We start from the raw sequence: 57671 nt of genomic DNA, 5'->3' as shown, positions 1-57671 counted from the left end.
GTTACCAGAATTACGGTTGTACCGTGGCTGTTGAGTTCGGTCAGCAATTCTAAGATCTCTTCTCCGGCCTGTGAATCTAAATTTCCCGTAGGCTCATCGGCCAACAAGATATTCGGTTGGTTAACCATCGCGCGGGCCATAGCAACACGTTGCTTTTGCCCGCCCGATAGTTGATACGGAAAGTGATGCTTTCTGTGTAGTAGCCGCATCGTTTCCAGAAGCTCTTCAACCAGTTCTTGTTTCTCCTGGCTGCTTCGCTTCGTATAGATCAAAGGAAGTTCGATGTTCTCATAGACATTGAGTTCATCGATCAAATTGAAGCTTTGGAAAACAAAGCCAATACGGTGTTTCCGCCAATTGGCCGCCGTCTTGTCGTCCAAAGCTGAGACGTCTTGCCCGTCGATGTACAGTTTACCTGCACTCGGACGGTCAATAAGTCCCAACATATTGAGTAGAGAAGATTTTCCACAACCTGAGGGACCCATGATGGCGAGAAAGTCACCAGATTCAATTTCCAAATCCAGATGATCGACAGCTGTAGTCTCCACATCGAACATGCGGAATACTTTTGACAGGCCTTTCATCTCAATGATCGGATGCTTCATGGGCTCAAGTTAGGACAATGCATAAAAAGGCTCTTCCCGCTATGCAGGAAGAACCTCGTGTTAAGCGTGTTTCTGTAACAAGCGCTTTGGAGTATGTCATGTTTCGACACTTCAAGTGTTAAGTAAAGTGTCAAGTGTTTCTGCATCGTTTCGCTTTTACTTAGGCAATCAACGTGCCATAAATGATAAACCCCACTAAATCAGTGGTTAATCAATTTCAAGTGCCTACGGCACGATGTATCCCTGTTTCGTTCTGAAACAAAAATTTGTTCCACAGTGAAACACTTTCTACCTTCCGACACAGAACGATTGACCAAATGGCCCAAGAACAAAGTAAACTCCTCATCATAGATGATGATCAAGATGTCTTGCTCTCAGCAAAGATGGTCTTGAAGCGGAATGTCGACATCCTGAGAACCAGTAACGACCCATCCAATATTGAAGATTACCTCTCCCACGAAAAGTATGATGCGATACTGCTCGACATGAATTTCACGGTCGGTGCAATAGGGGGTAAAGAGGGCTTTCATTGGCTCTCTAGAATCAAAGAACTATCTCCGGAAACCCAGGTGATTTTAATGACGGCCTACGGGGATATCGATCTGGCCGTCAGGGCCATGAAGGAAGGAGCCTCAGACTTTGTCGTGAAGCCTTGGGACAATGAACGCCTTCGCGCAACAGTGGCTTCAGCCATTAAATTAGGGAAGAGTGAAAAAGAGATCAAGACCCTAAAAAGAAAGACGAAAGAGCTCACCAAGGATCTCGATCAACCCTTTAGTGATATGATTGGTGAGTCGGAGGCCATGAAGGACGTTTTTTCGACCATTCGAAAGGTGGCGAAGACGGACGTGAATGTTCTGATTCTCGGCGAAAATGGAACAGGTAAGGAAGTCGTGGCACGCGCCTTGCACCGTAGTTCGCTGAGAACTGACCAGATTTTTGTGAACGTGGATCTAGGAGCCATAACGGAATCGCTTTTTGAGTCTGAATTGTTTGGACACGCCAAAGGGGCCTTTACCGACGCCAAAGAAGCTCGCGCTGGACGTTTCGAATTGGCCAATCAAGGAACCCTCTTTTTGGACGAGATTGGAAACCTGAGCATGCCCATGCAAGCTAAACTTCTGACCGCCTTGCAGAGCAGGACCATTAATCGGGTGGGAGAGAGCAAACCTCGCAAAGTGGACATCCGCTTAATTGCGGCCACCAATATGCCCTTGTACGATATGGTGGAAACCTCAGAGTTCCGTCAAGACTTGCTCTATCGGATCAACACGGTGGAGATTACGCTGCCGCCGTTAAGGGATCGCCAAGACGATATTCCCGTCCTCTGTGACCACTTCCTAAAGATGTATGCTAAGAAGTATCAGAAGGACAAAATTGAATTGAGCAAAGACGGCCTTCGAAAGCTGACCCGCTATTCGTGGCCTGGGAACATCAGAGAACTTCAGCATGTACTGGAGCGGGCTGTAATTATGAGTGATGGAAACGAACTCACGGCCGATGATTTCGCTCTTCAAGGGCGTGAAGTCAAGGTCGTAGAGAATGAGTCACTCAATCTAGAAGATGTGGAGAAAAAGGCCATCATCAGTGCCATAAAGAAACACGATTCCAATATGAGTGCTGTGGCCAAAGAGCTCGGCCTAGGTCGAACAACACTGTACCGCAAAATGGCCAAATATGGTATTTAAGCGCACTAGAGTTCAGCTTTTCCTTCGGGTATCGGCCATCTTCATGTTGTGCTGGCTCATCAACTATGCGCTGACGAGAACAGATTGGGTGGTCATAACCGTAGTGGCCATACTCACCTTGCTCTACACTACCTACAACCTCTACCAATACATCAACAGAAGTCGCAAAGAGCTAGCAAGCTTCTTACTCAGCATCCGCTACAATGATTTTTCTGCCACGTTTTCAACGGAAGTTGCGGGTCGTTCAGACGGTGAATTAAAACGGGCATATAATTCTATTATCAAGGAATTTCAAAAGGTAAAGGCCGAACGGGAACAGAAAGACCAGTTCCTTCAGACCTTGTTGGAACACGTGGACTTGGCTGTTGTGGCAAGCGATGAACACGGACACCTGCGCTGGTACAATTCGGCTGCCAAGAATCTACTTAAGAAACCCTACATGCGGAGCTTGGTTGGTATAAAGGATATAGACGAATCTCTATACTCGACCATTCTAGATCTCAAAAACGGTGAGCGACGATTGATACGACCGGTGATCGACGGACGTATGGTACACATTGCCGTCAGTGCAACGGAGTTTGTGACCATGGGGGACAACTACAAGCTCATCACCCTAAGCGATATTCAGAACGAGCTGGATCAAAAGGAAATTGAGAGCTGGCAAAAGCTAATCCGCATCTTGACGCATGAAATCATGAATTCGGTGACTCCCATTGTGTCCCTCTCTGGTGTAGTCGAACAAATATTAGAGGACCATCGCAACGAAGAAAGCGAAGGGCTTCACCTGCCCGCAGATGACGCGGATGATGTGAATCAGAGTATTCGCACCATTGAGAGCCGGGGAAAAGGATTGCTGAAATTTGTCAACACCTATAGGAGCCTATCGAAAGTGCCGGATCCAGTTCTCGAGTCTACAGACCTGTTTGCGCTTGTTCAACGCGTTTTGAACCTTCTTCGCGGTGATTTGGATGCACAACAGATTCGCGTTCAAGTTGATTCCAATACCGATGATCTTCGAGAAAATTTGGATCCGAACCTTATGGATCAGGTATTGATCAACCTGCTTAAGAACGCGAAAGAAGCACTTAAGGACACAGAAGAACCGGCCATAAGCATCTTGTTTCAGCGCGAATTTGGACGCTTGTGCTTATATATTGGGGACAACGGTCCAGGAATGGATGCCGAAACCTTAGAGCGCGTGTTCATTCCATTTTATACCACGAAGGAACAGGGAAGTGGAATTGGCTTGAGTCTAAGCCGACAAATCATGCGCCAGCACAACGGGAGTATCCAAGTAAAAAGTGCTCCTGGGGAAGGAACTACTTTCCGTTTGGAGTTTTAAAGCGACATTCGCGCTTGCGAGCGCTCGTTCAGGGAACCAAAAGCCCCCTTTTCAAAGGCGTAATGTCCAACAATGGCAATCATGCCCGCATTGTCAGTGCAGTATTGAAATGAGGGAATGAATACCTTCCAGTTTTCTTCTTCTGCAGCACGGTTTAAGGCCTTGCGGAGCCCCGAATTAGCTGAAACTCCTCCAGCAATAGCGACTTGATTTATTCCCGTTTGCGCAACCGCCTTTCGAACCTTTTCCATTAGAATGTCCACGATGCTCTTCTGAATGCTCGCACAGATATCCTTCATGTGCTTTTGACGAAATCCTGGCTCTTTTTTCTCTGCATCTCGAAGGGTGTATAGAATACTGGTCTTAAGTCCACTGAAACTGAAGTTGAGGGCCTCAATCTTGGGCTCGGCAAAAGTCAGGAAGTCGGCATTTCCTTCTGCAGCATAACGATCTATGAGGGGGCCGCCTGGGTAGGGAAGCTCTAAGATTTTAGCTGCTTTGTCAAAGGCTTCACCAGCCGCATCGTCAATGGTCTCGCCGAGAAGTTCAAACTCTAGCGGCCCATTGACGCGGACAATTTGTGTGTGCCCACCGGAAACGGTCAAGCATAAAAAGGGATCCTCCGGCGTTGTCATTTCAGGATCATCGATGAAGTGCGCCATAATGTGCGCCTGCATGTGGTGGACGGGAATCAGGGGGCATCGGCCCGCGAGGGCCAAGCTCTTAGCAAAAGAGCTACCGACCAATAAAGAACCCATTAAACCAGGGCCTTGGGTATAGGCAATGGCATCCACGTCGTTAATTCCGATATTTGCTTTGCGTAAGGCAGCGTCCACGACCGGAACAATGTTGGCTTGGTGTGCTCTGGAAGCTAATTCCGGGACCACTCCACCGTATTTCTCGTGAATGCTCTGGTCGGCCACCACGTTGGAATGGACTTTGCGATTGATCATAACGGCGGCGGAAGTATCGTCGCAACTCGATTCAATAGCTAACAGCGTGATGGGCTTTTCTGACATAGCGCAAAAGTACAACAAGCACTGAAACCTAGGTGGCGTAAAATATTGATCGGACTGCTCACGGCACTGGCCGTGCTCTTCTTGCTGGGCGGAATTTTAGCCTATACGCCATGGGTGCAAACTCGGCTGGCCCATGTGTTTACTGGAATGGTCGAAAAGCGGCTTGGACTAGTCGTTGAGATTGATCGCATCCACATGCGTTTTTTGAACAGTGCGGACATCAAAGGCATTTACATTGAGGATTTTCACGGGGATACCTTGTTGTACGCGAGCAGAATTCAAGCCCAAATACGACATCTTTGGTTTGGGAGCGCAGACTTTTCGCTAAAGCGCTTGACCATTGAAGATCCTGTCATCAAGCTTCACCGATATACGGACGATGAGCGTTTTGACTACGAGATCTTCATTGATAGGTTGGACTCAGATACGGTCACAGGCGCATCGAACCCTTTTCGATTAGAGTTGGACAACTTCTTTTTGACCAACGCATCTATTCGATTCAAAGATTTACAGAGCGAGCAGTATGCCGATGGCTTTCATCTGCGTGATTTGAACTTGGATTTCGGAGCTCTTATGTGGGACGGAGTGCGGATGAATGCTGAGTTTAGAAGTGGGTCGGGGATAGAAGATAAGGGCTTTGTTTTAAAGAAACTCGAAGGAAACCTTCAACATGCTCCAGGAGCGTGGTCATTCGATGGGTTTAAAATCCACACAGCGAAGAACATCGCTGAATTGAGCGGTAGATTGGAATACGATTCATTAGAAGTCTATGGTTGGCAAGAGCGGCTGAATTGGGAGGTGGACGTTCAAGATATTCAGTTCGACCCGTCGGAGTATCGCGTTTATTTCCCAGACGCCTTCCCACCTTCATTGGCTAAAGCCGTTCTTCGAGGAAGCACACAAGGCCGCTTAGGAGATTTTGAGACGGAAAACTTCTATTTCTCCTACGGCGGCAGCACCGTGATTGACGGCGATGCGGAGATTGTTGGATTACCGGAAACGGATGAATTGTATATCTCTTCTCGAGAGCTGTATGCTAAGACCTCTTGGAACGACCTCAAGCGAATACAGCGGCTCGTGCCGGAATTGGTCTTACCGGAAGAATTGGAACCATTGGAGTTTATCACCTTAAGTGGATCGATTGAAGGGTATCTCAACGACTTTACCACGAACATGACCATTCGGACCGCACACGGAGCAGTGAGGGCCAACTTAGACGCCAACTTCCCAAAGGGGCAGCCGCTAGAAATGAACTACAAAGGTCAATTGAGGGCCATTGATTGGAACCTAGGCAAGGTTTTGAACACGCCCGAGCTTGGAGTAGTCGATTTCAATTTAAATGTCGATGGAAGCGGCTTGACCGCTAATCTTCTCAATACCGATGCTTCTGGAACCATCAATACGTTTGAGTACCGTGGATATACATATAAAGATGCCCAGCTCGTAGGACACTTAACTCAAGGCCTCTTTGAAGGTGAGTTTGTAATTCGCGATCCGAAGCTTACGGCCGATTTTGATGGATCTGTAGACATCCGAAAGGAGCGTCCGGATTTATATTTTGATTTGGACGTGCAAACAGCCGATCTCTTTGCGCTGGGCGTTGTGTCGGACAGTGTGGCCTACTTGAGCACTAAGATTGAGGCTGCGTTTACGGGTGTCGGCTTGGACGATGCCGACGGTACGCTCAACATTGCCCAAACCTTGTATGAAACGGAACAAAGCGTCTATTATGTAGGGTACATGGACGTGTCCTCCCAATTCGAAGATGGAGCCCGGTCCTTATCCATAGACAGTGATCTAATGAAGGGAAATGCGGAAGGCGACTTTACCGTAAGCTCTTTAATTGGAAGTCTTCAAAACCACTTCCGACAGTACATAGAAGGTGTTGATGCCGTTCCTGCGACAGATCACCAACGGCTGACCTACGAGTTCACTCTATACAATACACTCCCCATAACTGAGCTCTTTATTCCTGAACTGAGCATTGAAACCGGAACCAAGATTTTCGGAAGCTATGACGATCAGAAAAACAGTATCGCCTTAAACTTGGATGCCCCAGGTTTGGACTATGAAGACTATCGAATTCAAAAGCCTCTTTTGACCATTGAAGGAAATGGCGTGAAGTTCAACAGTCAGCTTCAAGCGGATTATTTGGAGCTAGCGGATGGCTCGCAAATAGACACCTTGCTCGTCACCAATGACACGCGAAGGGATTCTAGCTTCTTTGATATTTACTGGGTATACAAGGACAGTAGTACTTTTGCCGGTTCCCTACATCCTTATTTCACCTATATCGACTCTACTGCTTGGGCTGCTGGATTTGACACCTCAGAACTGCTTTATTTAGGAGATACCATTGTCATCCCCAAGGGAAATCGAATTGTGGCTAGAGGGAAAGAGGTTGAATTCCGAGACCTTCGTTTCGAACACTTGGATCAGTCTTTGGGCATCGAGGGATTCCTGTCCGAGGATTCTCGGAAATCATTAGACTTGACCTTTGACGGACTCCGCATTGAGTATCTATACCCAGTCATTGACGACGAAAATACCCAGCTTCACGGTGGTATTGACGGTTCCGTTCGTTTGCTTGACGTCTACGATGAATTCAACGTAGTCGGGGATATCTCGATTGACAGCCTGGCCTTGAACGACAATTTTGTAGGTCGCTTTAGTGCGGGTATGAATTGGGATGATGAAATGAATGCTTTTGCCCTCAAGGCGGATATCTACCGAGGTGAGCTCCATGCGCTCGATGTGAGCGGAGCATATTTTCCAGGGAATGAGCATGATCGTGTTCAACTCCGAATGAATCTGGACAAGATGCGGGTCGATGCTGCAAGTCAATACACGGAGGCCTATTTGACAAACCTTCGTGGTGCCTTGGATGCCGAATTGGAACTGATCATAGAAGGACGCGAAATGTCCCTTATGGGCTGGGCGGATTTGCGCAAGGTAGGATTCACTGTGCCTCAAACTCAGGTAGACTATAGCGTTGATGGCGTACCGCGCGTCGAATTCAATGAACGCAGTATAGATTTCAAAGACTTCAAGTTCAGGGATAATAAATACCAAACACCGGGAGAGGTCAGTGGAGCCATCCTACATCGCGGATTGCGCAATTGGTCCTTTGACTTGCACGTCAATGTAGATTCAACACTCGTCCTAGACACAGAGGTTGGAGACTATTACTACGGAACGGCCTTCGGCACTGGAGAGCTGGCCGTTTTGGGCCCTCTGAATCGCATGAAAATCAACATTGATGCTGCGGCTGAAGACGGAACAGAGTTCGCCCTACCTCTGGGAGGAGCCAGCAGTGTGAGCGAGCACAGCTTCATCAGTTTTGTGGATAAGTCCGTGACTTCGTACAAGGCTGAGGCGACTGGAGTACGAAAAAGTCGAGAGGCAGGTTATGAAATGAACTTTGATGTCGAGATCAAAGAAGGTGTTGAAGTGGAGTTGATCTTCGACGAAACGGTGGGGGATATCCTGAAGGGAAGCGGTGTAGGGGCTTTTAGTATTCGACTGGCTGAAGATGGCAGCATGACGATGACCGGAGACTATACCATCTACAGCGGTACTTACCTCTTCACCCTGCAAAACCTATTTAGTAAGCGATTCAACATCCAAAGAGGCGGCACTCTGAAATGGACCGGCGATCCCTATGACGCAGAAATCAACTTGACCGCGAGCTACCCAACTCGGGCCAGTTTGAAACCACTGGAAGTAAGCGATTCATCGCGCCGTAGGCGCCCTGTAGAGGTCGATATGGAATTGACCAACCGATTGATGAAGCCCAACATTGACTTTGGTATTCGCTTGCCCAACGCCAATTCTGCCCTTCAAGAGGAAGTGCAATTGGTGGTGACCCGGGACGACAACGAGCTCAACCGGCAGGTGATCTCACTTTTGGTCATGGGATCCTTTATAACCCCGGAAACGTCAACCACGGCCAACAATGGCAATCTTCTGAACCAAGGACTGACGGCCAATACCACAGAAATGCTCTCCAATCAGCTTTCGCGCTGGATCTCCGGAATCAATGAGAATGTCGATGTGGGAGTGAATTACGAAGCGGGTAATGACTTAAACAGCGAGCAGGTAGAGGTGGCCTTGACCACCCAGCTCTTCAATGATCGGGTATTGCTGAACAGCAACATTGGCGTGCCCCTGGAAGGAGGAGAGAATACCTCCAACTTGGTTGGAGATGTAGAGGTCGAAGTAAAAGTCAGTAAAGACGGGCGATTCCGCGTGAAGGCCTTCAACCGTTCCGATCAGAACGACCCCCTTTCCCAGCAATATCAGTATATGCAGGGGGTAGGCTTCGTTTATACTGCGGACTTCGAGAACTTCGAAGATTTCTGGCGAGCCATAACCGGAAATAAGAAGGATCAGGAATAGTCTTTGGCCCTACGGGCCGATGCAATGGCCGGCCTTCGCTGGTCTTCAATGCCATGAACATACAGCAGTCCAGCTAGTTGACTTAGGCGTACCCACGAAACTCAGGTAAAGAAGGGAAGTATTGATGAAAGCTATCTTTATAGACATCATCAATTGTTGTATCGAGATTATCGTTTTTGATTAATGATAAGGGTGTCCTAGTTTCGTCCTGTAAATAAGAATAACCCTCAATCACTTCACAAGATGAAACGACTAGTACTCGTGGCCGGAATGTTCCTGACGACTGTCGCATTTGGCCAAGCACAAGCTGGAATGAGTATGGAAGGTGGTGTGTGTCCCGTCACTGGGGCTGTTTTGAACGGCACATCCGCTAACCCACACGCAGCAGCATCCACCCAAGCCACTCCACTACCAGAAGGAGTAGAAGGACCTACGAACCGAGACTGGTGGCCCAATCAATTGGACTTAACCGTTCTGCGTCAGAATTCAGGACTTTCCAACCCGATGGGCTCGGACTTCGATTACTACAAGGAATTCAACGAATTGGACTACGACGCGCTCAAAGCCGATCTGCGCGACTTAATGACCGAATCACAAGAATGGTGGCCCGCCGACTGGGGACATTATGGAGGTCTCTTCATTCGTATGGCCTGGCACAGCGCAGGAACGTACCGAACAGGAGATGGACGCGGAGGTTCTCGTGAAGGGCAGCAGCGTTTTGCGCCCATCAATAGCTGGCCAGACAATGCGAACCTCGACAAGGCTCGCCGTTTGCTATGGCCGATCAAGCAGAAGTATGGAAGTGCTATTTCATGGGCGGATTTGATGATCCTGACCGGAAATGTGGCTTTGGAGGATATGGGCTTTGAAACCCTGGGCTTTGCCGGAGGGCGAGAAGATGTCTGGGAGCCTGCGAGCAACGTATACTGGGGGCCAGAGACTAAATGGTTGGCTGACGAGCGCTATTCTGGAGATCGAGAACTCGAACGCCCGTTGGCGGCGGTTCAAATGGGTTTGATCTACGTCAACCCAGAAGGACCCAATGGGAAACCCGACCCGGTAGCAGCAGCGAAAGATATTCGCGAGACCTTTGGTCGTATGGGTATGAACGATGAAGAAACCGTAGCCTTGATTGCCGGAGGTCATACCTTGGGTAAGACACACGGTGCTGGTCCTGCCTCCCATGTAGGTAGCGAGCCGGAAGCCGCTTCCATCGAGGAGCAAGGATTTGGATGGACCAGCGACTACAAGAGCGGTAAAGGACCAGACGCCATTACATCGGGATTGGAAGTGATCTGGACCACAACGCCAACAGAATGGTCCCACCAGTATTTCACTAATCTCTATTTGTACGAATGGGAGTTGGTCGAAAGCCCGGCCGGCGCTAAACAGTGGGTGGCCAAAGACGCCAAAGAGAACGTGCCGGACGCTTACGACAAAAAGAAAATGCACCGTCCAGCCATGCTGACGACGGACTTGAGTCTTCGTTTTGATCCAGCCTATGATAAGATCTCTCAGCGTTTCCGGGATAACCCCGAGGAATTCGATGCGGCATTTGCTCGAGCTTGGTTCAAGCTCACGCACCGTGACATGGGGCCAAATACCCGTTACCTAGGGCCAGAAGTACCGGAAGAAACCTTCGTTTGGCAAGATCCCGTGCCGGCGGCAGACTATGATATGATCTCAGCTGAAGACGCGTCTTCCCTGAAGGAGCAAATCTTGAAAAGCGGTTTGAGCACTTCAGAACTGGTTTCTACCGCTTGGGCTTCAGCTTCCACCTTCCGCGGGTCAGACTTCCGAGGAGGAGCAAACGGAGCCCGGATCCGCTTGGAGCCACAGCGCAGTTGGGAGGTAAACAATCCAGAGCAACTGAATAAAGTACTTGAAGTGTTGGAAGGCATTAAGCTTGACTTCAATGAGAGCAATAGCCCTAAGCAAGTTTCCATGGCTGATCTCATCGTATTGGCAGGAAATGCCGGAGTGGAGCGTGCAGCTAAAGATGCAGGCTATGACGTGGAAGTGCCTTTCACAGTAGGGCGTACAGATGCTTCGCAAGCCGAAACGGACGTTGAGAGCTTTGCTGTATTGGAGCCCATGGCGGATGGATTCCGCAACTACTCTAAAGCACAGTATACCTACGCTACGGAACAGTTGCTGGTAGACAAGGCGCAACTCTTAACCCTGACAGCACCAGAAATGACCGTGCTCTTGGGTGGTATGCGCACCATTGGCGCCAACTGGGATGGTTCAGATACGGGAATCATGACGGACAAGCCAGGGGCTTTGACCAATGATTGGTTTGTGAATCTGTTGAGTATGGAAACGGAATGGGTCGCTGCAGACGAAAGCCGCGAGCTCTTCAACGGTATGAGTCGTCGCTCTGGAAAGCAAACCTATACAGCAACCCGCGCAGACTTGATTTTCGGTTCTAACTCCGAGCTTCGTGCCTTGGCGGAAGTATACGCCAGTGATGATGCCAAAGAGAAGTTTGTACAGGACTTTGTGGCTGCTTGGACCAAGGTCATGGAACTCGACCGTTACGACGTTCAAATGCAGGCGTACAAGTAAAAAGTACCCAAGTAAATAAGTGATTAAGCCGATCCAATACAGGGTCGGCTTTTTTATTTAGAGAGCCGTGTTGTCGACAATCTCCAGTCCGTAACCCACTAGACCAATGCGTTTGCTCGGATGGTTGGTGAGCAAGTTGATCTTGGAAACGCCCAAGGACCGAAGTATTTGGGCACCGACCCCAAAGTCCCGGGCATCGCGTCGTGGGGGAGTGGAAGTGCTTTCCTTCATTTTGCGAAGGGTGTCCAAGATGTTGGCTCCTAGACCCTCCATATTCAGGTAAACGATGACCCCTTTTCCGGCTTCAGCGATTTGCTGCATAGACGAGTTCAAATCAGGAAGCCCGCCTTTGGTCAATACCTCGAGCAAATCGTTTTTCACGGTGGAGCTGTGCATGCGAACCAATACAGCTTCATCATCGGTCCAGGTTCCTTTGGAGAGCGCGATGTGAATCTGTCCGTTGGTGCGCTGCTCGTAAGCGGTCAACTGAAATGTCCCATGAGCGGTCTCCATCTCGAAGCTCTCGCGCTTGTTAATCAGAGACTCGTTGTTGAGACGATAGGCAATCAAGTCTTCGATGGAGATGAGTTTGAGGTCCCATTTATCAGCAATTTCGCGCAGCTGTGGCAAGCGAGCCATGGTCCCGTCCTCGTTCATGATCTCCACAATGACCCCGGCAGGCTCCAATCCCGCCATCCGCGCCAAGTCAACGGAAGCTTCCGTGTGGCCCGTGCGGCGCAGTACGCCACCGGCCTTGGCTTTCAAGGGGAAAATATGCCCTGGACGTCCAAGGTCTTCCGGTTTTGTATTGGGATCCACCAAGGCTTGAATCGTCTTCGCACGGTCCGATGCACTAATGCCCGTCGTCACCCCGTGTCCATTCAAATCCACGGAAACCGTAAATGGCGTCTCGTGCAAGGCCGTATTCTTTCCGACCATAAGCTCCAATTCGAGCTCTTCACAACGCTCCTCGAGAAGAGGGGTACAGATCAAACCACGACCATGAACGGCCATGAAATTGATCATCTCTGGTGTAACTTTTTCGGCAGCGGCAACAAAATCACCTTCGTTTTCTCGATCCTCATCGTCCACGACAATGATGACCTTTCCGTTCCGAATATCTTCAATGGCCTCTTCGACCGTATCGAGCAAATGCGACATATCCCAAAATTAGCGTCGCAAAAGTAACCAAAATGAGGGGTTCAAGGTTTATCTAAGACCGCTAATCCACGCGATAGAAGTTCATCGACTGCGGGCTCACCGAAATGGTGTTGAACGTAGTCCATTCCTTTTTGAGCGATTTTTTGGCCCTCCACGGGCCGATGCCAGAGCTCTACGAGGTATTTCACCCACATACGAGGCTCATCACTGACCATAATACCACTCTGTTCCAGGTTCGGAAGGCCCTCTACCGCCTTCGGTGTTGCGAGAACGGGAATGCCCTCACTCAGAGCTTCGAGAATCTTGATGCGCAGCCCCGAACCGCTGAAGAGCGGCACAACCAGGACGCCATGATCCGCCCGAAACTTTGTGGGTTCATCCACTTCTCCGTGAACGTGAACGCCAGGTGCTTTCCAGTTCAGGAATTCTGGGGTCATCCTTCGACCTCCCAGGTGGAAGATGGATTGAGCCTCTTTGCGCCGAACCAAGGGCCACACCTCGTCCAAGAACCAACGCATTCCTTCTTGGTTAGGAATCCAGTCCATAGCGCCTAGATGATGGCATTCAAAAGGCTTCGAAGGTTGTGCGGCGATGTCATTGGCCGAAACGGACATGGGAAGATTGAATACTGGTGTGTTGGTCTCGCGCTCGATGATGGTTTGATCCTCAGGACTAATGGAGTAAATCTGTTCTACACCATTCCACATCATACGCTCCTCACGCCCCAAACGGCGCGATAGTAGCCTTAAATAGGCAGATCTTGGGAATCCAGCTTTGAAAGCCAACTCCCGCCAAATTCGATGCTCAATATTGTGGCTTCTAAGAACCAATGGAACTCCAGCTCCCTGCAGTTGGTCTAGGTAGGGGAGCCAGAAAATACTTTCAATCCATATGACTTCGTAATTCTTCTGGGAAAGAAGATTATTGAGTTGTTCCCGGACGCGATTGTCTTCAAAGCGTTCCATGATATAACTCTCACGGCGGGCAAGGTTCTTCAGTGCGTCCAAGGCCTTCATACGCAAGTCTATGTCTGCGGAAAAGACCCTCAATCCATCCTTCGACGGGTAGGCAGAGGGGCTGTAGGGGTGCTTGAAGGTGCTCAGGGTGAGGACATCGACATCGCGCCGTAGGCGCAGAAATCCTTCCATTACCTTTTGCATGGCAATGCAACCACCATCCACGGGTGGGTAGGCCGGTTTATGCGTCAGTTGAAGAATGCGCACGGCGGCGTTTTTTGCGTTGGAAGATGCTGCGGAAAAAGTTCTCAATGGGTTGCCAATAGCGATCGGCGTTGAAAAGGGCTGAGTCCGTAGTGGATTTGTAAGTCAACCAGACTCCTACGGGGAATAGGATCATGCTGGAGAGCCACATCGCGCCGAAAGGTGTGAGGACAAAGTCTTTTCCGAGCTTTTCAGCCGTAGTGGAAACAATGTGGTAGAAAAGGAAGATCAGGACCGCTACAACGACCGGAAGCCCCATTCCACCTTTGCGAATAATGCTGCCGAGTGGAGCGCCCACGAGAAATAGAAAGATGACTGCGAAACTGAGGGTAAACTTCTTGTGGGTTTCCAGTTTGTGCTTGACGATCCATCGATTCTTATTGCGAAAATCTCCGATGTAGGAATAGACGTATGCCTTTGAGTTTCGTGCGGCGACCGTAGCGGTTTGGATGATGCGCAGTTGCTCGGGAATGCCGTAGTTCTCCAACAGAAAGTCCCCAGGTACAGTGTCCAGAACTGCGGGGTCATTGGACACCTTCTTTTTTGAGGTGGTCTTGACACCACCTTCCTTGGTGGGAGGGTTGTAGTTGTACCGCACAGCCAAACGCTCCTTGAAGTTCTCTTCTTCATCGTCCAATTGACCTTGCAAGCTGTCAATAGCCTGAGTCAACTGGTCGAACTTCAACATTTTGTAGTTGTTTTTGAACAGACCTTCATCAGTCCGTTTCATCTTGAAATTACTGAGGTCAAAGCGAATGACCTCTTTGCTGAAATGGGAGCGAAGTAGGGGGTAGTTCTTTCTTTTCTGGCGATTCTCGGGGTTCATCTCCTCATAACTGAAGCCTTCATAGAGCTCCAAGGTCATGGTATTCGCCTCTTCATCAATGAGCATCTCACCACTTTTGGCGCTGATGACCTTGACATTACCTCGATTGGCTGTATGGTCATAGATCAGGACATCCTGGAGCAAGTTGCCATTATCACCGCCTTTTGAGGCCACCTTAATACTGTATCCTTCAATGCCGTTGTAAAAAACACCGGCACGCAGGTTAAAGGCTGGCTTGCTTCGGGTGATGTCCCAGAGAAGAGCACCGCTTTTCAGGTTTGAATAGGGTATGACATAGTTACTGAAGAGAAACGCGCCGATGGATAAGAAGAACATGGCAATGAGCAAGGGGCGCATCACCCTGAAAAAGGATACTCCTGAGCTTTTAAAGGCCACGAGCTCGTAGTTTTCACCCATACGCCCAAAGGTCATGATGCTGGCTAGTAAAACGGCAAGGGGTAGAGCAAGAGGCACTAAGCTGGCGGAAGTATAGACCAGGAGCTCGGCAATGACGTACCATTCGAGTCCTTTTCCGACGAGATCATCCACGTACTTCCACACGAATTGCATGAGCAGGATGAAAAGGATCACCAGAAAGGAGATCACAAAAGGGCTAACAAAAGCCTTGAGCGTAAATTTGGAAATGACTTTCAAATCGGCGCGCCGGTTTTAGAACCCGACGTCGATCACTTCGAAGCCTGGGTACTTGTTGGAATCAAAGGTAAAGGACCCTGCAGGAACCTCCACATCTGTTTCAAAGGACAAGATCTCGTACGTAGTGACCGTACCATCTTTTCCGTTCTCCATGAGGTACATGATCTGTTTCTTGTCCGCATCAATGGCCAGTTCAACACTGCTGTAGGGAACGGCCTCTGGGTTTTCTGGAAACAAGTACACCAACTGTACCTCACCATCACGGAACGCCTTTTTGTCGCCGAGCTTGTATTTGAACCCGGATTCGTACATGGTCAGTAAGCGACTAGGGGTTAATCCTTCCTCTTCCATGTCGTCAACGCCCATGGTTTCTACAACTTCATCATCGGGAAGCACGCGCCATATGCGTTCTCCATCGCTGATTTGCTCGTTTCCTTCTAATTCTAGGTGATAGGATTCTCCTTGAATCAAGATCGATCCCTCCATCGTTGCCGGAGGTATACTGGCCGAAGTGTTGACCAATGAAAAGGAAAAGTCCAAATCGATATTCTCATACCCTCGGGTTGTAGCCGATACTTCATCCAAGAGCGCTTTGGCAGCTGGATCCTGTTGGCCGTAAACCACAGAACTCATCAAGAGCGCAAAAATTACAATAACTCGTTTCATTCTATTCTTTTTCTTTTCTCAAATGCTCTTCTAGAGCCATTTCATCGGGGATCAATACTTTCCGAGCCTTCGATCCTTCAAAAGGACCAATGATGCCGGCAGCTTCGAGTTGATCAACGATACGACCAGCTCGGTTGTATCCAAGCTTTAACTTTCGTTGCAGGAGACTGGCTGATCCCTGCTGATGTTGAACCAAAATGCGTGCCGCATCTTCAAACATGCTATCTCGATCGTCCAAATCAAGGTCCCCGACACCGCCGCCTTCTTCACCTACATACTCTGGAAGTAGGTGGGCTTCGGGATAGGCGCGCTGGCCACCAATAAAGTCCGTAATCTTCTCCACCTCAGGTGTGTCCACAAAAGCACATTGCAGACGAATAAGATCGTTTCCGGTGGACATCAGCATATCACCCCGACCGATCAATTGGTCGGCACCCCAGCGTCAAGAATAGTTCTGGAGTCGATTTTGGATGTAACCCTGAAGGCAATCCTGGCCGGGAAGTTGGCTTGATTGATGCCTGTAATGACATTGACCGATGGTCTTTGTGTGGCTACAATCAAATGAATCCCAATCGCCCGGGCCAGTTGGGCTAATCTGGCTATTGGTGTCTCAATCTCCTTGCCAGCGGTCATGATCAAGTCGGCAAACTCATCAATCACCAACACGATATATGGTAGGAATCGATGTCCTTTCTCCGGGTTCAACCGCCGCTCGATGAACTTCTTATTGTATTCCTTGATGTTTCGGCATTGAGCTTCTTTTAATAGCTCATAGCGCTCATCCATTTCAATACAGAGTGAGTTAACGGTATTAACCACTTTGGACGTGTCTGTTATGATGGGCTCCTCTGCACCGGGCAGTTTGGCCAAGAAGTGTCGCTCTATCTTATTGAAGAGCGTGAGTTCCACCTTCTTCGGGTCTACCAATACAAACTTGACCTGAGATGGATGCTTCTTGTAAAGTATAGAGACGAGAATGGCATTGAGTCCAACCGATTTTCCTTGCCCAGTGGCACCAGCCATGAGAAGGTGAGGCAACTTGGCCAAGTCCGTAATAAAGGTCTCGTTCGAGATGGTCTTACCCATTGCAATTGGTAGTTCCATGTCTGAATTTTGGAACTTCTCCGAGGCAATCACCGAACGCATCGAAACAATGTTCTTCTTGGTATTGGGTACTTCTATACCTATGGTTCCGCGACCGGGAATAGGGGCAATGATTCGAATTCCAAGCGCAGAAAGACTGAGTGCAATATCATCTTCCAAGTTCTTAATCTTCGAAATTCGAATACCCGCTTCGGGGACGATTTCATAGAGCGTAATCGTTGGACCTATGGTTGCCTTAATCTTGGCGATTTCAATCTTGTAGTTCCGAAGTGTCTCAACAATCCGATTCTTATTCGCCTCCAGCTCATCCTGATCGACGGTGATGTTGGCCTTGCCGTAGTCATTGAGAAGGTCAATTGTCGGAAACTTGAATTTCGAAAGATCAAGTCGTGGATCATACGCACCGTAATCCTCCACTTTACGCTTTGCCTTGGCATCCGCGTCACTGACCTCTTCTTCAACCGTTTCCTCAACGCTGAGCTCGACGTCATCTGCTGCTTCTGGTTTTGGTGCCTCAACGGCACGATCTTCAACTTTGGGAGTCATTTCCTCCTCAACGGGTAGCTCAACAGCAGGCTCCGGCTCTGGAATGGGTTCTGGAGTTGGGGGAGCAGCACTCAAGTCTATGCTTTGTGCTTCGGGTTCCGGTTCCAATTCAGGAAGCGCATCTTCAGCGGCATTTGATCCAGCCTCTTCTTCACGAACTTCTTCTTTCTTTGGACGACGGAACCAGCCTTGGACATGTGCTGGAGAGATATTAAAGAACCGAACCACTCCGACCAAAACGGTAAAGAACAAAACCAGTGCTGTACCTACCGTTCCTATTCCTTGACGCATCCATAAGAAAATGGCATTTCCAGCTCCACCGGCCCATACGGGATGCGTTTCGCTAAAGAGCAAACCGGTCAAAGCGACAAACCAGACCATCGCTAGTAGACCTCTCCAAAGGAGTTTCCGGGGTTTCACGCGTTCGGACTGGAAGAGCACCTTAATGCTCAGAATCAACAGGAAGTAGGGAATAAAGAAAGCGCTGACACCGAAGTATCGCCAAACAAAGAAATGACTTACCAGGGCTCCAGCTTGGCCTAGTAGATTACGTACATCGCTGGCCAGTACTCCTTTCCCGAGTTCGCTTTGGTCGTAACTCCAATAGAAGAAAAAGCTAACGAAGGATATGAACATAAAGACGCTTGCAAAGAGCAAAACAAGACCTACGATGGTATGCGTACTCTTTCGACGATACCACGCGTTCTCGTTGATCTTCTTCTTTCTTTTGGAGGTCTTCTTGGTTTTTTTTGCTTGGGCCATAGGTATCGGTCAGCGTCAAAAATACAAAAGTTAACCCATCGCTACAGGCCATGGGAATTCCGTAGATTTGCGCTCCTAATTAACGGAATTTATGAACCGATTGAAGCTGTTGACTTCCCTTTCTGAACTCGGTGCGGGAACACGAGGGGCAAGCCTTGGTTTTGAAGCGCTTAAAGTTTCTGCATTCAATGCAGAAAGCAAGTTTTTTGCGCGTCACAAATGGGAGGACATTCCCACAGCCAACGAGCATCTATTAGATCCTGTTGATACACCAAACGGAATTCGCATCTCGGCTATTGCCGATCAGTTCGATCGAATTGAAGCGGTAGTATCTCGTGTACTCGGAGAAGGGGATCTTCCATTGATCATCGGTGGAGACCACAGTGTAGCGGGCGGAACACTTGCGGGAATCCACAAAGCCTATCCGAACGAAAGAATAGGAGTGGTTTGGATCGACGCCCATGCGGATCTTCATTCGCCCTACACGACCCCGAGCGGGAACGTACACGGAATGCCTTTAGCTACAGCACTGGCCATGAATAATGAAGCCAATCAGATCAATGACGTCCGAGGGGAAACCCTTGAAGCTTGGAACCGAATGAAGGGAGACGCACCTCGTGTTCGTCCAGAAGACCTGTTCTTTATTGCTGTACGAGACACTGAAGAGCCAGAAGACAACTTGATCGCGGATCAGAACATCGTGAACTATCGAGTTGGAGAGGTTCATAACCGCGGAGGACGTCCCATCGCACGTGAAATCATGGAGCGCCTGTCTGATTGTGATCGGGTTTACATCAGTTTCGATGTAGATTCCATGGACGCGACCATTTCCATGGGGACAGGCACACCCGTGCACAATGGAATTTGGGAAAGCGAGGCGGAAGACTTGTTAACCGAGTTCGCTTCATATGACAAGGTCTGCTGCATGGAATTTGTTGAGATCAATCCGTGTTTGGATACCAAAGGCAATGTGATGGCCGATACTGCCTTTCAATTGCTAGAAAAAACTGCATTAACCCTCGAGAACCGTTTAAAAGGATGAACCTAGAGGTCCAAATGGGACCAGCTGTAGCTGAGGCCATTTCAAAACTATACGGGACCGAGTTGCCCGAAACCCAACTCAATTTTCAGAAGACCCGGAAGGAGTTTCCTGGTGAAATCACTCTGGTGACTTTTCCTTTGCTTCGAGTATCCAAGAAGAAACCGGAAGAAACCGGAGAAGAGATCGGCAATTACCTCGTGGAGCATCACGATTGGGTAGCTGGATTTAATGTGGTTAAAGGATTCTTGAACCTCGAATTGGAGGATTCTGTTTGGTTGGATTTTTTCAGCGATCATGCTGCGGATAATTCCTTTGGGTTGGTTGAACCCGATGAATCAGCACCTGCCGTGATGGTGGAGTACAGTTCTCCAAACACCAACAAACCGCTTCATTTAGGTCACATCCGAAATTGCCTTCTTGGTTATTCCGTCTCCGAGCTGTACAAGGCCGCAGGAAAACGTGTATTGAAGGTCCAGATCATTAACGATCGCGGAATTCACATCTGCAAGAGCATGTTGGCCTGGAAAAAGTTTGGAGAAGGGGAGACCCCCGAATCCTCAGGCCTGAAAGGAGATCATTTGGTCGGTAAGTACTACGTCCGTTTCGATCAAGAATACAGAGCGGAAGTGGCCCACCTAGTCGAAAGTGGAATGGAAGAGGAGGAAGCTAAAAAACAAGCACCCCTCCTTTTGGAAGCTCAAGAGATGCTTCGCGCTTGGGAGTCTGGTGATGCAGAGGTAACTGCCCTTTGGGAACAGATGAATACCTGGGTTTATGCAGGTTTTGATCAGACTTATGAGCGCCTAGGGGTAGACTTTGACCAAAACTACTACGAAAGCGACACCTATAAACTCGGGAAATCCTTGGTGGATGAAGGTTTGGCTAAAGGAGTGTTCTATCAGCGCGAAGATGGATCGGTTTGGTGCGACCTGCGGGAAGACGGACTCGATGAAAAGCTCTTGCTTCGATCCGATGGAACGGCTGTGTACATGACACAAGACTTGGGTACTGCAGTGCAGCGTTTTGAAGACTACAATATAGATCAACTTATCTACACCGTCGGTAACGAACAGGACTATCACTTCAAGGTCCTCTTCCTCATTTTGGGTAAACTGGGTTATTCTTGGGCGAAGGAATTGCATCATCTGAGTTATGGTATGGTCGACCTTCCTTCAGGAAAAATGAAATCCAGAGAAGGCACGGTTGTCGATGCGGATGATCTGATGAAGGGCATGGACGATAGCGCTCGCGAAATCGCTGAGGATTTGGGTAAGTTGGACGGCATGAGTGAAGAAGCGCAGGCCGAATTGTTTCACAACATCGGCATGGGTGCGCTCAAGTACTTTATTCTCAAGGTAGATCCCAAGAAGCGAATGATGTTTAATCCAGAGGAATCGATTGATTTTAATGGACATACAGGCCCTTTCATCCAATATGCGCACGCGCGAATCCAAAGCTTGTTGCGTCGTGCAGGGGATGAGCACCATCGACCCGTGAGGGTCAAAACGCTGCACCCTTCGGAAAAGGATGTGATCAAGCAATTGGCGGAATACCCGCAAGTGGTGCAGCAAGCTGCTGCGGAGATGAGCCCGGCTTTAATGGCCAACTACACCTATGAGTTGGTCAAGGCGTACAATGGCTTTTATCAGCAGGTGTCCATCTTTGGAGCGGAAGAAGCAGAACAAGTGGCCTTTAGGGTCCAATTGAGTAAATTTGTGGGGCACGTGATCAAATCGTCCATGAAGACGTTGGGTATCACGGTTCCCGATCAGATGTAAGCAGATAAGAGATGTTTGAAAATCTTAACGATAAGCTCGAGAAAGCCTTTCAGGTCCTCAAGGGCCATGGGCAAATTACGGAGGTCAATGTAGCGGACACTTTGAAAGAAGTCCGTCGCGCCTTGTTGGACGCTGACGTCAACTTCAAGATCGCCAAAGACTTCACCAACCGCGTGAAGGAAAAGGCCATTGGAGAGAAGGTGCTGACCAGTTTGAAGCCAAGTCAATTGATGGTCAAAATCGTCAAAGACGAATTGACCGAATTGATGGGCGGCGAGCACGAAGAAGTTGATCTCTCTGGAAAGCCAACAGTCGTTTTGATTGCTGGGCTCCAGGGTTCAGGTAAGACCACCTTCAGTGCCAAGTTTGCGAAGTATTTGAAGAGCAAACGTGCACAGCACTCGCTATTGGTGGCTGGTGATGTTTATCGTCCAGCGGCGATTGATCAGCTTAAAGTACTCGGAGAGCAAATTGGCGTAGAGGTGTTTTCTGAAGAAGGAAACCAGAATCCAGTTGACCTAGCCCAAAAAGGGGTGGCCTATGCCAAGGCAAATGGTAAGAATCTTGTCATCGTGGATACCGCAGGTCGTTTGGCTGTGGACCAGGAGATGATGAACGAGATTTCGAACATCAAAGACGCGGTGAACCCTGATGAAATCCTATTCGTGGTAGATTCCATGACGGGACAGGACGCCGTGAATACTGCCAAAGCCTTCAACGATCTACTGGACTTCGACGGTGTCGTTCTTACCAAATTAGATGGTGATACCCGAGGTGGAGCCGCACTTTCGATTCGAACGGTAGTCAATAAGCCGATCAAATTTGTCGGAACGGGAGAGAAGATGGACGCCTTGGACATTTTCTATCCGGAACGGATGGCGGACCGAATCCTCGGAATGGGGGATGTGGTGAGCCTCGTAGAAAAAGCTCAAGAGCAATTTGACGAAGAAGAGGCGCGTCGTGTCCAAAAGAAAATTGCTCAAAACAAGTTCGATTTCGACGACTTCCTGAAGCAAATCGAACAGATCAAGAAGATGGGCTCCACCAAGGACTTGTTGGGCATGATCCCCGGAATGGGGAAGGCAATGCGCGACGTGGAAATCGATGACGATGCCTTTAAGCACATTGAAGCGGTCATTAAATCCATGACCCCCAAGGAGCGCCAAGACCCTAAAATCATCAATGGATCTCGCAAGAAGCGTATTGCCAAGGGCTCTGGAACCAGTGTTCAGGAGGTGAACCGTTTGCTCAAGCAGTTTAGCGAAATGAGCAAAATGATGCGGATGATGCAAGGCGGCGGTGGTCGCAAAATGATGAATATGATGAATGCCATGCGCGGGAAGATGCCCGGCATGTAAAAGCAAACTATGCAGCTGATTGACGGAAAAGCCACGGCGGCGGCCATTAAAGAAGAAATTGCCGAAGAAGTAAAGGCCCTGCGGGCCGATGGTCACAAAATCCCGCATTTAGCCGTCATACTCGTAGGAGAGGACGGAGGTTCTAAGAGCTATGTCGCGGGGAAAATCCGCGACTGCGAGCAAGTTGGTTTCAACTCTACGCTCATTACCATGGACGATTCGGTCACCGAAGAGCAACTGCTCGATGAAGTGGCCGCTCTAAACGCCGATGAGGACATTGACGGTTTTATTGTTCAGCTACCTCTTCCAAAACATATTGATGAGCAGAAGGTCATTGAGGCCGTGGACCCCCGGAAGGATGTCGACGGTTTTCACCCTTCGAACTACGGACGTATGGCTCTGGGCTTAGATGCCTTTTTGCCCGCTACGCCTATGGGGATTCTCGAGCTATTGAAGCGTTACGAAATTGAAACCTCAGGAAAACATTGCGTTGTCCTTGGACGTAGTCACATTGTCGGAGCGCCGATGGCTGTTCTGATGGGTCAAAACAGCTACCCTGGAAATGCTACAGTTACCATGGCTCACAGCCGTACACAAAACCTAACAGAATTGACGCAATCCGCAGATATACTTATTGTAGGCATCGGCAAACCCGAGTTCGTCACTGCGGATATGGTCAAGGAAGGCGCTGTTGTCATTGACGTCGGGACCACGCGAGTCCCTTCGACAGAAACCAAAAGTGGCTATCGACTCAAAGGCGATGTGGAGTTCTCTAGCGTTTCGGCCAAGGCCTCCGCTCTGACACCCGTTCCTGGTGGAGTGGGCCCCATGACAAGAGCAGCACTGCTGTTGAATACTTTAAAAGCGATTAAACAATAACCCTCCCTCATGAAAAGATTTATTTACACCCTTTGCATCGCCTTGTTAGCAGCCTCATGTGCACCAAACTCAGGAGGCAACGAAGGAACCTCGGAAACGGAAGAAGCGAAAGGTGAGAACTGCTACTACGTGTTCAATGCAGATTCAACAAGCATGACTTGGACTGGATATAAGTTCACGGAAAAAGTAGGGGTTAGCGGGACGTTTACCGAGATAGTTACCGCCAATATCCAAAATGCACCCAGTATAATGGATGCAGTGGCCAACACCGAGTTTAAGATTCCGATTACATCTGTAGAGTCCAACAATGAGGATCGCAATAAGAAGATCATCGATTATTTTTTCGGGAGCATAAATACGGAAGTGATTTACGGTCGTGTAGCTGGTCTTTCAGGTACGGAACAAAGCGGAGAGGCGGAAGTCATTATCACCATGAATAATCAAGAGGTTCAGGTGATTATGCCCTATACTTTCCAGGATGGCGTATTGAACATGTCTGCGGTCATTGACATCTTCGAATGGAATGGCCAAATGGGCGTAGAGCGCTTGAATGAAGCCTGCTACGATCTTCACAAGAGTGCGGATGGCGTTTCTAAGCTATGGCCCGACGTTAAAATTGAATTAAACGCCGTGTTCGACACCGTCTGCGAATAAAAGCTTATGACCTATTAGGTAAAGGAGGCTCTTCGAAATCGAAGGGCCTTTTTTGCATGGACAAAACACCTTCGCTTTTCCGAATTTTTCGATATCCCAATAGATGGAATATTTCTCGTGGATAAATGCCGGCAATCTTGGTGTTTATCGTCAAGAGGAGAGGATTCTTGTCAGCCCTCTGAACTCCTGGCAGCAGGGGCAGAATCCTGTAAACACCTAGTCTTCGAAGAATTCTAGATAGTCCGAGCCAGAAGCGTTTGATCCGCCGGATCTGGAAGAACCCGTCATTTCCTTGCTTCTGATATAGCGGCATGAATACACGGCCTTCCTCTGGCATTTGAATCATTCCATCTTTATCCTTTGCAAGTATTTGACCGCGTTCGACCTTTTGGAAGTTGGCATAGCCCGGCTTCATGACAAATTCGTCTTCCGCAGTAATACCATGTCGATGTCGAACTTCAAAGAAATTAGACAAATGACCGCCCAGTTCCGCCAATTGGTCTAGAGCACTATCCACAACAGCTACGTACTCTTCGTTGAGCATTCCTAGTCGATAAAGAATGACCTTGACTAAGGCCTCATGGGCGTCAGCTGATTCTTCAGCCTGATGCTGCCCAGCTTCAAATCCCACCGACAGATGCCCTAGTTCATTGATATAGCTCAAGAGAGGGCCATCCAACTGCTCTTCTACGCCTAAGACTATGGGAACCGGAATCCCGTCGACCAAGTCCCTATTTCTAAGAGTATCTCCGACCATGATGAAGGGAGGGCTGACTGCAGACGTCGTGTGTAGGTCTAAGAAGCAGATAGGGCCTTCGCGTTCTTCAATGGCCCGATGAATTCGGTATTGAAGATCACAGTATTCGTCGTATTCATCATCTGGATCTTCCGAAGTTGGATCAATAGGACATTGATGTTGAAAGTCCCATTTCCAAAGGCGGTTTAAATCTCTTTTGATATAGCGAACTTCTTCAGTGAGTGCTCTGCGATTGCCTCGTAATGCAAGAATTCTTCCCTGATTTAGCTTTATCGTGCCACGATTAAAGGCCTCGCGTATTCTTTCGAGCGCTTCAACACCAGAAGGCTCGTTTCCGTGTATTCCTCCTATGACCAAAAGGGTAGGTCCAGGAATGCCACTGTCTATTTCGAGAATGACGCGATCGACCAAGGTAGTTTTCAGTTCGGTTTGGAGCACCTTTATTCTTTCAAGAATTCCTGTAGAAAATGGTCTGCAACATTAACGAAATCATGTTCTGTAACAATGCCGATAAGCTCTTTTTTACTCCGGACTACAGGAAGGCATCCAATCTTGTGCTTACGCATAATAGAGATGGCATCCTTGGTCAGCGTATCCGGTGTGACGCAAATGGGTTTCTTGATCATTACATCCTTGACCAGCGCCTCTTGCGTTTCATCGGTCAGTCGAGTGGAGTAGTAGTGAATCAGATTTCCAGAAGTCAACAGCCCTACAAGCTCGTTCTTGTTGTTTTCAACGAGAACGTGTCTTATTTGGCGCCAATTCATGATGTTCGGTACAATGTCCAACAAATCATTTTCATTAACCGTAATCAAGTTCACGGACATGATTTGATCAATTCGCCAATACCTATTGATCCAACTACCGGCCTCGTCAATTTTGCTCAAAGACCATTTGTGGATTGGTGTATTCTTTTTTTGACGACGCGCAATTCCAGCAGTAATCGCCAACATGATTTCATCTTTAGTTCCTGTATTCTTGAGCTTGTCAAAAGAATCAAGAATCCACTGACTACCGGACATTCCCGTTTCCACGCGCCCTTCAATGACCTTCAAATAACGCGTGATATCCTTTTCGTGAATTTTAGCCTTGCGAAGTCCATCCTTGGCCAATGGAATGAGGATTTGTAAGATCAAATCATGAGCGCTGTAGACTTTGCCATCTAACCAACGGAACATGGAACCCATGCCCATGCGGCAAGCTCGGTTAAAGTTGGCTTTTACCGTATCGAAGTCATGGGTTTCATGGAGGTTGCGGTACTCGTCCGGCATTCCGTGCATGAGTCCTAACCAGAATGCCATATTGGCCATCTCATCCAGCACCGATGGTCCAGAAGGGATGTATCTGTTCTCAATGCGCAAATGCGGAATCCCGTTCGTCGCACCGAAGCAGGCCCGGTTCCATTTATAAATGGTACCGTTGTGCATTTTAAGGGCGGACAAATTTGGGATAGCGCCTTCCTTTAATTGCTCTAAGGAATCCTCTTCAATTTCAGAACTAATCAATACCCGGTATCGTGCTATATCTTCTTTGTACAAATCGACGATACTTCCATTCAGCCAAGAATTCCCCAACAACACTCTAGGCGCGTCTTCTCGGGTATATTGGTGATTACTTCGTGTATCTGTGGACTGTTGAAATAAGGCTATTCTGGTCTCCCGCCACAATCGACGTCCGAATAGAATAGGGGAGTTGGTACATGCGCTTAGTACTGGACCAGTAATGGCTTGAGCCCAATTGTAGTAAGAAGTGAAGTCTTCTGCGCCTACTTGAAAATGGATTTGAAAGCTCGTATTGCAGCTTTCGAACATCAGGGAATCATGTTTGGTGATGAGTTCGTCCGTTCCTTCAATCCGAAACTCATATGCTTCTCCTCGGAGATCGGATAAACGATCGTTCAACGCAAAATAGCGGGGGAGTGGAGTCAAATTGTCCAAGGTCATATCCGAGAGTCGAATACTCGGGAGAATGCCGACCAGAATATAATCGAGCTCGTGCGGCTCAAGCTCTTTGTGAAGGCATTCAAGACAATTTCGAAGCTGATCCTCCATCTGCTTCAGGCAGCCGCCCTTGAATTCAGCTGGATCAAGATTCACTTCTAAATTGAATCGACTCAATTCATGAGTAAACTTATCGTGATTCAACTTTTCCAGCATTTCGAGGGCTCGCGGAGCTGGTCGATAGCTTTTATCTATCAAGCAGAGTTCTTGCTCTGCTCCAATTCGATGAATCCCTTCTTCGATCATTCCTCGATCAATCATGATCTCCAATGCTCGAATATCCTTGATCAAGTGCTTCATGAACTGCTTCAGTTCACCAGCCGTTGACTCCTGTCTTACGTTCTTTTCTCCCATGTCCTAGACTTCAGTCCAAGAAATGTAGAAAAAAAAGGAACGCTGTTAAGCGGTTTCGAATTCAGAAGTGAAATGAAATTGGACGTCGGGGAATTTGTCCTGGGCCATTTGTAAAGCGAAAGAGGTATCCGCCATGAAAACCAAGCGGTCATCTTTGTCCATGGCCATATTCCGATACTTCTGCTTGGTAAATTCGTCCAAGTCCTCTTTTGAGCCGGAAATCCATACGGCCTTGTGTACATTGATGGGTTCGTACCGGCACTTGGCTCCATATTCATGTTCCAAGCGATACTGGATCACTTCAAACTGCAATTGTCCTACTGTTCCAATGATCTTGCGGTTGTTCTGCTTGAGTGTGAAAAGCTGAGCCACACCTTCATCCATGAGCTGTTCAATCCCTTTAGCCAATTGCTTGTACTTCATGGGGTCAGCGTTCTCAATGATTTTGAATTGCTCAGGAGAGAAGCTCGGAATACCCGTAAAGTGAAGGGCTTCCCCTTCGGTTAACGTATCGCCAATCTTGAAGTTGCCTGTGTCGTGAAGTCCAACAATATCGCCAGGATAGGATAATTCGACGATTTCCTTCTTCTCGGCCATGAACGAAGTCGGATTGCTGAATTTCAATTGCTTGTTGTTCCGGACATGAAGGTAGTTGGTGTTTCTCTTGAAGTTTCCGCTACACACCTTGACGAAGGCAATGCGATCCCGGTGTTTGGGATCCATATTCGCGTGAATCTTGAATACAAATCCGGCAAATTTATCCTCCATAGGTTCGACCACGCGCTCTTCAGTCGTGGTGGGCTGTGGAGGAGGGGCTACGTCTATAAAGCAGTCGAGAAGTTCTCGAACGCCAAAATTGTTGATGGCTGACCCAAAGAAGACAGGAGATATGAACCCGTTTCGATATTCCTCCAAGTCAAATTCGGGATATACCCCTTGGACTAACTCGAGTTCGTTTCTAAGCGTATCGGCAAAATGAGTATCGACAAGATTATCCAATTGCTCGTCAGCAAGATCGTCGATGACAACTGAACTCTCCTCTTCTTGTTTTCCATGAGCGGAAAAGAGCACAACTTGCTTTTCGAATAGGCTGTAAACACCCTTTAGTTCCTGTCCCATACCTATAGGCCAACTCAAGGGTGAAACCGTTAGGCCCAACTTCGTTTCAATTTCATCGAGAAGATCAAAGGCATCCTTACCCATGCGATCCAACTTGTTGATGAACACAATAACCGGTGTATTGCGCATCCGGCAAACCTTGACCAGTTTCTCTGTTTGAGCCTCCACACCTTTGGCAACGTCGATTACTACAATAACACTATCAACGGCTGTTAACGTGCGGTAGGTGTCCTCAGCAAAGTCTTGGTGACCAGGAGTATCTAGAATATTGATTTTCTTCCCGCGGTACTCGAATCCCATTACAGAAGTGGCTACGGAAATACCCCGTTGACGCTCTATCTCCATAAAGTCAGAGGTGGCGCTCTTTTTTATCTTGTTCGACTTCACGGCTCCGGCTACCTGAATAGCACCTCCAAAGAGCAGAAGTTTCTCCGTGAGCGTGGTTTTCCCGGCATCCGGGTGACTAATAACCGCGAAGGTTCTACGGCGTTCTATTTCTTCTTTAAAACCCATCAGATTCGACTCAAACTAGGGCCGCAAAAGTACTTCTTTTTTTTTCCGACAATGACTTTTATAATAAGGGAATATTTGTATATTTGGTCAGCTTGAGAAAGGTTTATGGTGTTTCAATGACTTTCTCAATTCGTTTACCGAACGAAATCGATGTCCTCAAAACGCCGCGAATGAAGGTTACTCGTTGATGTTTTGTCTTATTAATCGATCGCGATAGAAACCACGGTGTAAGCCGTGGTTTCGACGTTTAAAGGGGCTTCCTACTGGGCTAAAGCTCTATCTACCACGGCGCCAAACTCTTCGACAAATTCATCGTAGTAATCGCCTGTGCCAGGACCGTAGAACCCCGTATGAATGGCCACGACTTCATGTTGACGATTCAGTACAATTGCCGTTGGAAAGCTCAAGACGTGATTGAGCATTGGGAGTTTTTCAGCGGCCTCTGTTTTGCTCGCTCTTCCGGCCACCAACAAGGGGTAAGGAATCAATAAGTCTTGACGCATTTTAATAATGGCCTGAGCAGCGCGATCAAATTCTTTGTGACGTTCGAACCCGAGCCCAACAACGCGTAATCCTTGATCGTATTTTTCTTCATACAACTTGACCAAGTACTTAGACTCATCCATACAGTTCGGGCACCAGGATCCGAATAGCTGCACAATCACAGCCTTATTCTCGAATTGTGAATCCGTTAACCGAACGGTATCGCCGCTCACATCAGGAAAGGCAAAGGACAGGCCGCTGTAGCCCTCATTCAAGAAGGTTAAGGAATCAGCATCTGTTAAAGAGTATTCGTCATCTCTGATTGCATAGAATGTATTGCTGTAGTGATTCCCGCTGTAGAAGATACCCCAAAGGCTATCTCCGTATATGGTCCCTTCAAACAAAAAGGCATGAGCGCCATCCAAAGTGGATAGCTTGAACGTGCTACCGTCAATAACCCCTTCGAGGAAGCGATAATCACCCGTCTCCGTAGCAAAACTTCCCATGGCGATGTACTGGTTCACCGTGAAGATTCCGAGGGCATTCGCTTCGCCTTCTCCAAAATGTGTTCGCCAGCGCCCCGCAAAGTCCTCTGAAGGAGCTTCGTCTGTAGAAAAGCGCATGGTAGAACCGTAAACAGCGCTAAAGGGAATCTTGTACTGATCTCCACGGCTTAGATCATACCAATATCCTTCCATGGTAGAGTCCGTGAAGGAAACGACAAAGCCACTTTCAAAAACAGGCCAGACGATTTCAAGGCTATCGTCCCGTTCAATCATACGATTCAGCACGATTGCCTCACTGGCATTTTGAATAACCATGCGCTGCTCCGCACCCGTTCCATCCAAGATAAATTGAAAGGGTAATTCACGCTGTACGGTATCGCTCAAGGAAAGCACGCCTCTCCAGAATCCGGCCGTAGGCCGATTGAATTCACGTGATTCATCTCCCGAGGAATCTGAATCTGTTGAAGGCGAGCAAGCCGTTAGAGCAAAGACGAGTAGGAGGGCTGTGAAGCCTATAATGCGGCGCATAAAGTGAACTTATAGATTATCGAGAGAAACATCTGCCCAGAATTCTGCAGGCGATTGAACTCCTTTATTTTTGTACTGTTCAAAGATAAAACAAAGCATCATGGCCGTACATACAGCAACTGACCAAGATTTTAAAACGTACTTGAGCGAGAACGAGAATGTCGTCGTAAAGTTCTATGCCGATTGGTGTGGAAACTGTCGACTCTTCGCGCCAAAATACAAGCGGGTCAGCAACGAAGACGAAATGCAGGATGTCGTATTTCTCGATGTCAATGCGGAGGAGAATCCTGAAGTAAGGAAGATGGCCGGGGTAGATAACTTGCCCTTCATGGCCTTCTTCAAGGGAGGAGAATTGAAGATTGGGAGCGCTAGTAGCAAAGAGGAATACTTGCGCAAAATCATCGAAGAAAACCGATAATCATGAAGATCCCAGCAATAAAGGCTCTGTTGGCCTACGATTTGGATACCCTGAGAAAGGCAGAACAGGCCATCGAAGAAGGAGAGACTCCCGAAATTGAAGTAGGAGGGGTGGATGAAGGTGATCAACTCACCAATGTCTTTGGTGCCATTTGGATCAAAGAAGAGATAAAAAAAGGCGCAGAGGAAAAAGAAGCCCTCCGCGCCTTCACCAAGAAGGTGAGAAATTCAATTAGCTGAGCGAAGCTAAAGCTGCTTCGTAGTTCGGCTCTTGACCAATACTGGGGACTTGTTCTGAATGGACAACGTCCCCATTTTCATTTACCACAACTACGGCTCTAGAAAAGAGTCCTTTCAGAGCACCATCAGTCATTGTTACGCCATAAGCCTCTTCAAAAGAAGAACTGCGGAAAGCGCTCAGCGTCTGGGCATTTTCAATTCCCTCAGCTCCGCAGAAGCGCTTTTGGGCGAATGGGAGATCCAATGAAATGTTTAAGACAGCGGTATTGTCAAGGCCAGCTGCTTCCTCATTAAACTTACGCACAGAGGCAGCGCAAACTCCCGTATCAATAGAAGGGAAGATGTTGAGGATCACGCGTTTTCCAGCGTGGCTGCTCAATTGCACTTCGCTTAAGTCGTTGGCAACTAAAGTTGCATCAGGAGCATCACTGCCTGCGGCAGGAAGATTTCCAGTCGTATGGACGGTGTTTTCGCCCAATTTAATTTCGGCCATGTTTGATTTGTTTTTTGAGTTGCTTGAAATGAAAAAGCCCACGCTCAACGCATGGGCTTTTGAAATGTTTAAGGTTGCTTAGTGAGCGGCCAAGTAATCGGCTACACCATCATGGGTGTCCTTCATACCTTCTTTTCCTTCGCTCCAGTTTGCTGGGCAAACTTCACCTTTCTCTTCAAAGAACTGCAATGCATCCACCATGCGCATAGCTTCGTCTACATTACGACCTAAAGGCATGTTGTTTACAATCTGGTGCTGAACAATACCTTCTTTGTCAATCAAGAACAATCCGCGGTACGCGACCAATTCGCCATCTGCTTCCAGTTCGTTGTTCTCGTTGTAGAAGTATTCTCCTGCAAGTACATCGAAGTTGCTAGCAATCGTTTTGTTGGTGTCCGCCACAACTGGGTATGTTACACCTTGAATTCCACCTTGGTCTTTGGTCATTTGCAACCAACCCCAGTGAGACTGCTCTGTATCCGTAGAAACGGCAACCACTTCAACTCCTTTAGCTTGGAAATCTGCTAGACGAGCTTGAAAAGCATGAAGCTCAGTTGGGCACACAAACGTGAAGTCTTTCGGATAGAAAAACAAGATCACGTACTTGTTCCCAATGAACTGGTCCAATGAAAAGTCTTCAACGATTTCTTCTCCGTTAATGACAGCCGCAGCTTTGAATGAAGGAGCTTTTTTACCTACTAAAACGCCCATTGTATTCTGATTTAATGATTATTCAATTCAACGATTCAAAATTAGGAAACTGCACGCCCAATAGGGCCTGTGAGAAAGGAAAACTTCGATAAATAGTCTTTATCGCTTATAAAGCATCAAATGAAAATGGCCATGGCACCAGCGGCTATTCCGACGCCAACGGCAAACAACTTCAGGGCGTTGAATTGATGGGACTCGGTAGACTCGTAAAGGATGGTTGTAGCGATGTGTAGGAAGATCCCTAGGACGAGGGCTCTCAGCTGAGGCAGCACCAGGCGCAGTGGTTCAATGATTTCTGCCAAGTAGCTGCCCAGTGGGCTCATCAGTGCAAAGAAGGCCATAAGCAGCACCAGTGCTAAGGGCTTTACGCCTTTTATCCTGAGAAATTGAAAGAGAATCAATGCTACTGGAATCTTGTGGACCACTATTCCCCAAAGCAGACTGTGTGAATGGTCGTGTGTTTCACCTCCACCAGCTAAAGGAATTCCTTCAAGTAGAGCATGGAGATACAAGCCAACCAAAAGCAAATAAGGGACGCGACCGTGCTTCTCGTCATGCAAGTGTATATGTCCGTGCTCTAAACCTCGGGATAGGAAGTCGAGAAGAATTTGCATGAAAAAACCGACTAGAATCCAAAAGCCCATGGATGATCCCATTTCCGCAAAGCTCTGTGGAATGAGTTCTAGAAAACTAATGGCCATCAGAAAACCACCGCAAAAAGCAGTAAAATACTTGATGCCTCTACCTTCAGCAGGAAACAGGAAAGCTCCTCCCACACCTAAGGCCACAGATAAGAAAAGTAAGGCAAAGGTCATATGCCAGTTTTTTGTGCGATCAGAATCAAACGATCCGACTGAGCGGCGTGAAAAGGATTCAAATTGTAATCGCCAAAGGTATCTACAATTTGCAATCCTGCGTCCCGAAAACAATCATTAAAGTCTGAAAGGGTTAAAGCATGAACGTGTTCGGTGTATTCGTGGCGCTCTCCCTGGTCCTCAAAGACGATCTTTTTGATAAAACACCCATTTTCAAAACTGCGATGAATCTTGAACGCTATACCTCCGGCTTGTATTTCCTCTTCCTCCACAAGGTTCAATTGAGCTTTCTTACTGTTCAAGAAATCAATGACCAAGACTCCTTCAGGAGCAAGGGCATTGGCTAAATGACCTATCGCAATACGGTTTTCTTCCTGTGTTTTGAAGTATCCGAAACTCGTAAACATGTTCAGCATAACATCGTACACATGCTTCAAGGGCTCACGCATATCCCGAACAAAAAATCGGAGTCGTTCATTGGCGAACTGTTGTGCGTGGGTAATGCTCTTCTCGGATAGGTCAATTCCGGTAACCTGGAGACCCTTTTGGTTCAGGTAAATCGCATGACGCCCTCTTCCGCAAGCCACGTCCAAGACCCTTTGATCTTCATTAATGTTCAAATGGCGAACCAATCGGTCTATGAACGTTTGCGCTTCCTCATCATCCCTGTGTTGGTACAAGAGGTGATAGTAGGGCGTATCAAACCAGGATTCGAACCATTCCATTAAGAAAAGGTAGTTTTTTTCATTCCGAATCGAAGCAAGAGTAGGCCTATAATTGCGGATGTCACAAATGGCCAGGCCTCGCCCCAACCAAAGAGCAACCATTTACCTGTGGCAAATAGTACAGAATATGTGAGCACAACGGCTCCAAACCAAGCAAGTATCAGAAGTCCCAACCGAGGCTTCTCATATGTTCCGAAGGTGGAAGGCCACCAACCTCCAGGTCGCACTTGCTTGACAAACGCAGTCAAATGTTCCTTGTCTTCAGGGGCAGTCAAAAGGGTCGTCAGGAGCCACGTAACCGTTGTAACGGCCACAGTGAAGAAGAAGGAATTCGGGAAGGCCCAGTCAAAGACGAAATGTGCGATTGCATAAGACACTATGGGTGCAATAGTGGCGCTGATTTCACTCCAAGCATTGATGCGCCACCAGTACCAACGTAGAATTAGTACGCCACCTAATCCGGCACCGCATTCAATCAAGAAGCTCCATACCCCGCTGATGCTGTCCATTTGAGTAGTCGCGAATAGGGCTACGGCCATAAGGAGTAGTGTCGTTAATCGACTGACTCGAACATATTCTTTATCTGTGCCATTGGGTTTTAAAAAGCGTTTATACCCGTCATTGACTAAATAGCCTGCACCCCAATTTAACTGAGTGCTTATCGTGCTCATATATGCAGCAAAAAAGGCAACCAATAGCAGTCCTCGCCATCCGTTTGGTAAATAGTCTTTCATGGCCATCACATAGCCTAGTTTTAGATCCCCATCGCTCAACTCAGGATAAAGAACCATAGCAGATAGTGCGACTAGAATCCATGGCCAGGGGCGAAGGCAGTAGTGTGCAATCTGGAAAAACAGCGTCGCGTATAATGCGCCTTCTTCTTTGCGAACACTCATCATGCGCTGTGCGGCATAACCGCCTCCTCCGGGCTCCATTCCAGGGTACCAACTGGCCCACCATTGAACACCAACGTATGCAAGAAAGGCACCGACAGAGATGGAAAGCGCACCTACTGCATCGGTGGCTCCTGAAATGCGGGGGAAGAATTCGAGACTCCAATCAGGAACTTGAGCTGTTAGACCGTCTAGTCCGCCTATTTCTGGAGCGTTTAGCACGAGCACTGCTAATACTATGGTGCCCGTCATGGCGATAACGAACTGAAGCGCATCGGTAACGGCCACGCCCCATAATCCGGATAGTGAACTGTACGAAGCCGCGAGCAACATGGCGGCTGCAGTATACCACAGCGCTGAAGATTCAGATAGGCCGAAGAAGACCTGAAGAAGAGACATCAAGGCCAGATTGACCCAGCCGATGACCAGTACATTCATGAATAGCCCTAAATAGACAGCTTTGAATCCTCGAAGAAAGGCGGCGGCTTTTCCGCTGTAACGCAGCTCTATGAATTCTACTTCTGTGAGGATATTGGCTCTCCGCCACAGTCTGGCGAAGAAAAATGTTGTGAGCATTCCACCCATCAAATAGCTCCACCACAACCAGTTTCCACTTATCCCATATTGCCCAACCAATTCAGTCACGGCTAAAGGTGTATCCGCTGCGAACGTCGTAGCGACCATGGATACACCGGCTAAGTACCAAGGGAACTGTCTTCCGCCCAGAAAGAACTCCGCTAAGTTTTTTCCGGCCCGACGTCTAAAGTAGAGTCCGATCCCCGTGGACAGGGCAAAAAAGGAGAAGAGAAGTATCCAATCAAGGGTCGATAAATGCATGACCCCAAAACTATACATTTAGCTACATTTGAACGATGTTACCACAGAATGATGATTTGAGGGAAATGGTGGCCACCACCCTCCAGGGATTGGAAGAAACGCTAGCTGCTGAATTGCTACGTCTTGGCGCCCAAAAAATAGAGCCCCTCAAACGCGCAGTTAAGTTTCAAGGTGACTTGGGATTCATCTACAAGGCGAATCGCAGCCTACGTACAGCTCTGCGCATTTTGGTACCCATCAATAAGTTCTACGCGGCCAATGAAGCCGGACTTTACGATGCGGTTAAGGCTATGCCTTGGTCGGAGTGGATTGGATTAGACCAAACCTTGGCGGTTCACGCTATATTGGTAAAAGCTCCGGTCACGCACTCTCATTTTGCCGCACTTAAAGTAAAGGATGCTATTGTTGATCGCATTCAGGCGGACAAAGGCAAGCGTCCGTCGGTGGACACTAAGAATCCAGACTGGAGTATTCATGTTCTTTGGAGCGGTGACCGAGTTCAAATCTCCTTAGACAGTTCGGGTGATTCACTGCATAGAAGGGGATATAAGGTGAATCAAGGTATGGCTCCTCTGAATGAAGTCCTTGCCGCTGGAATGGTCATGATGACCCATTGGGATGGCAAAGGTGATTTCATTGATCCTTTTTGCGGGTCGGGAACCTTGCTCACGGAAGCGGCCCTTATTGCGAAAAACATACCGGCCAACGTTTTCAGATCGAAGTATTCCTACCAGAACTGGCCCGTCTTTGACGCGGCACTTCAAGACAAAATCTGGGACGGTCTTATGAATCGAATCCGGGATTTCGATTATACCATTTACGGATCAGATCGCAATGGCCGCAGCGTTCGGGAGACTCAAGAGAACTTAGAGCACGCCCTCGTAGACGACTACGTTCAGCTCGATACCTGCGACTTTCGCGACGTGAAGAAAACGAGTCCCTTCGGCTTTATTGTGACCAACCCACCTTACGACAAGCGTATTGCGGCCAATATCGAACCGCTTTACGGAAGTATTGGCCGATGGCTAAAACACGACTTCCCAGGATGGAATGCCTTTATTCTGGCACCCGACGGAGAAGTCAATGCCAGTCGACACATTGGACTTCGTCCAAACAAGCGCGTGTCCATGGTCAATGGGTCTATTGACTGTCGTTACTTGGGCTATCAACTCTTTAAAGGGAAGAAGAAAGAACAATGAGTCGCTATGTCGATGTCATCGTTCCGGTTCCTTTACCGCGCACCTTCACGTATAAAATCCCAGAAGGAGACAGCCTTACGGCTGGATGCCGGGTGCTTGTTCCCTTAGGCAGACGCAAGATCTATACCGGCGTCGTCCGTTATGTCCACGACAATGCACCGGACCAGTACAAGCCAAAGGAGGTGATGGAGGTTCTTGATCCAGCACCCTTGATCAGCGAAAAGCAATTGGATTTCTGGGATTGGATGTCCGAATACTACGTATGCAGCTTAGGCGAGGTTATGACAGCCGCACTGCCCGCGGGACTGAAGCTCGAAAGCGAAACACGCGTCCGGTGGGCGCTCTCAGATCCTATCCCATCTGACGAATTACCAGACGATCAGTTTTTGGTGGCTCAAGCTCTGGAGAATCAAGATGAATTAAGCCTAGCTGAAATCTCCGACATTATTGGGAAAGTGACGGTCCAGCCCCTAATCAAACGTATGCTTGATGCTGGGCTCATCGATATCGTTGAGCGAGTAGAAGAGAAATATACGGCCAAAAAAGAAATTCTTTGGCGCTTGGCTTTCCTTCCGGATAATGAGGAATTGTTGGAAACAGCATTCAACACGGTGGCCCGAGCTCCTAAACAAAGAACAGCGCTCTTTCAATTACTTGATGATGCGCGAGCCTTACATCCAGGGCGCACTGCTACAGAATGGCAAAAGCGCTTCCGAATAAGTAGGGCCGTACTTCAGGGAATGAGAGAAAAGGGAATTGCCGAATCTTATGAGCATGAAGTTTCCCGTTTATCCTTTGGTAACGACTCCAGCGAAGAAGCCAAAGCGCTCAACCCTGCTCAAGAAGAAGCCCTAAAAGGGATTAAGCACGGTTTGGAGCAGGGCAGAGTTCAATTGCTGCATGGTGTCACAGGAAGTGGGAAAACCGAGATTTACATCCACCTTATGGAAGAGGCCCTCAAGAGGGGCGAGCAAGTACTCTATCTCCTCCCTGAGATAGCCTTGACCACGCAGATCATACAACGCCTCAAGAAATATTTTGGAGATCGAATTGGCGTTTTCCACAGCCACTACAGCCAAAATGAACGGGCAGAGGTCTGGCAGGCTGTTGCTCGTTTTCCCCAGGAGAACAGCTACGACATTATATTAGGAGCACGCTCAGCAGTCTTTCTTCCATTTCAAAAGCTCGGCTTGGTCATTGTCGATGAAGAACATGAATCGAGCTACAAGCAGTTTGATCCCGCTCCCCGGTATAATGGACGCGACGCTGCCGTATACATGGCTCATGTCCACAAGGCTTCGTGCATCCTGGGATCTGCAACCCCGAGCCTCGAAAGCTACCACAATGCTCGAGTAGGCAAGTACGACTACATCCCCCTTACGGAACGGTATGGAGACCTTCAACTTCCCCAGATCCACTTCATTGATTTACAGCGTGAAAAGAAGCAGGCAGGGCAACCTCTTATCTTGACTGAGGTGATGAAAAAGAAGATTGAAGATACTTTAAGTAGTGACGGTCAAGTTATTCTATTTCAGAATCGTAGAGGATTCGCACCCTTTGTAGAATGCCAGAGGTGTGGGTGGGCTCCCCAATGTCAAAACTGCGATGTGAGTTTGACTTACCACAAGCACATTCACACCTTGAAATGCCACTACTGCGGCTTTAGCCAGCAGTTCCCTAAGAAATGCGGAGCCTGTGGCCATACGGACCTTCGAACCAAGAGTTTCGGCACCGAGCGGATTGAGGAAGAATTGCGGATTAGGTTCCCAGAAGCTCGTGTCGGCCGTATGGACTGGGATACCACAAGAAGGAAGTACGCCTACCAAGACATTATAGACCGCTTTGCGCGTCGCGAGATCGACATCCTTGTGGGTACCCAGATGCTAACAAAAGGCCTAGACTTTGACCATGTACGTATGGTGGGCATTCTGGCTGCGGACACCATGATGCAGTATCCGGATTTCAGGGCCTTTGAGCGCGCCTTTCAGCTGATGGTCCAGGTAGCAGGCCGAGCGGGGAGAAAAGGCGAACGCGGACATGTATACGTGCAATCGTACAAGACCGAGCACCCCTTGTTGCTCGATGTACAAAGGGGAGACTACGAACACCGAGCAGGAGTGGAGTTGGAAAAACGAAAACACTTCCATTACCCGCCCTTTTACCGTCTAATCCGACTAAATGTGAGACACAGAGACTTAGATAGAACGAATCGCGCCGCTGAGGCGCTGGCGAGACCGCTCAGAAAAATATACCCCAAAGAAGTCCTTGGACCAGAATTTCCGACGATCGCACGTGTTCGGAATCAGTACCACAAGAACATCTTACTGAAACTGGCGTTAGGGGACAACCTACAGCAGGCTAAGGAGCGCATTCGTCAGCTCATCGAACAATTGAAAGAGCACGACGATTTTAAGGGTGTTCGGGTTGTTGTAGATGTTGATCCACAGTAATAGAGGCATGAATCAAGGGAAAACATTGGTCTTGGGCGCTACGCCAAACTCGGGACGATACGCCTATCGAGCCACAACGATGTTGCAGGCCAACGATATTCCAGTAGTGCCTGTGGGCATTCGAAATGGGCAAATCGGCGGAGAAGACATCATAAAGGGAAAGCCCGTTGTCGATGACGTAGAGACCGTCACCTTATACGTGGGTCCCGCCAGACAGCCGGAGTACTATGATTACCTCATGGACTTGGCGCCCAAGCGAATTATATTCAACCCCGGAACAGAAAATCCCGAGCTGATGCGCTTGGCAAGGGAAAATGGAATTGAAACGGAGATCGCGTGCACACTCGTTCTCCTCAGCACTGGTCAATACTGATGATTGAAATACACACCGTAGAGGAGTATCACGAATTCCTGGCGAATCACGCCTTATGTGGAATGTACTACACCACCACCACGTGCCACACTTGTGAGGTGCTCAAACCCCAGGTAACGGAAGTCTTTAAGAATCGCGAACTTCCTGTGGCTCGGGTGAACTTGATGCATCTACCCAGTCTCGCTGGCCCACTGCATATCATGGGGGTTCCGACGCTTATTTTGATGGTGAACGGCGAGGAGCAAAAGCGCCTTGGTGCCTACATGAAGATGCCAGAGCTAAATGAGCAGTTGACCGAATTAGCTGAGCTCGTCTAAGCATTCCCGGATCACCCGACAACCTTCTTTAATCTGATCTTCCGAAATGGTTAAAGGTGGTGTTATCCGAAGCGCATTGCCCGTAAACAATAACCAGAATAGAATCACGCCCTTGTCCATGGCGCGTTTGGCCACTGCTTGAACCAGCTCTGCGCTTTCCAGGTGCAGGGCAAGCATCAGTCCTTTACCGGTTTGGGCCTTCACGGCCCGATGCGCCAATTCCGATCTTAAAAGCGCTTCTTTCCTTTCGATTTGATCCATCACTCCTTCGTGATGCAAGGCATCCAAGTGTGCCAATGCTGCCGCTGCGGGCACGGGGTGTCCTCCAAAGGTGGTGATGTGCCCCAGCATCGGGTTCCGCCTCAAGACATCCATGATCTTTGGTGAACTGATAAAGGCACCGATCGGTAAACCACCGCCCATGGCTTTTCCCACTACCAGGATGTCTGGTACAATACCGTACTGCTGAAAGCCGAATAACTTGCCTGTACGACCAAAGCCGGGCTGAATTTCATCCAAGATGAGCAGCGCTCCCGTTTCATTGCACCGTTCCCGTACGCGCTTGAGGTAGTCGTTTTCAGGGGTAACGAATCCATTAGCTCCCTGAATCGTCTCCAGGATTACTGCTGCCGTTTGGTCCGTAATCAGCTCTAAATCTTCCGCTCGGTTGAATTCGAGGAAGCGTACTCCAGGCAGCAAGGGGCGCATGGATCGGGTCCACTCATCATTACCCGTCACACTCAAAGCCCCATGAGTTGCACCGTGGTAAGCCCCTTTAGCGGCTACTATTTCGGATCTCCGTGTATATCGCTTGGCTAGTTTCAAGGCCCCTTCAATGGCCTCCGTACCTGAGTTCACTAAGTACACCGACTGCAAGGGTTCGGGAAGGAGAGAAGCCAGTCGCTTGGACAGTTCAATAGGCTTGTCCTGTGCGTATTCTCCATAGACCATCACGTGCAGGTATTGATCTACCTGATCTTTGATGGCTTTGTTTATGCTTGGATGACCATGCCCCATATTACAGGCCGATACCCCGGCCACAAGGTCGAGGTATCGTTTTCCATCGCGCCCATAGATGTAACATCCTTCGGCGCGGTCCACCTCAAATCCCGAGGCGTAATCTGTAGTCTGTGCTTGAAACTGGAGGAAGTCCTCGCGTTGGCTCATGCCGTAAAGATACAGTCCAACAGCTTTTTTTCGCCTTATTTATTCCTCAAAAGGTTTGTCATCCTTCATTGGTTTCTCCTCCTTGAACGGTTTAGTCGTCTTTGGAGGCTTTCCGGAACCCCGATGCTCGCTGCGCATGGTTTCGAACAACACCCGCTTAAACTCGTGTTCGGCTCGGTACAATTCAGCCACCTGACGGATTTCCAAGACGTCTTTAAAACGCTCGTGGTACTCCATTTTGAGGTCGAGCTCTTTGCGCTCCATTTGAAAGCGCATCTTCATCATCTCATCGATCTCCTTATCGCTCAAGTCTTCAAGGCGCTTCTTTTCATCTCCTTTAGGTCGAATAGACTCTAACTGCTCTTTGCGCGCAGCGTTGACCTTGTCGTTGTACTCATTGTATACGGGCCAAAAGGTCTGCGCCTGTTCGGGACTCAAGTCCAAGCGATCTGTGATGAAAGCGATTTTCTTTGCTTCTACCTTTTCCATGCTCATGCGCATGCGCTCTCGATCCGGTTGGGCCCAAGCCACAACGCCTACAAGCAGTGCTAAGGTTAAAATCTTCGTTTTCATATTGAATGTGGTTTTGTGTGTCTGTTAAATATCCATTTCCATGAAGTCCATGAACTCATCGGCATCCTCTAAATAGAGGAGGTCGTAGTCATTTGACTCTTCTTGCGCATCCGTGACAAAGTCTACGTCCTGAACTTCTTCATAGAACGCCAAGTCCTCGATCATCCACGCACCTTCGCCCTCTAGGTACAGCTCAATATCTTCTGCGGTTAAGCTTACCTCTGTATCCCGAGGGATAAAAGGAACCGCCGTCAACAACAGCGCGATCACCGCTGCAGCTGCCCACCATCGCGCCCTGCGCATCGGACGCACTTTAGGGTCTGGTGCTACCTCTGAGGGAATGTCGAGCAATCGGTTCTCCAACTGCTTCCAATAGGCCTCATCAGGTTCAAATCCAGGCTTTTGATATGAGTTCATGTCCTTCATCATGTACCAAGATGTTTGTTCGCTCCAAGGGTTTAATCTTCCCCTAGATCTGCTTTAATTTTTTGCACCGCATGGTGATAGCTGGCCTTTAAGGACCCCACGGATCCTCCAAGTTGCTCGGCCATCTCACCGTAGGTGATGTCTTCAAAATACTTCATGCTAAATACCAGTCGCTGCTTTTCCGGTAGGCGTTCGATCGCCGCAAGGAATTTCTCTTCTCCATCTTGTGGGTTCCAGTAGGTCGGAGCCTGCGGCTCGATAGAATAAACGCCTTCCTCATCTTCAACTTCATTCGAAACCATCGAAATCCTAGACTTACTCTTCCTTAAATGCTGCAACACTTCATTTGTTGCAATACGGCGCAGCCAGCCTTCCACGGAACCGGGTCCGCGGAACGAATGAATGTTTTTCCAAGCTTTCAAAAAGGTTTCTTGAACGAGGTCATCCGTTACGCTGTGGTCAAACAGCATATGACGGATATGGAAATAGATCGCCTTCGAATGCTCGCGCACCAATACGGTATACGCGCGCTCCGCGCCTTGTTCGTTCCTAAGATTTAAGAATTCCTTTGTGTCCAACCTGGTCGGTTTTACACAAAGATGCAGTCTTTGGCCAGAAGTTTAACGCTGCATGATGCGATCAACGGCAGAGAGCACGTCTTTGGTCCCAAGACCGTATTTCTCCAAGAGCTGATCCGGGGTGCCGCTCTCTCCAAATGAATCATTGACCGCGACCATTTCCATAGAAGTAGGAGCGTGCATCGCCAATACTTGAGCCACCGCATCACCCAGACCACCATTGCGCTGATGCTCTTCAGCAGTCACCACACGACCCGTCTTGCGGGCTGAAGCCAAGATCGCTTCTTCATCCAGTGGCTTAACGGTGTGCATGTTGATCACTTCGGCAGAGATTCCTTTGCCGTGCAATTCTTTAGCCGCTTCCAAGGCCTTCCAGACCAAGTGTCCGTTGGCAATGATGGTCACATCACTACCTTCTTGCAAGAGTTGTGCTTTTCCAATTTCAAATGGAGCATCTGCTTCCGTAAAGTTGGCCACCTTGGGACGTCCAAATCGAAGGTATACCGGTCCTTCGTGATCGGCGATGGCAAGCGTGGCCGCCTTGGTTTGATTGTAGTCACACGGCACAATCACCGTCATGCCTGGCAACATACGCATCATACCTACATCCTCTAGGATTTGGTGCGTCGCACCATCTTCACCCAAGGTCAATCCCGCGTGCGAAGCACAGATCTTTACGTTCTTTCCACTGTAGGCAATGGACTGACGAATCTGATCGTAAACCCGACCGGTAGAGAAGTTCGCAAACGTACCGGTGAAAGGAATTTTCCCTCCAATGGTCAATCCAGCAGCGATGCCCATCATGTTGGCTTCCGCAATACCCACTTGGAAGAAGCGTTCTGGCCAGCGTCCGGCAAAATCGTTCATCTTCAACGATCCGGTCAAATCCGCACAAAGCGCAACAACGTTCTCGTTCTTTTCGCCCAATTCACTCAATCCAGCGCCGAAGCCTGAGCGGGTGTCTTTCTTTCCTTGGTCGATATACTCTTTCATGGGTAGGGTTATTTCAAATTCACCACGGTTGAGCCACCTGACTCAATGCGGAATTTCTTTTCAATGGTATAAATAGACTCTTTTGCGTTCTGTGGACGATAAACCACTCGGTATCTTCCAGGCTGCAAGTAATAGGTGTTTTGCCTTTTGTTGTTGGGCATATTCAAGACCCAAACCAACTCATTCCCATCCTCAACATAGATACTTCCCGATCCGTAGGACGGAGCATTCAGAGTGACGAGGCCAGGGGCAGGGATCTCAATCTTGGTCGTCGTGCTTTGATTGATCTGTACGCCGTATTCCATGTACCGCGGAACCGTCAGAATTTCAAGGTCGTATTTACCGGTGAGATATTTCTCCGATTCGTTGAACTGCTGCACATTCAATGTCCGCATGCTGCCCGCTCGTCGGACAATGCACTGGAAATTCCGGTTACCACCTATTCCGCCTACCCTCAATTGAAGCCACCCTTGTGGCGCGTCTACAGCAATGACGTTGTGTGTTCCCGGAATGATCTTGATGCTGTCCTTTCTCACGGGGGGAATGGTGTGGACGACCATACGGTATTCGATGAGTGGATCTAGGATAACCGTATCAGGATTACCCCGGTGGTTGATGGTGTGGATGTAGTTGTACTTCAACTGACTTGAGGTGATGTCATAAAAGCTCATGTTGACATCGGTCTCTGTCGGCAAGCCGCGCTCATCCAAGAGGTTCACTTGGGCGGTTGTGTTGTTCAGCGCCTGAGATATAACCAGCCCCAGGATGTTCTTGAAGGTCTGCTCATTGGAGGCGTCGTAGTATTGCCCCACGCATTCGAAGCTCTCCTTGAACTGATCGTCCAGACCAATTCCAATAACAAAGGGTTTCAAAATAATCCCTTGCTTTTGCAGCGCCCGACTCACCGCACAGGGATCTCCGTCACAGGCCTCAACACCGTCAGTAATCAAGATGATGACATTGCGGCAATTGGAACAGTTGCTCGGGAAGTCATAGGCCGCGCGCTCCAATGAGCGGGCAATTGGAGTGGTTCCTTTGGGACGAAGCTCGCTCAGCTTCTGCTTGATACGGCGAATGTTGTTGCCCGAAAAGGGTACTTCCAATCGCGTATCAGAGCAATCTTGAGGAGGAACTGGTTTTTGATGACCATACACGCGCAAGGCAAGCTCAAAGTTGGGATCCGGCACTTCGGCCAAACTGTCCAACATGGTATTCATCAAACGCTCTGCAATATCAATCTTGGTACCGCTTTCCCACTGCGCATACATACTCTGCGAAGCATCAAAAACAAAAAGAATCCTCGTCTTGGGAGGTCTTGGTTTTTCGGGCTCTTGCGCTTGAAGGAGGAAAGGACCGCCTACGGCGAGATACGCGATGATCGCTATGAGTCGAAGCTTCGGCATTAATTAGTAGTCTCCGAGCGTTTCAGGGTTTTGATCCAGGGCGCTGGCCAACTGCTCGTCGTTAGGAGCAACACCGTGCCATGCGTGTGTTCCCATCATATAGTCAACACCATGTCCCATCTCGGTCTTCATAAGAATAACGATGGGTTTACCTTTTCCAGTCTCTGCCTTAGCGGCATTTAGAGCAGCAATAACACTTTCGAGGTCATTGCCCTTGGTTTCCACCAATACCGTCCATCCAAAGGCCTTAAACTTGGCTTCAAGGTCACCGAGGTCTAAGACATCAGAAATATCTCCGTCTATCTGCTTGCTGTTCCAGTCAACGGTAGCAATAAGATTGTCCACCTTGTTGTGTGCAGCATACATAGCGGCCTCCCAGATTTGTCCCTCTTGCAATTCTCCGTCACCGTGAAGACTGTACACTGTTGAATCGTCACCGTTGAGCTTCTTGGTCAACGCGGCGCCAATAGCTACAGACATTCCCTGTCCCAATGATCCCGAAGCAATACGCACTCCTGGGAGTCCTTCGTGTGTTGTGGGATGTCCTTGAAGACGGGAGTCAATCTTGCGGAAGGTACCCAGTTCGTCCACGGGGAAGAATCCTCGTCGGGCGAGGGTAGAGTAGTAGACAGGTGAAATGTGTCCGTTGGAAAGGAAGAACAAGTCTTCGCCTTTCCCGTCCATGTCGAAACCTGATTCCTTATAGTTCATGATCTCGTGGTAGAGCGCCACGAAATATTCGGCACATCCTAGAGATCCTCCGGGGTGTCCAGAGTTATTGGCGTGTACCATACGAACGATGTCGCGACGGGTCTGCGTCACGATGTCTTTGAGTTGAGCAAGATCGGCCATGGAAAAAATTTTGTGCAAAATTATCTGATTCATTGGTAAAGAGGAAGTGATGTTGACTTCTTTTGATAAATACATGTCGGCAATTCCTATTTTTGCGGCCTAAATCACGAGAGCATGAAATGTGGAATTGTCGGGTTACCGAATGTGGGGAAGTCAACACTCTTTAATTGTTTGAGCAATGCCAAGGCTCAATCGGCCAACTATCCCTTCTGTACCATTGAACCAAACGTCGGTGTTATCAACGTTCCCGATGACCGCATCGCCAAACTCGAGAGCCTAGTAAACCCAGAGCGTGTAGTTCCGGCCACCGTAGAAATTGTGGACATCGCAGGTCTCGTTAAAGGAGCTTCAAAAGGGGAAGGACTCGGAAACCAATTCTTGGGTAATATCCGCGAGACCAATGCCATCCTTCATGTTCTTCGATGCTTTGACAACGATAACATTGTACACGTTGACGGAAGCATTGATCCGGTGCGCGACAAAGAAACCATTGACATTGAGCTTCAGTTGAAAGATTTGGAGACCGTCGAAAAGAAGATGGACAAGCTCCAAAAGCTGGTCAAGATCGGCGACAAGAATGCCGTCAAGGGGATGGGGGTCTTGGAGAAGGTAAAGTCTTCCTTGCTGAGCGGCGTCAGTGCTCGTGCCGTGGAATTGACCGAAAGCGAAAGAGAAGAATTCGTCGATGACATGTTCTTGTTGACCGATAAGCCGATTATGTATGTCTGCAATGTCGACGAAAATTCCATTCGAGAAGGCAACGCCTTTGTGGATAAGGTTCGTGAGGCGGTAGCTGGAGAAAATGCCGAAGTATTGGTGATTGCCGCTGGAACGGAAGCCGACATCTCGGAATTAGAGACCTTCGAAGAACGCGAGATGTTCTTGGATGATTTGGGCTTGGATGAGCCAGGCGTGAATAAGCTGATTCGTGCGGCTTACCGTTTGCTTCATCTCCAAACCTATTTCACAGCGGGAGAAAAGGAAGTTCGCGCTTGGACCATTCCTGTCGGAGCAACGGCTCCTCAATCTGCTGGGGTTATCCACACGGACTTTGAGAAGGGATTTATCCGGGCCGAAGTGATTCACTACGAGGATTATGTGCAGTACGGAAGCGAGGCATCGTGCCGTGAGGCAGGAAAAATCCATATTGAAGGGAAGGAATACGTCGTTCAAGACGGTGATGTCATGCACTTCCGCTTCAACGTCTAAGAGTTTTGAAAAACCTGTTAAAAACTCAGGTTGCATCGCGCCGCTGAGGCGCTCCCAATTCTCTATTTTTACTCCGTATGGCGGAGAATCAGTATAATGAGGACAGCATCCGGTCACTCGACTGGAAGGAGCATATCCGGCTGCGTCCAGGGATGTACATTGGGAAGTTAGGAGATGGATCTGCGCACGACGACGGTATCTATATTCTCCTGAAGGAAGTCTTGGACAACTCGATCGATGAGTTTGTCATGGGCAATGGGAAAACCATTGAGGTTTCCATCAAGAACAATACGGTAACTATTCGGGACTACGGTCGCGGTGTTCCATTGGGAAAGGTCGTTGACGTGGTATCTAAGATCAATACCGGAGCCAAGTACGATTCCAAGGTTTTTAAGAAGTCCGTTGGACTGAATGGGGTAGGAACCAAAGCGGTTAATGCCCTTTCTGAGCAGTTCCGCATCCAAAGTGTTCGGGACAACCAAACCAAGATTGCAGAGTTTGAACGCGGTGCCCTAACGGTAGATGATCCAATCGGAGAATCTTCTTTGCGCAAGGGAACCAAGGTGTTCTTTGTGCCAGATCCAGAGATCTTTGGAAACTACGCCTACCGCACAGAGTACGTTGAGAAGATGCTCTGGAATTACGTCTATTTGAATCCAGGGCTAACCATTCTCTACAACGGCGAGAAGATGTATTCCGAGAATGGCCTGAAGGATCTCTTGGAAAACAACCTTGACGGGGAAGTCTTGTTCCCTGTCATTCACTTGCGCGGCGAGGACATTGAAGTGGCCATGACCGTGAGTGGTAAGCAGTATGGTGAGCAGTACTACAGTTTTGTCAATGGTCAACACACCACTCAAGGAGGTACGCATCAAGGGGCCTTCCGTGAAGCCATTGTGAAAACGGCTCGTGAATTTTTCAACAAAGGATTTGAAGCGGCGGATATCCGTCAGGGAATCGTTGCTGCGGTGAGCATCAAGGTCATTGAGCCTGTATTTGAAAGTCAGACCAAGACCAAGTTAGGATCTGCTGACATGGGACCCGATGGGCCTACCGTAAGGACCTTTATCAATGACTTTATTAAAACCGAACTCGACAACTATCTGCACAAGAATGGAGAGGTTGCTGAAATTTGGTTGAAGCAAATTCTTCAAGCAGAGCGGGAGCGAAAGGAACTTCAAGGAATTAAGAAGTTGGCTCGTGAGCGTCAGAAGAAATCAAATCTGCACAACAAAAAGCTGCGAGATTGTCGATCCCATTACGACAACCAGAAAAACGATGATCGTTTAGAAACAACCCTGTTCATTACGGAGGGAGATTCTGCTTCTGGGTCCATTACAAAGGCGCGAAGTGTCCGGACACAGGCGGTCTTCAGTCTCAAAGGGAAACCACTCAACAGCTACGGACTCACCAAAAAAGTGGTCTACGAAAATGAAGAATTCAACCTTCTTCAGGCGGCACTCAATATCGAGGACGGCCTTGAAGGTTTGCGCTACAACAATGTGGTGATCGCGACGGATGCCGATGTAGATGGAATGCACATACGCCTTCTACTGATCACCTTCTTCTTGCAGTTCTTCCCTGAGTTGATTCGTGAAGGACATCTTTATATCCTTCAGACACCGTTATTCCGCGTTCGGAACAAGCAGAAGACCATCTACTGCTATGATGAAGGGGAGAAGCAATCTGCGATGAATGAATTAAAGGGTAAGATTGAAATCACCCGATTTAAGGGGCTTGGTGAGATTTCTCCTGATGAGTTCAAGCACTTCATCGGAAAGGATATTCGCCTTGACCCGGTCTTGATCGGCAAGGATTCGACCATTGACGACCTCCTCAAATTCTACATGGGTAAGAATACACCGCAGCGTCAGGAATTTATTATTGAAAATCTACGGGTCGAAAAAGACCTGGTTGAAGAAGAGGCCTCATGAGACTGACCAACGAACAGTTGAAGGAACGCTTTGTCCTGCTCTACGCCATTTTGGCCTTGGGCATACTCATTGACTTGCTCGTGAGTGGTGTAGACGGTACCATTACCGAGTACTTCCAAAGCCACTTGCTGAGCATTGGGAGTTTGGGTGTTGTGGTTCTTTTGTTTTTGCTGGGAAAACCCTATTTCGAGTACGACAGTGACGGTGAAGTGTTGATATTCAAGTCTCGATATTTCCTAGGCGAGAAGATTTTCCCTAGCCTAACGAAGACCGCTGAGTTTCCCAAGCGAAAACTCATTGATTACAAGATCAGAGGAATTGTTCGTCGGACCGTCACCATTAGGATAAAAAGTAAGAAGGGCGTTACCGTACGTCACTTTAACATCACGTTTTTGTCACGCAGTAAGCAGCGGCACTTGAAGAAGTCCTTGGACAAGATCAAGAGACAAAATAGAGCCGGGAAAGAAAAAGATTGATGGCAGAAGAGCTTGAACCCGAAGAAGTAGGAGGAGAAGGCGCCGCGACCAGCACGAAGGTTTCGGGCATGTATAAGGACTGGTTTCTGGATTACGCATCTTATGTAATCTTGGAACGGGCTGTTCCTGCGCTTGAAGATGGGCTAAAACCCGTGCAGCGACGTTTGTTGCACAGTATGCGGGAAATGGAAGATGGACGCTACCACAAGGTGGCGAACCTGATCGGACACACGATGAAGTATCATCCACATGGAGATGCTTCTATTGCTGATGCCTTGGTCCAATTGGGTCAGAAAGACCTCTTGATTGACTGCCAAGGAAACTGGGGTAACATTTATACTGGTGATCGGGCTGCAGCTCCCCGATACATTGAGGCGCGATTGTCCAAGTTTGCTCTGGATGTAGTCTTTTCACCGAAGGTGACCACTTGGCAAGCGTCCTACGACGGTCGAGGAAAGGAACCCGTCTTTCTGCCGGTAAAGTTCCCGTTGCTATTAGCCCAGGGGGTAGAGGGTATAGCCGTTGGATTGTCGACGAAAATTATGCCCCACAACTTCATCGAGTTAATCGATGCCAGTGTGGATGTGCTCCGCGGAAAGAAACCAAAACTCTTACCGGATTTCCCGACAGGCGGAATCGCCGATTTCAGTCAGTATGACGATGGAAAGCGCGGATCACGAATCAAGGTCCGGGCGCGAATCAGCGTAGAAGACAAGAACCTGCTGAAGATTAGTGAGATTCCCTTTGGGACCACCACGACTTCATTGATCGACTCTGTTCTTAAGGCGAATGATCGAGGTAAGATTAAAATCAAGCGCATTGAGGACAATACTGCAGAGCACGTAGAAATCCTTATTCATATACCGTCCAATTTATCTCCGGACAAGACTATAGATGCCCTATATGCCTTTACGGATTGTGAGGTATCCATTAGCCCTCTGTGCTGCGTCATTGAAAACGATCGTCCCTTCTTTGCTGGCGTAAGCGATTTGATTCGCTTGAGTACAGAACACACCCTCGATATTCTCAAGCGTGAATTGGAGGTAGAGCTCGACGAACTCGAGGAGCAATGGCACTTTGCCAATTTGGAGCGCATCTTTATTGAGAATCGAATCTACCGGGATATTGAGGAAGAGGAAACCTGGGAAGGGGTCATCAAGGCCATTGATAAAGGACTCAAGCCACACACCAAGCACTTGAAGCGTGCGGTAACCGAGGAAGACATTGTTCGTTTGACCGAGATTCGAATCAAGCGTATTTCAAAATTCGACTTGGATAAAGCCCAACAACAAATTGAGGCCCTTGAAGGCAAGATTGAACAAGTCAAGCACAATTTGGATAACCTGGTTGATTTTGCCATTGATTATTTCAAGAACATCAAGGCGAAGTACAAGGAGGGTAAGGAGCGGAAAACAGAGATCCGTGTATTCGCCGATATCGTTGCGACCAAGGTGGCTATTGCCAACGAGCGCTTGTATGTGAACCGTGAAGAAGGGTTTATTGGAACCTCTTTGCGACGGGATGAGTTTGTGACCGAATGCTCAGACATTGATGACATTATCGTCTTCCGGAAGGACGGAAAGATGATGGTGACTCGCGTAGACAAGAAGACCTTTGTTGGAAAAGACATCTTGCACGTGGCCGTCTGGAAGAAGAAAGACGCCCGGACGGTGTACAATATGATCTATCGAGATGGGCCCAAAGGAGCCTATTACGTCAAGCGTTTCAGCGTGACCAGTATCACTCGTGATCGGGAGTACGATTTAACAGCAGGAACCAAGGGCTCTTATATAGAGTACTTTACGGCTAATCCGAACGGAGAGGCTGAGATGGTGATGGTCTATTTGCGCCAGCTTAAGCGCCTGAAGAAAACCAACTTTGAGCTGAATTTCGCTGATCTCTTGATTAAGGGAAGAGGGGTGAAGGGGAACTTGGTTTCCAAGAATCCGATCAAGCGTATAGAGCTGCGTGAAGAAGGAGTGAGCACCTTAAAACCGCAAAAGATTTGGTTTGACGATACCGTTCGCAAGTTGAATACGGAAGGCAGGGGAGAGCTCTTGGGTGAGTTTAGCGGAGATGACCGTATTCTAGAAGTCAGCCAGAACGGTACGTATCGCTTGCTCGGCTTTGAATTGACCACTCATTTTGAGGATGACATGGTCTTGTTGGAAAAACACTATCCGGAGAAACCTCTGAGCGTCGTCTACTTCGAAGGAGAAAAGAGCCTGTATTACGTTAAGCGCTTTATTCCCGAGTTGGTCGACAAGACCAAGAAAGTGGAGTTTTTACCAGAGACTGAAGGCACGTTGTTGGAATTGGTGACCACTGATTACATCCCACAAATTGAAATCGAATACACCAAGCTGCCCAATAAGGAGCGCAAACCGAATGAAACGGTCAATTTAAGTGAGTTCATTTCCGTTAAAGGACTGAAGGCGCTTGGTAATCAACTGACGAAGTTGAAAGTGCGCAGTATTAGCTTATTAGAACCGATCGAAAAGGATCCTCCTAAACCAGAGGTGGTGGAAGAAGAAGCGCCTGAATCATCGGCCCGAGAGGGCCAGAACCTAACGTCTAAGGAAGATGTTACGTCTACTAATAATGAAGACATGTCTGCGGATGACGACGGGCAAATAACCCTTGAATGGGATTAAGGTCAGTTTGTTATCTTTGAGACTCTTTTATCTACTCAATATGAAGCGATTGCTATTTGTTTGTTTCCTGAGCGTGGCGACACTTGCACAGGGACAGAACTTAAACATGACCTCACTAGGTCAGTTAACGTACACCGAAATTCTCAATGATATATGGGGATACGCGGATGGAAATGGGAATGAGTACGCCCTTGTCGGTACTCAAAATGGATTCAGTATCGTCGATGTTACCGTGCCTGCAACTCCGGTTGAAAAGGCCTACATCGGGGGTGTGTGTAGTACATGGCGTGATGTCAAAGTTTGGGGTGACAAAGCGTATGTGACACATGACTCGCCGAACTGTTCTCCAGGTAATCCAAGTGACGGTCTGTTGATCGTGGATTTGAGCGATATCGCTACGAATCCCAATCCGGATTATTGGAACTACTTCTTTACGTATAATAACGAGAACTACACGCGTGCCCACAACATCTACATTGATGAGAATGGGATTATTTACCTCTTTGGAGCAAACATCGGTGTGGGTGGAGCATTGCTCTTGGATCCAACCGTGAACGATACGGCGCCACCTGTAGTCGGTATTTACGATGAGTATTACTTGCACGATGGTATGGCTCGTGGCGATACCTTATGGGGAGGAGCTATTTATCAAGGAGAGCTCGTAGCTATTGACGTGAGCAACCACTCCTCAATTGGACCCAATATGGGTTCAGCCTCAACGCCTGATGTATTTACCCACAATGCCTGGATCAGCCAAGATGGTACGCATGTATTCACAACAGACGAGGTTTCTGGTGCTTATGTAGGTTCTTACGACGTGACCAACTTGAGCAACATTACCGAAGTTGATCGTGTGCAACCCGAGAATGACAATCAGGTTATTCCGCACAACACCCACGTTAAAGGTCAGTACATCTATACCAGCTGGTACCGCAGTGGTATTCTAGTGCACGATGTCACTTATCCTTATAACGTGATCCGTACCGGTCAATACGATACTTCGCCACTTTCAGGAAGCGGATTTAACGGAGCATGGGGCGCATATCCTTTTGCGCCAAGCGGAAACATCTACGTATCTGATATGGAGCAAGGCCTTTTTATCATCGGGTATACCCCAACTCAGGCTTGCTACCTTGAAGGTACAGTGACGGATGCTACAACTTCAGCGCCTATTGCCACAGCTACTATCCAACTGCTGACCACGAATATTTCAAAAGCAACGGATCTCAGTGGATTCTACGCGACTGGATCAGCGACACCTGGAACTTTTGACGTGGTATATTCTGCACCTGGATATACGGCAGATACCCTTTCTACAACTTTGACCAACGGAACTTTAGTAACACAAGATGTTGCTTTGAATCCTCTTGGCAGCACAAGTATAGACGGTTCTGTCGTTGATTCGAACGGCACTTCATTGTCTGGGATCACTGTAGTTATGACGGACGGTTTCAACACCTATTCTTCTACGACTGACGCAAATGGTCAGGTGACTTTCTCTCCAGTGTTCTACGGAACTTATCAGGTGACCGCAGGAGCTTGGGGATATCAAACCGATTGCTCTCAAGTGGTCGTTGACGCCAATACTTCTGCAATCACCATTGATTTGGAAACAGGCTATTACGATGATTTCTCTATGGACTTCGGCTGGACCGAACTGAGCACAGCCTCTACTGGACGCTGGGAGCGAGGTGAGCCTGCTGGAACTGTATTTAACGGCGGACCCTTTGCACCGGATCAGGATGTTCAAGGTGATTGCCTTGACCAAGCATATGTTACGGGTAACGACGCCAGCGGTGGAGCAGGAGGTGATGATGTAGATGATGGATTCACAACACTTCGTTCACCTTCTATGAACTTGAATGCATATACCGATCCTTGGTTAAGCGTATTCCATTGGTTTGCTAATGAAGGTGGATCAGGTAATCCAAACGACACGTTGATTCTGTACTTGACAGATGGTTCGGCTACTTATGAAATTGATCGAATTGATCAGTCTTCCCCACAAGCTCAATGGATCCAATCGAGCTACCGCATCTTAGACTATACCAACAACCTAAGCAGCGTGCAGTTCCGTGCATATGTGGCGGACTTGGCCGGTAACGGAGGTCACTTGGTAGAAGCAGGTATCGACCAATTTGAAGTAGTGGATAGCGCTGCTTCTTCCATAGGTATTGGCGAGAATGAATTCAGCATGTGGTCTGTCTATCCTAATCCCGCAGCAGATCAATTAAACGTTGAGCGTTCTGTTGATGGCAATTCAGCCATTTTGAGCATTGTTGATGTTCAGGGCCGACTCATCCAGAGCATTTCAATGGAGGCCACTGAAACGCACGTAAAATTGAATGTAAGTGAATATGAAGCTGGTGTATACTTCATCCGTTCTGAAAATGGAGAAGTACATCGCTGGGTTAAGCTCTAATTAAAGAGAATTCCTTGCTTACGGGCTCGTTCCCGTTTGCAAGCGAACAAATGAGCATAGGCATCCCTGTAATTCGGGATGCCTTCTTTTTTGCGCCATAAATGAAGAGGAATGAGGTCAGGGGAGAAGGGATTCCAAGTTGTTTCATAATGCTCCTTTAAGGCTTGAAATAGATCAGGGGAGAGGTCATCTATTTCTCCTAGAAAGCCTTTATTTGACCATTCCCAAAGTAGTTGAAGAATAATAGAATGAAACTCTTCATAGAATGGCTTAGTAAGCAAGAGGGACTTCCTTAGTGAGAAAATTAGACGATCAGCCTGATCAAGGTCATCCTTTCCTATAAAGCAGAGGATTTGGTATACTCTAACGAAAAAATCGATTTCCTCTTCATTCCTTTCTATTTGAATTCTGTTTAATTCTGATAAACTCGTTTCACCGACTACCAAAGTAGATGCGGCCAAAATAAGCTTCTCTTCACTCTTGTAATTACAGTCTTCATCATTCAAAAATATTGGAGACTCTCCATGGTAAAATGACACGACCATGACATTCATTCTATAAAGCCTATACACGGCCCTGTACTTCAGTAGTTTTGAAATGTCCTCTTGGAAGCCTGTGAAAGACTGGTCTAGAGCCCCCTTGTAAGCACTCAATATATGATTGTTGTTCAGGGCCATTGGTAGCTCTCGTTCATTGAAGTATTCAGGGTTTGATTTAATGATATTGATCAACTCAATAATTGCCTCACTTGAATATTTCAAATGATCGAGACTCTTGTGAATTTCTTTCGAGTACAACATGATAACGCCATACAGTACGACCCTTCTGAGTCTTACATGTCCTACTGGACTGTTGTACATACGAAGTATTTCAACTTTCTCAGACTCTTTCTTAATTCCAGAAAAGTCAGGAAGGTTTGCTCGACTAAGGAGCTCGACAATGGTGCCGTATCCTCTCTCTAGTTCAGAGTTCTGATCTAGCCTTCTTTTATAGTAGTGGGCCTTTTTTACTTCACCGTGGTACTTCGAGTCTTTATGTAACTGGCGTAAAATATTTGATACTAAATCAAATTGCCCCCATTTAACTGCTAATCTCAACGCCCTTTTTTGGAAGTACTGGTAATGACTTCGTTTCTCTTTTGCCAAAGCAACTTGAGAAAACAGTAAGTACTTATATATCAATATTTTTCCTTTTTCATATCGCCTGAATGAATCGGGGTTGGTTACATTAAAACCAAACGCTAGTACTTCGTAGCATTTTAGAAAGAGCCTTTCAAAGCTTTTTCTTCTTGTTCCTCCAATGGACTCAATTTCTTGAATACTCGAATCCTCTATCCAAGAGAGATCCTCAATGTATTTATTCGTGGAGCCAATTTTCGAATTAAAGGAATGTAGAAAATGTTCTATGTATCCGAGCTCTCTTGGAGTACTGCACTCGATTATCTCCTTTATTTCAATTGGGAAGATCATATGGCAAGAGATTTTGAATGAGTCGTATAAACAGGAATTGTTCTGCACTGAAAGTTGAAGTGTCACCTTGAATGAAATGAATAGAAAATATCCTATAATTAGAATTCGATTTTTGACTTATTTAGTCCAAAATCAACTCATGTCCTCTACTATCGATAAAACGACCTACAGGTGGCCAACTATGTATTCATTGAAATCAATAATCTCCGAAGAAGTTGGATCCCAATCCAATTTCCCATTGAATTCTAGATCTCCCTTCTCTTTACCCTCAATCAAGTGCGACAAGACTTTTCGCTGGAACTTTTGCCTTTCATTTAAGTCCTTACCGTGAAGGTATCTCGTGAAGTTCTCCAACTCGTTGATTGCGCTATCCTCATTTCCAGATAGGTAATAACCGAGAACTAGAAGAACCCTAGAATAAAAGTTCCAACCGGATTTATCTTTTCTTAACTCCGGCTGATCGGATATTACCCTCATTGCATCTTGATATTGTTCAAGTTTGAAATGGCACATTGCAGCGGTAAAATGAACTTGAGGCGCATAAGTATTAGAGAACCAATCCGAATGAATATAACCAAGTAATTCTTCCAGGCAGTTCTCATATTCGCCAAGGATTAACTGAATTCTGGACCTCTGCGCAAATAGAAAGGACTTATTGATGTCAGTTAATCGATCTGCCTTTAGAATATCCTCAATCAATTCGAGTGATTCTTGGAACTGATAACCCAAGATGCCAAATAGTGCTCGATTAATTCGAATAGTAGTGACCTCACGTTCTTTTCTAATAGCGTAATTGTCATTAACCAAGACTTCGAGAGATTCACATATCTCAAGACAGCTTTTGTAGTCTTTAAGCTTATCATAGTAAAGAAGCTTCCCATAGTAAGCGTTTCTAAGTGCTGAGGGTGGGGCATCATCAGTGGTAACAGCATCTAGATCCTGATTCAATGAATCTAGCCAGTCTTTTTGTTTTTTACTTGGGCTATCAATGGTATAGATCTTGAACAGGCGATGTTTTGTTGTTAAGGCCTTTCCATATAAACTTCTGAATCGCTCATATTTTTCTATTTGATGAAAAACATCCAAGGACTTAAGTGTCATACCGCGCATAATGGATATATCTGCAAGCTGATATAATGCAAATAAGGCAAAATCAAACTGCTCAATTCTCTTCGCAATCTTGAGGAGTCTTCTAAGTATAGGGATAGTATCAACCGCATTTCCTGAAAGCGCCAAAACCTTATAATGCTTGAGCAAAGTAAGTACGCGCAGGAAATCTCTATCTACCTGATCAAAACTGGTTCGTCTAGAAGTATTGACATCAAGGCTCATACCTTCAAGAACCTTTTCCTCCAATCGATCTAGGTTCTTTCTGAGTGCATCGTCTGAAAATTCTGATTGTAAATTCGCGAATTCAATATTACTCTCTAGAGCTTCAAATAGTCGAGAGTATACGGAAGGACCATTTGAATACTTGTCGTAAAACACTGACATATAAAGCCTTACAACTTCTTT

The 57671-nt window shown here is 47.8% G+C and carries 44 protein-coding genes and 1 pseudogene (2 of these 45 only partly in view); 20 read left to right on the top strand and 25 right to left on the bottom strand.

Annotated elements, in window-relative coordinates:
* Window positions 1-593: the 5' portion of an ABC transporter ATP-binding protein gene (locus HZ996_09910; GenBank protein QTN40036.1), read on the bottom strand. Its footprint begins 79 nt before the window's first position; 593 of the gene's 672 nt are visible here — the first part of the coding sequence; it begins with the start codon at window positions 591-593; the stop codon falls past the left edge of the window.
* A 329-nt stretch (window positions 594-922) separates the two neighbouring features.
* Here HZ996_09910 and HZ996_09905 point away from each other — a divergent pair, with 329 nt between their 5' ends.
* Window positions 923-2293, top strand: coding sequence for a sigma-54-dependent Fis family transcriptional regulator (locus tag HZ996_09905; GenBank protein ID QTN39441.1), 1371 nt, complete (start codon window positions 923-925; stop codon window positions 2291-2293).
* The gene (locus HZ996_09900; protein QTN39440.1) at window positions 2283-3635 is read left to right on the top strand and encodes a GHKL domain-containing protein; all 1353 of its coding nucleotides are present in this window, start codon (window positions 2283-2285) and stop codon (window positions 3633-3635) included. The genes HZ996_09905 and HZ996_09900 overlap by 11 nt, the downstream gene beginning before the upstream one ends.
* Here HZ996_09900 and tsaD read toward each other — a convergent pair.
* Entirely contained in the window at window positions 3632-4654 is a 1023-nt protein-coding gene (gene tsaD, locus HZ996_09895; protein QTN39439.1) for a tRNA (adenosine(37)-N6)-threonylcarbamoyltransferase complex transferase subunit TsaD, read from the bottom strand. The two genes, HZ996_09900 and tsaD, sit on opposite strands and share 4 nt — an antisense overlap.
* 45 nt (window positions 4655-4699) lie before the next feature.
* Between tsaD and HZ996_09890 the strand changes: the two genes are divergently transcribed.
* Window positions 4700-9052, top strand: a complete 4353-nt coding sequence (locus HZ996_09890; protein ID QTN39438.1) for a translocation/assembly module TamB — start codon at window positions 4700-4702, stop codon at window positions 9050-9052.
* A gap of 243 nt (window positions 9053-9295) precedes the next feature.
* Window positions 9296-11620 carry a catalase/peroxidase HPI gene (gene katG, locus HZ996_09885; GenBank protein QTN39437.1) on the top strand — a complete coding sequence of 775 codons (2325 nt, stop codon included), beginning with the start codon at window positions 9296-9298 and terminating at the stop codon, window positions 11618-11620.
* Window positions 11621-11677: 57 nt separating this feature from the next.
* Here katG and ribB read toward each other — a convergent pair whose 3' ends face one another.
* The 5 genes and pseudogenes from ribB to HZ996_09860 form a co-directional block, all read right to left on the bottom strand.
* The gene (gene ribB / locus HZ996_09880; protein QTN39436.1) at window positions 11678-12781 is read right to left on the bottom strand and encodes a 3,4-dihydroxy-2-butanone-4-phosphate synthase; all 1104 of its coding nucleotides are present in this window, start codon (window positions 12779-12781) and stop codon (window positions 11678-11680) included.
* A 41-nt stretch (window positions 12782-12822) separates the two neighbouring features.
* Window positions 12823-14004 carry a glycosyltransferase gene (locus HZ996_09875; protein QTN39435.1) on the bottom strand — a complete coding sequence of 394 codons (1182 nt, stop codon included), beginning with the start codon at window positions 14002-14004 and terminating at the stop codon, window positions 12823-12825.
* Entirely contained in the window at window positions 13979-15418 is a 1440-nt protein-coding gene (locus HZ996_09870; protein QTN39434.1) for an LptF/LptG family permease, read from the bottom strand. Before HZ996_09870 ends, HZ996_09875 begins: the two co-directional genes overlap by 26 nt.
* Window positions 15419-15496: 78 nt before the next feature.
* Window positions 15497-16147 (bottom strand): outer membrane lipoprotein carrier protein LolA, encoded by a 651-nt coding sequence (locus HZ996_09865; protein QTN39433.1) that lies wholly within the window; start codon window positions 16145-16147, stop codon window positions 15497-15499.
* A gap of 1 nt (window position 16148) precedes the next feature.
* A pseudogene (locus HZ996_09860) lies at window positions 16149-18559 on the bottom strand (DNA translocase FtsK).
* A 91-nt stretch (window positions 18560-18650) separates the two neighbouring features.
* Here HZ996_09860 and HZ996_09855 point away from each other — a divergent pair.
* The 5 genes from HZ996_09855 to HZ996_09835 are packed head-to-tail and all read left to right on the top strand — an operon-like array spanning window position 18651 to window position 24270.
* A complete protein-coding gene (locus HZ996_09855) occupies window positions 18651-19601 on the top strand; it encodes an arginase (protein ID QTN39432.1) in 951 nt (316 codons plus the stop codon).
* Window positions 19598-21379: an arginine--tRNA ligase gene (locus HZ996_09850; protein ID QTN39431.1), complete on the top strand. Its 1782-nt coding sequence runs from the start codon at window positions 19598-19600 to the stop codon at window positions 21377-21379. Before HZ996_09855 ends, HZ996_09850 begins: the two co-directional genes overlap by 4 nt.
* Window positions 21380-21390: 11 nt before the next feature.
* Entirely contained in the window at window positions 21391-22737 is a 1347-nt protein-coding gene (ffh, locus tag HZ996_09845) for a signal recognition particle protein (GenBank protein ID QTN39430.1), read from the top strand.
* Between the two features lie 9 nt (window positions 22738-22746).
* Window positions 22747-23616 carry a bifunctional 5,10-methylene-tetrahydrofolate dehydrogenase/5,10-methylene-tetrahydrofolate cyclohydrolase gene (locus HZ996_09840; protein QTN39429.1) on the top strand — a complete coding sequence of 290 codons (870 nt, stop codon included), beginning with the start codon at window positions 22747-22749 and terminating at the stop codon, window positions 23614-23616.
* A 9-nt stretch (window positions 23617-23625) separates the two neighbouring features.
* The gene (locus tag HZ996_09835) at window positions 23626-24270 is read left to right on the top strand and encodes a YceI family protein (GenBank protein ID QTN39428.1); all 645 of its coding nucleotides are present in this window, start codon (window positions 23626-23628) and stop codon (window positions 24268-24270) included.
* A gap of 4 nt (window positions 24271-24274) precedes the next feature.
* Here HZ996_09835 and HZ996_09830 read toward each other — a convergent pair whose 3' ends face one another.
* The 4 genes from HZ996_09830 to HZ996_09815 form a co-directional block, all read right to left on the bottom strand.
* Window positions 24275-25465 carry a succinylglutamate desuccinylase/aspartoacylase family protein gene (locus HZ996_09830; protein QTN39427.1) on the bottom strand — a complete coding sequence of 397 codons (1191 nt, stop codon included), beginning with the start codon at window positions 25463-25465 and terminating at the stop codon, window positions 24275-24277.
* 2 nt (window positions 25466-25467) lie between these two features.
* Window positions 25468-27381 carry a CBS domain-containing protein gene (locus HZ996_09825; GenBank protein ID QTN39426.1) on the bottom strand — a complete coding sequence of 638 codons (1914 nt, stop codon included), beginning with the start codon at window positions 27379-27381 and terminating at the stop codon, window positions 25468-25470.
* Between the two features lie 45 nt (window positions 27382-27426).
* Window positions 27427-29013, bottom strand: a complete 1587-nt coding sequence (locus HZ996_09820; protein QTN39425.1) for a peptide chain release factor 3 — start codon at window positions 29011-29013, stop codon at window positions 27427-27429.
* Between the two features lie 260 nt (window positions 29014-29273).
* Window positions 29274-30530 carry a TlpA family protein disulfide reductase gene (locus tag HZ996_09815; protein QTN39424.1) on the bottom strand — a complete coding sequence of 419 codons (1257 nt, stop codon included), beginning with the start codon at window positions 30528-30530 and terminating at the stop codon, window positions 29274-29276.
* A gap of 100 nt (window positions 30531-30630) precedes the next feature.
* Between HZ996_09815 and HZ996_09810 the strand changes: the two genes are divergently transcribed.
* Both HZ996_09810 and HZ996_09805 read left to right on the top strand, forming a co-directional pair.
* The gene (locus HZ996_09810; GenBank protein QTN39423.1) at window positions 30631-30948 is read left to right on the top strand and encodes a thioredoxin family protein; all 318 of its coding nucleotides are present in this window, start codon (window positions 30631-30633) and stop codon (window positions 30946-30948) included.
* A gap of 2 nt (window positions 30949-30950) precedes the next feature.
* On the top strand, window positions 30951-31187 hold the full coding sequence (locus HZ996_09805) for a hypothetical protein (GenBank protein ID QTN39422.1): 237 nt from the start codon (window positions 30951-30953) through the stop codon (window positions 31185-31187).
* Here HZ996_09805 and tpx read toward each other — a convergent pair.
* From tpx to HZ996_09780, 5 genes are all read right to left on the bottom strand, one after another.
* The gene (tpx, locus tag HZ996_09800) at window positions 31180-31680 is read right to left on the bottom strand and encodes a thiol peroxidase (GenBank protein ID QTN39421.1); all 501 of its coding nucleotides are present in this window, start codon (window positions 31678-31680) and stop codon (window positions 31180-31182) included. The genes HZ996_09805 and tpx overlap by 8 nt on opposite strands.
* A 78-nt stretch (window positions 31681-31758) precedes the next feature.
* A complete protein-coding gene (locus HZ996_09795) occupies window positions 31759-32391 on the bottom strand; it encodes a peroxiredoxin (GenBank protein ID QTN39420.1) in 633 nt (210 codons plus the stop codon).
* Between the two features lie 116 nt (window positions 32392-32507).
* Window positions 32508-33206 carry a ZIP family metal transporter gene (locus HZ996_09790; protein ID QTN39419.1) on the bottom strand — a complete coding sequence of 233 codons (699 nt, stop codon included), beginning with the start codon at window positions 33204-33206 and terminating at the stop codon, window positions 32508-32510.
* Window positions 33203-33931, bottom strand: coding sequence for a methyltransferase domain-containing protein (locus HZ996_09785; GenBank protein ID QTN39418.1), 729 nt, complete (start codon window positions 33929-33931; stop codon window positions 33203-33205). Before HZ996_09785 ends, HZ996_09790 begins: the two co-directional genes overlap by 4 nt.
* Complete coding sequence (locus HZ996_09780; protein ID QTN39417.1) at window positions 33931-35661, bottom strand: Na+:solute symporter; 1731 nt, start codon at window positions 35659-35661, stop codon at window positions 33931-33933. Before HZ996_09780 ends, HZ996_09785 begins: the two co-directional genes overlap by 1 nt.
* Before the next feature lie 35 nt (window positions 35662-35696).
* Between HZ996_09780 and HZ996_09775 the strand changes: the two genes are divergently transcribed.
* Genes HZ996_09775 through HZ996_09760 form a run of 4 tightly spaced genes read left to right on the top strand, consistent with a single transcriptional unit; the run spans window position 35697 to window position 40000 of the window.
* Complete coding sequence (locus tag HZ996_09775) at window positions 35697-36860, top strand: class I SAM-dependent RNA methyltransferase (GenBank protein QTN39416.1); 1164 nt, start codon at window positions 35697-35699, stop codon at window positions 36858-36860.
* Window positions 36857-39310, top strand: a complete 2454-nt coding sequence (priA, locus tag HZ996_09770) for a primosomal protein N' (protein ID QTN39415.1) — start codon at window positions 36857-36859, stop codon at window positions 39308-39310. The genes HZ996_09775 and priA overlap by 4 nt, the downstream gene beginning before the upstream one ends.
* A gap of 7 nt (window positions 39311-39317) precedes the next feature.
* Window positions 39318-39683 (top strand): CoA-binding protein, encoded by a 366-nt coding sequence (locus HZ996_09765; protein QTN39414.1) that lies wholly within the window; start codon window positions 39318-39320, stop codon window positions 39681-39683.
* Complete coding sequence (locus HZ996_09760; GenBank protein ID QTN39413.1) at window positions 39683-40000, top strand: thioredoxin family protein; 318 nt, start codon at window positions 39683-39685, stop codon at window positions 39998-40000. The genes HZ996_09765 and HZ996_09760 overlap by 1 nt, the downstream gene beginning before the upstream one ends.
* Here HZ996_09760 and HZ996_09755 read toward each other — a convergent pair.
* From HZ996_09755 to HZ996_09725, 7 genes are read right to left on the bottom strand one after another with little or no spacing between them, the layout of a single operon-like run.
* Window positions 39983-41167 (bottom strand): aspartate aminotransferase family protein, encoded by a 1185-nt coding sequence (locus HZ996_09755; GenBank protein ID QTN39412.1) that lies wholly within the window; start codon window positions 41165-41167, stop codon window positions 39983-39985. The two genes, HZ996_09760 and HZ996_09755, sit on opposite strands and share 18 nt — an antisense overlap.
* Before the next feature lie 39 nt (window positions 41168-41206).
* On the bottom strand, window positions 41207-41740 hold the full coding sequence (locus HZ996_09750; GenBank protein QTN39411.1) for a hypothetical protein: 534 nt from the start codon (window positions 41738-41740) through the stop codon (window positions 41207-41209).
* Window positions 41741-41764: 24 nt separating this feature from the next.
* On the bottom strand, window positions 41765-42169 hold the full coding sequence (locus HZ996_09745; protein ID QTN39410.1) for a hypothetical protein: 405 nt from the start codon (window positions 42167-42169) through the stop codon (window positions 41765-41767).
* A gap of 29 nt (window positions 42170-42198) precedes the next feature.
* A complete protein-coding gene (locus HZ996_09740; GenBank protein QTN39409.1) occupies window positions 42199-42744 on the bottom strand; it encodes an RNA polymerase sigma factor in 546 nt (181 codons plus the stop codon).
* 42 nt (window positions 42745-42786) lie between these two features.
* Complete coding sequence (locus HZ996_09735) at window positions 42787-43737, bottom strand: transketolase family protein (protein QTN39408.1); 951 nt, start codon at window positions 43735-43737, stop codon at window positions 42787-42789.
* A gap of 8 nt (window positions 43738-43745) precedes the next feature.
* Window positions 43746-45140: a VWA domain-containing protein gene (locus tag HZ996_09730; protein ID QTN39407.1), complete on the bottom strand. Its 1395-nt coding sequence runs from the start codon at window positions 45138-45140 to the stop codon at window positions 43746-43748.
* A 3-nt stretch (window positions 45141-45143) separates the two neighbouring features.
* The gene (locus tag HZ996_09725) at window positions 45144-45992 is read right to left on the bottom strand and encodes a transketolase (protein QTN39406.1); all 849 of its coding nucleotides are present in this window, start codon (window positions 45990-45992) and stop codon (window positions 45144-45146) included.
* 114 nt (window positions 45993-46106) lie between these two features.
* Between HZ996_09725 and ychF the strand changes: the two genes are divergently transcribed.
* The 5 genes from ychF to HZ996_09700 all read left to right on the top strand — a co-directional run bounded on the left by ychF (window position 46107) and on the right by HZ996_09700 (window position 54687).
* Entirely contained in the window at window positions 46107-47201 is a 1095-nt protein-coding gene (gene ychF, locus HZ996_09720) for a redox-regulated ATPase YchF (GenBank protein QTN39405.1), read from the top strand.
* Window positions 47202-47278: 77 nt separating this feature from the next.
* Complete coding sequence (locus HZ996_09715; GenBank protein ID QTN39404.1) at window positions 47279-49135, top strand: type IIA DNA topoisomerase subunit B; 1857 nt, start codon at window positions 47279-47281, stop codon at window positions 49133-49135.
* Entirely contained in the window at window positions 49132-49611 is a 480-nt protein-coding gene (locus tag HZ996_09710; protein QTN39403.1) for a hypothetical protein, read from the top strand. Before HZ996_09715 ends, HZ996_09710 begins: the two co-directional genes overlap by 4 nt.
* Window positions 49611-52265 carry a DNA gyrase/topoisomerase IV subunit A gene (locus HZ996_09705; protein ID QTN39402.1) on the top strand — a complete coding sequence of 885 codons (2655 nt, stop codon included), beginning with the start codon at window positions 49611-49613 and terminating at the stop codon, window positions 52263-52265. The genes HZ996_09710 and HZ996_09705 overlap by 1 nt, the downstream gene beginning before the upstream one ends.
* Window positions 52266-52305: 40 nt before the next feature.
* Complete coding sequence (locus HZ996_09700) at window positions 52306-54687, top strand: choice-of-anchor B family protein (GenBank protein QTN39401.1); 2382 nt, start codon at window positions 52306-52308, stop codon at window positions 54685-54687.
* On the opposite strand, the gene HZ996_09695 is transcribed toward HZ996_09700, so the two are convergent.
* Together HZ996_09695 and HZ996_09690 are read right to left on the bottom strand one after the other, a co-directional pair.
* Complete coding sequence (locus tag HZ996_09695) at window positions 54684-56156, bottom strand: hypothetical protein (GenBank protein ID QTN39400.1); 1473 nt, start codon at window positions 56154-56156, stop codon at window positions 54684-54686. The genes HZ996_09700 and HZ996_09695 overlap by 4 nt on opposite strands.
* A 165-nt stretch (window positions 56157-56321) precedes the next feature.
* Window positions 56322-57671: the 3' portion of a hypothetical protein gene (locus HZ996_09690; GenBank protein QTN39399.1), read on the bottom strand. 63 nt of this gene lie beyond the right edge of the window; only the last 1350 of its 1413 coding nucleotides appear in the window; the start codon falls outside the window, past its right edge; it ends in the stop codon at window positions 56322-56324.

The organism is Cryomorphaceae bacterium, from assembly GCA_017798125.1.
Taxonomy (GTDB): Bacteria; Bacteroidota; Bacteroidia; order Flavobacteriales; family ECT2AJA-044; genus ECT2AJA-044.
This window is presented reverse-complemented; position numbering and strand designations above follow the sequence as displayed.

Excerpts from the sequence above, each read along its gene's own strand:
- priA (QTN39415.1), top strand. The coding sequence starts at position 36,857 with ATGAGTCGCTATGTCGATGTCATCGTTCCGGTTCCTTTACCGCGCACC.
- HZ996_09820 (QTN39425.1), bottom strand. The coding sequence starts at position 29,013 with ATGGGTTTTAAAGAAGAAATAGAACGCCGTAGAACCTTCGCGGTTATT.
- HZ996_09725 (QTN39406.1), bottom strand. The coding sequence starts at position 45,992 with ATGGCCGATCTTGCTCAACTCAAAGACATCGTGACGCAGACCCGTCGC.
- HZ996_09790 (QTN39419.1), bottom strand. The coding sequence starts at position 33,206 with ATGACCTTTGCCTTACTTTTCTTATCTGTGGCCTTAGGTGTGGGAGGA.
- HZ996_09695 (QTN39400.1), bottom strand. The coding sequence starts at position 56,156 with ATGATCTTCCCAATTGAAATAAAGGAGATAATCGAGTGCAGTACTCCA.
- HZ996_09805 (QTN39422.1), top strand. The coding sequence starts at position 30,951 with ATGAAGATCCCAGCAATAAAGGCTCTGTTGGCCTACGATTTGGATACC.
- HZ996_09850 (QTN39431.1), top strand. The coding sequence starts at position 19,598 with ATGAACCTAGAGGTCCAAATGGGACCAGCTGTAGCTGAGGCCATTTCA.
- ffh (QTN39430.1), top strand. The coding sequence starts at position 21,391 with ATGTTTGAAAATCTTAACGATAAGCTCGAGAAAGCCTTTCAGGTCCTC.
- HZ996_09750 (QTN39411.1), bottom strand. The coding sequence starts at position 41,740 with ATGAAAACGAAGATTTTAACCTTAGCACTGCTTGTAGGCGTTGTGGCT.
- HZ996_09855 (QTN39432.1), top strand. The coding sequence starts at position 18,651 with ATGAACCGATTGAAGCTGTTGACTTCCCTTTCTGAACTCGGTGCGGGA.
- HZ996_09775 (QTN39416.1), top strand. The coding sequence starts at position 35,697 with ATGTTACCACAGAATGATGATTTGAGGGAAATGGTGGCCACCACCCTC.
- HZ996_09730 (QTN39407.1), bottom strand. The coding sequence starts at position 45,140 with ATGCCGAAGCTTCGACTCATAGCGATCATCGCGTATCTCGCCGTAGGC.
- HZ996_09760 (QTN39413.1), top strand. The coding sequence starts at position 39,683 with ATGATTGAAATACACACCGTAGAGGAGTATCACGAATTCCTGGCGAAT.
- HZ996_09755 (QTN39412.1), bottom strand. The coding sequence starts at position 41,167 with ATGAGCCAACGCGAGGACTTCCTCCAGTTTCAAGCACAGACTACAGAT.
- HZ996_09700 (QTN39401.1), top strand. The coding sequence starts at position 52,306 with ATGAAGCGATTGCTATTTGTTTGTTTCCTGAGCGTGGCGACACTTGCA.
- HZ996_09865 (QTN39433.1), bottom strand. The coding sequence starts at position 16,147 with ATGAAACGAGTTATTGTAATTTTTGCGCTCTTGATGAGTTCTGTGGTT.
- HZ996_09710 (QTN39403.1), top strand. The coding sequence starts at position 49,132 with ATGAGACTGACCAACGAACAGTTGAAGGAACGCTTTGTCCTGCTCTAC.
- tsaD (QTN39439.1), bottom strand. The coding sequence starts at position 4,654 with ATGTCAGAAAAGCCCATCACGCTGTTAGCTATTGAATCGAGTTGCGAC.
- HZ996_09785 (QTN39418.1), bottom strand. The coding sequence starts at position 33,931 with ATGGAATGGTTCGAATCCTGGTTTGATACGCCCTACTATCACCTCTTG.
- HZ996_09815 (QTN39424.1), bottom strand. The coding sequence starts at position 30,530 with ATGCGCCGCATTATAGGCTTCACAGCCCTCCTACTCGTCTTTGCTCTA.
- ychF (QTN39405.1), top strand. The coding sequence starts at position 46,107 with ATGAAATGTGGAATTGTCGGGTTACCGAATGTGGGGAAGTCAACACTC.
- HZ996_09835 (QTN39428.1), top strand. The coding sequence starts at position 23,626 with ATGAAAAGATTTATTTACACCCTTTGCATCGCCTTGTTAGCAGCCTCA.
- HZ996_09735 (QTN39408.1), bottom strand. The coding sequence starts at position 43,737 with ATGAAAGAGTATATCGACCAAGGAAAGAAAGACACCCGCTCAGGCTTC.
- katG (QTN39437.1), top strand. The coding sequence starts at position 9,296 with ATGAAACGACTAGTACTCGTGGCCGGAATGTTCCTGACGACTGTCGCA.
- ribB (QTN39436.1), bottom strand. The coding sequence starts at position 12,781 with ATGTCGCATTTGCTCGATACGGTCGAAGAGGCCATTGAAGATATTCGG.
- HZ996_09900 (QTN39440.1), top strand. The coding sequence starts at position 2,283 with ATGGTATTTAAGCGCACTAGAGTTCAGCTTTTCCTTCGGGTATCGGCC.
- HZ996_09810 (QTN39423.1), top strand. The coding sequence starts at position 30,631 with ATGGCCGTACATACAGCAACTGACCAAGATTTTAAAACGTACTTGAGC.
- HZ996_09715 (QTN39404.1), top strand. The coding sequence starts at position 47,279 with ATGGCGGAGAATCAGTATAATGAGGACAGCATCCGGTCACTCGACTGG.
- tpx (QTN39421.1), bottom strand. The coding sequence starts at position 31,680 with ATGGCCGAAATTAAATTGGGCGAAAACACCGTCCATACGACTGGAAAT.
- HZ996_09905 (QTN39441.1), top strand. The coding sequence starts at position 923 with ATGGCCCAAGAACAAAGTAAACTCCTCATCATAGATGATGATCAAGAT.
- HZ996_09705 (QTN39402.1), top strand. The coding sequence starts at position 49,611 with ATGGCAGAAGAGCTTGAACCCGAAGAAGTAGGAGGAGAAGGCGCCGCG.
- HZ996_09745 (QTN39410.1), bottom strand. The coding sequence starts at position 42,169 with ATGATGAAGGACATGAACTCATATCAAAAGCCTGGATTTGAACCTGAT.
- HZ996_09765 (QTN39414.1), top strand. The coding sequence starts at position 39,318 with ATGAATCAAGGGAAAACATTGGTCTTGGGCGCTACGCCAAACTCGGGA.
- HZ996_09795 (QTN39420.1), bottom strand. The coding sequence starts at position 32,391 with ATGGGCGTTTTAGTAGGTAAAAAAGCTCCTTCATTCAAAGCTGCGGCT.
- HZ996_09780 (QTN39417.1), bottom strand. The coding sequence starts at position 35,661 with ATGCATTTATCGACCCTTGATTGGATACTTCTCTTCTCCTTTTTTGCC.
- HZ996_09825 (QTN39426.1), bottom strand. The coding sequence starts at position 27,381 with ATGGGAGAAAAGAACGTAAGACAGGAGTCAACGGCTGGTGAACTGAAG.
- HZ996_09840 (QTN39429.1), top strand. The coding sequence starts at position 22,747 with ATGCAGCTGATTGACGGAAAAGCCACGGCGGCGGCCATTAAAGAAGAA.